Consider the following 56325-nt stretch of genomic DNA (forward strand, 5'->3'; position numbering starts at 1 on the left):
GGCAGAACCATGTTTCGCTCGTCATCAAACCGACTCGGGAGCTTCGCTCAGGTGCCTGGGGGAATCCCGTAATATGCGCCTCCCAGGGAACAACGGGGCATGGTTGGTTCAGCCCAGCACACCATGTCCGGGCGACTGAAGCCGGTGAGTGAAGCACGGCGTTGTGAAGATTGCGTGAACACAGCAGATTCCCTTCAGGGCGCGGCCTACACCCAGGGCGGACGTGGCCGGCTGCGAAGGCTTGGCGCTGAGCGGCCAATCAAAAAGCAGATCACATGCAGGATATTTGAATGCAGAGTGTTGACTCTAAATGCCGTATTCGGATTTCAGCGTTTCCAGATCGGCACGGAATTGATCTTTCATCTGTTTCGTATAGATCCGCGTGATTCGTCCGTCATTTTGCCGCTGGACGATTTTTCTCAAATCGTTCGCTCTCTCTTTCCAGGTCACTCCATCAGTAATGAAGAGCAAACTGGCATCATGTCGCTTGACGCGGATGATCGCATCGAGATCGCCGATGATGTCGCTCATCTTGGAGCCGGTTGCTCCATATCCCTTGGCCTCGACCAGAATATATGGATCCTGCTTGCAAGGGATCGCGAAATCGCATTTGGCCAGACCATTCACGCCCTGAAACGTACAGCGCGGCTCATACAGGGAGCCGAACACCTCTTTGATGGTTTCTTCGGCAAAATCTTCAAGGTTCCTGCCGCGCTGCTGGCCTTGAATCGCGCTACCGCGCCCCGAGCGCAGACGTTCTAGCAACAGGTCGCTCCAAACCGGCTTAACATTGACCGTCGCCGTCATCGCCTCCAGCAAACCAAGCTCTTCAAGGACATCCAGATAAGTTGCGGTATCTTGTTGATAACGCTTGATGCCGGTTCCGCCCGAACCCAGTCGATCTTTTAACTCGAAAGCGAGCTTGTCTTTCGAGAACCCCAAAAACAGACCGACACAAAACAAGGAAACCTGAAATTCATCGCCTGAATCGGCGCGGATCAAATCTTCAATATCCTCGCGCGTATATTCGGTTTTCGCCTGAATGCCGCGAATCCGCGCCATGATTGCCTCGGCGGTATCGTCCATCCAGCTCGCATCGAGCGGAGACAGCCGTTCAATGATCCCATCGAAATCTTGCTTGACGATCCGCATCATTGCCCCACGATCAAATATTCTTCGACGACCGACCGCTTTGCACGACTGTGCGTCCCGAAATGATAGCGGTGCTCTTTTTTGAAAACACGAATGTTTTTTTTGGTCTCGCTCATAATCTCAACCAACTGATCGAGGTCGGGATATCCGTTGGAGCTATACGAAAGAACGATTTTTTGCCCGGCGAATCGCTGAAATAGCGTTGCAAAAGCATCGCGTGCTTGCGATCGGTAGCTAAAGGGCGTAAAACGCTTTGCGATCTTTCTGACTTTCGTCGAGTAATCGATATCAAGGCCGCGCCAATAACAAGACAACCCTTCGAGAAAATGGTAACGCTTGACATAACAGTTATCATCGGAGCGCGGAACATAAGGCGGATCGAGATAAACCAGATCCACACCGCCATGATCGACTTTGAAGACATCTTCACAACATGAGCGATTCGCACGACCATTTGAGAAAACGGCTTGATTCAAAATATCGATCTGCTCAAAAAAATGCTCCTCGATCGACAATTGCAGATCTCGCCGTCCGTCATCGTATTTTGAAAGATCGCCCGAAATCGTAAAGACGCCTCGCGGCTGGCGCTTGACGCACGCGCGAATCAGGGCGGTCATTGCCAGTGATCGCCTGCAGGCGTTGTCGAGTCGATTTAAATTGCATGACACGCGATCGAGAAAACGCAAATCTTCCGGCGTATAAAATATTCCAGAAAAATTATCCTCAATAAAAGAAGATGTGTGCGCGGCTTTAGCCAGCAATATTTTCATAGCCGATCCATCGACATGGACAGCGTTGTTCTCGATCAGTGCTTTACCGATCGTGGCTGAAAGATTTAGAAAGTCACTGGAAATGACGCGGCGATCCATCGCTTTCATTAGGTAGGAAACGGCGTTGCTGCCGCTGAAGGGGTCGAGTGCCGTCTCGAAGTCGAGCGTATCGAGAACTTCATGGATCCAAGGCAGAAGTCTGCGCTTCGATCCCATGTAACGCATCTCGGGGAACAGTGCGATTTGCGCCAAGGCATCAGGCCACAGACGGTCCATAGCGGCTGTAAACTGTGGTCGAACGCGACTAAGAGCCTTGATTTCCATGAAAAAATATAACTATCGTGCTGACTGGATGGCGGTTTCGGCAACTGAGGGGGGGCAGCTTCCCAGAACCCGATGCATGAAGCAAGTCGTCTACCCAGGCACGCGGTCGACGCCGGGCCTGATTCTGTGGCGACTCTGAACCGACCGAGCCGAAACCCTGCCGCTCACGCCGACGGCGGTTTATGATTCGGCTCTTCGTTCTCGCACAGACAACAGACATAGGCCGGCCCGTGAACCGATCGAACCACTCCCACCCCGAGATCCCGAACGTGCCCATGCTGGCCTCGGAACGCCGAGCCGCCGCCGGACTGGCCGCCATCTTCTCGACCCGGATGCTCGGGCTGTTCATGGTGTTGCCGGTGCTGGCGCTCTATGCTCACGACCTGCCGGGGGCCACGCCGCTGCTGGTCGGACTGGCGATCGGCGCCTATGGATTGACCCAGGCGCTGTTCCAGATCCCGCTCGGGCTGTTGTCGGATCGCATCGGGCGCAAGCCGGTGATCTATGGCGGGCTGGCGCTGTTTCTGATCGGCAGTCTGGTCGCGGCCCTGGCCGACAGCATCCAGTGGGTCATCATCGGACGCGCACTCCAGGGCAGCGGCGCGATCGCCGCCGCCATCATCGCCCTGACCGCCGATCTCACCCGCGATGAAGTACGCACCAAGGGCATGGCGGCGATCGGCATCAGTGTCGCGCTCTCCTTTGCAGCCGCACTGGTGGTCGGGCCGCCGCTCACGGGGCTGATCGGGATCTCGGGCCTGTTCTGGCTCACGGCCCTGCTCGCGCTCGCCGGGATGCTGCTGTTGGCCCAGGTGGTGCCCGATCCCGAGCGCTCGACGGTCCATCGCGATGCCCAGCCGGTGCTCGATCAGCTCGCCGGCGTGGTGCGCGATCCGGTCCTGATCCGGCTGGATCTGGCGATCTTCATGCTGCATCTGACCATGGTCAGTCTGTTCGTGGTGCTGCCGCTGTCGCTGCGCGAGGCCGGACTGCCCGTGACCGAGCACTGGATGCTCTATCTGCCGGCGGTGCTGACGGCGATCCTGGCCATGGTGCCCTTCATCGTGCTCGCCGAGCGGCGCGGTCGGGTGCGCTCGGTGCTCATCGGCTCGGTGGCGGTGCTCGCGCTCTCGATGCTGGGCTTCTATCTGTTCAACCAGACGCTGTGGCTGGTCGGGGTGCTGCTGGCCGTGGTCTTCACCATCTTCAACCTGCTGGAGGCGGTGTTGCCCTCGCTGGTCTCCAAGGCCGCGCCTGCCGGGACCAAGGGCACGGCCATGGGCGTCTTCTCCAGCTCGCAGTTCGTCGGCGCCTTTCTCGGCGGACTGCTCGGCGGGCTGGCGCATGAGCAATTCGGAGGCGAGGCGGTCTATCTGGTCGGGATGCTGACGGCCCTGCTCTGGCTGCGGCTGGTCTGGACCCTGCCGATCCCGGAGAACCTGAGCCGTCATGTGATCGCACTCGGCGCCTCGGGCGCCACGCTCGATGTCGCCGGCCTGGAACGGCGGCTGCTGGAGGTTCCCGGCGTGAAGGAGGCCGTGATCGCCCTCGACGAGGGCGTGGCCTATCTCAAGGTGGACAGTCGTCAGACCGATTGGGCAAGATTGCAGACGTTTTCAGCCGGCGCCTGAAGCGAAACGCTTCGGCCGGCTGTTCGAATTTTGACGAGACAACCATCGCTCGCGTGTAAAGATCGAGCAGGAGGAAGGTATGGCAGGTGTCAATAAGGTGATCCTGATCGGCAATCTAGGCGCCGATCCGGATGTGCGCTACATGCCGAGCGGCGACGCGGTGGCCAATGTGCGGATCGCGACCAGCGAGAGCTGGAAGGATCGCAACACCGGCGAGAAGCAGGAGCGCACGGAGTGGCACAACGTCGTGTTCTTCGGCAAACTCGCCGAGATCGTCAAGCAGTATCTGCACAAGGGGTCCAAGATCTACGTCGAGGGCAAGCTGCGCACCCGCAAGTGGCAGACCCAGGACGGCCAGGATCGTTATACCACGGAGGTCGTCGTCGATATGGGCGGCACGATGCAGATGCTCGACAGCCGGTCGGGCGGCGCTTCCTCGGTGCCTTTCGACGATGCGTCACCGTCTGCGCGCGGCAGCAGTGGCAGCGGTTCGGGCGGTGGCCGCCCAACAGCGCCAGACACGGTCCGTCCGAGCAATCAGGACAGCGGCGGCTTCGGCGGTGGGGCCGATTTCGACGACGACATTCCGTTCTGAAGCCTCGTCCAAGCTCGGCAGTCGCGCGACGTCATTGTCATTGCAACTTCAGCCTGTCTGCCCAAGACGGTAGCGCAAGCCGCCTCTATCAAACGCCGATGAGTCCTGATGAAAGCGCTCAAAGATCGAAGCGCTCGAACTCCAGGCTGAACTGGCCGCGTCCCTGAGTCAGACCGCGCAGGGTGGTCGCATAACCGAGCAACGGCTCCAGCGCGGCCTCGGCGCGGATGGTGGCCAGATCGTCCAGGATCTCGGTGGCCTGGATCAGGGCGCGCCGCGCCTGGAGATCGCCGAGCACGGCGCCCAGATTCGGCTCCGGGACGACCACCTCCAGACGCATGACGGGGGTCATGAGCGCCGGACGCGCGTTCTCCAGCGCCTTGCGCAGCGCCTTGCCGACGGCCGCCGCCGTGGCCGTCGGCGTCGAGCCGGCACCGAATAGTTCGACCTCCTCGACACAGACCGCCAGATCCAGCACCTGAGCGCCCTGGAGCGGTCCACCGGCCAGAGCGGCATCGATCGACTCACGGATCGCCTGGACGTGCGTCTCGTCGAGCTGAGCGCCCTCGGGGCGCAGACGTGGCTCCAGTTCGATCAGGTTGCCGCGCCCGCGCTCGCGTGGCCGGACGCTGACGATGGCGCGCGCCATCAGGTCGGGCTGGCGCGGATCGGGCGTGGGCGGCGGGGCGAACAGCGCCTCGGCGCCGGCGGGCTGAGTGATGGTCTCGCGCGTGGCCACGGCCGGCCGTCCGGCGCGCACGCCGACGCCGAACTCGCGCTCCAGACGCTCGATGACGATCTGCAGGTGCAGCTCGCCCATGCCTCTGAGCAGACGCTGGCCGGTCTCGGGGTCTTCCTCGACGCGCAGTGTGGGGTCTTCCTGCTGGACCTTGCCCAGCACTTCGATGAGCTTGTCCTCTTCGGTGCCGGCCGCCGGTTCGATGGCCAGACCGAGCACCGGGTCGTGGGCCTGGATGCGCTCCAGGCTCAGTACCTGACCCGGCGCACAGAGGGTATCGCCCGTAGTGACGAAGCGCAGTCCGGCCAGGAGCACGATGTCCCCGGCCTCGGCCAGATCGCGCTTGGTCTTCTTGCCGGCGTCGACCTCGAACAGCCGCGCGACCTGTTCGCGCTGCACACGCCCGTCGGCGGTCAGGAACTCGATCGCGTCGCCCGGCGCGAGTCGGCCGCGATAGAGTCGGGCGAAGACGTGGCGGCGCCCGTCCCAGAGCTGGACCTTGAAGGCGAGCGCCGCGAGCGGGCCGTCCGGGGACATGATGACTTCCTCGCGCGTCCCGTCTGGCCGCTCGGCGAGCGCGACGGGTCGGTCGAGCGGGGCCGGCAGGAAATCGATCACGCCATCGAGCAACGGCTGTACGCCCAGATTGCGCAGCGCGCTGCCGCCGTAGCAGGGAAAGAGCATCCCGGCCAGGGTTCCGGCGCGGATGGCGGCGCGCAGTTGCTCGGGCGACGGCTCCCCGCCGGAGAGCACCAGGTCGGCCAGCGACTCGTCGACCTCGGCGGCGGCCAGCGCCAGCGCCTCGCGCCGCTCGCGATGACGCTCCCAGAGCTCGGGCGGACAGGGGGCGACGACCAACTGCTCGCCCTGTTCGCCGATGAAACGAATCAGCGTTCGGTCGATCAAATGCAGGACGCCCCCGGCCTCGGGCGCCGGAACCGTGATCGGCGCCGGCTCGGCGTGCAAGCGCTGCTTGACGGACGCCAGACAACGGTCAAAATCCGCGCCCGGACGATCCAGCTTGTTGATGAACAGCAGCGCCGGCAGCTTGAAGCGCGCGCGCTGACGCCACACCGTCTCGGTCTGGGGTTCGACGCCCCGGACACCGTCGAGCACGATGACACAACCATCGAGCACTCGTAGCGCCCGCTCGACCTCGATCGAGAAGTCGACGTGCCCAGGGGTGTCGATGAGCTGGATGAGATGTTCGCGCCAGTGGGCCTGGGTGACGGCAGCGGTGATGGTGATACCGTGGCGCTGTTCCTCGGCCAGGTAGTCCATGTGAGCCGCACCATCATGCACCTCGCCGATCTTGTGCGAGGCGCCGGTGTAGAACAGGATGCGCTCGGTGAGCGTCGTCTTGCCCGCGTCCACATGAGCGGCAACCCCGATATTGCGAACGTGCGACGATCGGGATGTTTTTTTCATCGCTTTGCAACAGGAGCTAGAGAGATTTATGACAGGTCTTGAACTTGGCGGACGCCCCCGAGCCTGGCTCGTGCCGGCGCTCTGCGCATCGCTGCTCGGCTGGGGCGCGCACCAGGGCGCCTGGGCCGAGACCTTCCGGCTGGAGAACCCCAACGACTCGGTCGTGGGCACGCCCTTCTATTTCACGGCACGCGCCAAGGATACACTGCTCGACATCGCACGCCAGAACAATCTGGGCTATGACGACATGCGTCAGGCCAACCCCAAGGTCGATACCTGGGTGCCGGGCGAGGGAACCCAGGTGCTGGTGCCGGCCTTCTATGTGCTGCCGAACGTGCCGCGTCAGGGGATCGTGGTCAATCGCGCCGAGAAGCGGCTCTACTACTATCCGCCCGACAGCCCCAACGAGGTGCGCGTCTATGCCGTCACCGTGGGCAAGGATGCCATGGCCACGCCGCTGGGCAACTTCGACGTCATCGAGAAACGTAAGGATCCGACCTGGACGCCCGGACCTCAGGTGCGTGCCAACCATGCCGCCAAGGGGCACATCCTGCCGCCCACGGTGCCGCCGGGGCCGGACAATCCGCTCGGTCGCTATGCCATGCGTCTGAGCAATCCGGACTATCTGATCCACGGCACCAACCAGCCCTGGGGCATGGGCCTGGAGGTCAGCGGCGGCTGCATCCGGATGTATCCGGAGAGCATCGAGGAACTCTATGGAATGGCCGGCCTCAAGACGCCCGTGGCCATCATCGATCAGCCCTACAAGTACGGCTGGCTGGGTGACGAACTCTATCTGGAAGTGCAGACCGGAGAGAAGAGTATCCGCCAATCTTATCGCTCGGTGATTCCCGAGTCGTTGGCGAATGCGGAGGGGGTAACGATCGATTGGGAGGCCGTGAAACGGGCCGTCGAGGAAGACTCCGGTGTCCCACAGGTCGTGGGACACCGGAGCGGATCAGGTCAAGCGAATCACTTGCCCATGATCTTCTGATACATCCGGTCCAGACGCTCGGTGTTGGAGTTGCAGCACGCCTGGGCACTGTTGGCAGTGTCCATGGCCTGCTGAGCCATGTCACGAGCGGTCTGGTCGGTGGTGCAGCCGCCGAGCAGCAGCAGAGCGGCGACAGAGATGGAAGCAGCCTTGACGATCTTGGTCATGATGGATCTCCGAAGTTTTGGGCCTTGCGGCCTACAGATTAACACATGGTGCGTAAGTCTACCGAGCCACGCCCAACCACCCGACGCATGACGTTGGGTTGGTGTGATGAGCCGGGTAGGATTTGACGTGCTCGTTCTGGTCCCGCGCTCCCTGGTGCGGACTGCAATCCCAACCAGGAGTCGGTATCCGGCATAAAGCTTGGGGCAAATTCAGTGAGACATCAAGCCCACAATCATACCGATTGGCGGATTTTTTACAACGGCCTGCCGATCTCTGCTTCCATTCGTATCGGACACGCCCCTTGACACGCTCTGGATATGCTTGCAGCGCATTGTAAAAAAAGACTTTTCTCGCGGAGTCTGCCGCCGCGAGCAACCGCCGCGTCGATCGATATCCACGAGACTCCTCCGCATCCGCTCACCCTGGCGGGCATCTACCGTCTCAGTGCCCAGTCGATTTGATGCCTTAAACCAACGCTGTTGTATTTTTGGAATCTATTTGATGCATCGTTACTACGGGCGTAGCCCCTCCGTGCCAAGCGAACCACCCTTTCGCTGTGATGGTTTCGCACGCGCCGGCGAGGTCGTCGACTCGACGGGCGAGCGGATCGCCCTGAGCCAGTTGCCCCCTTTTCTGCGCACGCTCCTGGTGACGGACGGCACAGTCACCAAGATCCTGGAGGCCTATTTCTGGGAGCCGGTCGTGGTCGATACTCTGGAGCAGCGTTTCGAGGACGCGCTGGAACCCGTGCCCTGGCTCGGAGTCGAGCGAGGCGACCCCTGCCTGATTCGCGACGCCCAGCTGCGCGGCACCGACAGCGGACGCCGTTTCGCCGAGGCGTTCTCACTGATCCGCACCCAGCTCATCCCGCCGGATTTCCGCCGGCGGCTCATCGATCGCGAGATCGGTATCGGGGTGCTGATCCGCGACAGCGGACTGGAGAGCTATCGCGAGGTGCTGGACGTGGGGTTGGATCGGACGGCCGCCGGCGAGATGGCCGTGTTTCGCACCTATCGCATCACCATCGACCACCGTCCGGTGATCCTGATCACCGAATATTTCCCGCTGGATCTGTATCGCTGACCGTGCCGCAGGCAGTCTTCGTTGCGAAACCCGCGTGCTATAGTACGCGCTGCGAACGAGACCATTCGATTTAGAGTTCGAGTATCGATGTCGACCGACACCCAACATGGCGAGTCGTCCCTGCTGATCCAGCTCCAGCATGGACTCAAGCGCGAGCAGTTCGAGCGTGCCCTGCACGATATCCGGACCGGCTGGAAGCGGCGCGAGCTCTGGATGACGCTCGGTCTCCAGGACGTGCGCCAACGCTACCGACGCTCCAAACTGGGGCCGTTCTGGATCACGCTGTCGATGGCGATCATGGTATTGGCGCTCGGGTTGCTCTACGGTCAGATCTTCGGTCAGGATCTGCACGACTATCTGCCCTTCCTGGCCGCCGGCTTCGTCATCTGGGGGCTGATCGCCAGCCTCGTCAATGACGGCTGTCAGTCCTTCATCCTCGCCGAGGGCATGATCCGCCAGCTCAACGCGCCGCTGTCGATCTATGCCTATCGCGGCCTCTGGTCGACCCTGATCGCCTTCGCTCACAACATCTGGGTCTTTCTGGGCGTTGCGCTCTGGTTCGGGGTGGACCTCAACTGGAATCTGCTGTGGGTGCCGGTCGCGCTCCTGATGCTGTTTTTGAATGGCTTGTGGATGGCGCTCTTCCTCGGCCTGCTGAGCGCGCGCTTTCGCGACGTGCCACTTATCATCGGCAGCGTGGTGCAGGTGCTGTTCTTCATCACGCCGGTCATCTGGAAACCCGACATGCTGCCGGGACGCGCGCTCTGGCTCGATCTCAACCCCTTCTACCACTTGGTCGAGATCATGCGCGCCCCGTTGCTCGGTCAACCACCGGTGCTCGGCAACTGGCTGACGGTCATCGCCATCACGATCATCGGCTGGGCGGTGGCGCTCTTCTTCTATTCGGCCTACCGCTGGCGCGTCGCTTACTGGGTTTGAGGGAGAGTATCTTGGCCTCGATCACGCTGGAGAACGTCTCGGTCTCCTTTCCCGTCTACAGCGCCTCGACGCGCTCGCTCAAGAACCGCCTGATCCAGAGCGCAACCGGCGGCCAGATCCGCGCTGATACGGTCTCGCAGCGAATCTCGGTGGTGCAGGCGCTGCAGGACATCAACATCACGCTCGAAGACGGCGACCGGCTCGGACTCATCGGTCACAACGGCGCCGGAAAGACCACGCTGCTGCGGGTGCTCGGCGGGATCTATGAACCGAACAGCGGACGGGTGGAGGTCCAGGGTTCGACCGTACCCCTGTTCGACATCGCGCTCGGGATGAACCAGGAGAGCACCGGCTACGAGAACATCGTCCTGCGCGGACTCTTCCTCGGGCTATCGCGCAAGAAGATCCACGCCATGATGGACGAGATCGCCGAGTTCACCGAATTGGGCGACTTCCTCGATCTGCCGATCCGCACCTACTCGGCCGGCATGCAGATGCGGCTGGCCTTTGCCGTCTCGACGTCGGTGGTGCCCGACATCCTGCTGCTCGACGAGGGCATCGGAGCCGGTGATGCGTCTTTTCTGCACAAAGCGCGTGAGCGTCTGGAGCGCTTCACCGAGCGCGTCTCCATCATCGTGCTGTCTTCGCATTCGGAGGATCTGGTGCGCAGCATGTGCTCCAAGTCGCTGCTGATGGAACATGGCCGTGTGGTCTTCGCCGGCCCGACCGACGAGGCGCTGGAGCGTTATCGGGCCATGCGTGGATGGTAAACCTTCAGAATCAACGACTGACCTGATGCAGGTGGAAGCGGTGACGCAGGAAGCCCTGGAAGTGCTTGACCTCTTCCAGCGCCAGCTTCAGACGCCCGACCTCGATGCGGTTGAGATGGTCGAGCGGCAGATAGTTGGTCAGCGGCTCGCCGCGTTCGAGCGTCAGCAACTGGGCGCGGAGGCGTAGCGCGATCAGGAAGTCGAAGGCTGCCAGCAAGCTGTCGGCCTGATGCGCCTCCAGGATGCCGGCCTGCTGGAGTCCGCGCACCCGATCATGGGTGCGGCCCTCGCCGATGCCGGCCTGGAGCGCCATCGCCTTCAAGCCCTCGGTGATGGCGAAAACCCCCGCCTTCTTGACCTCGATACAGCCGCGATGCGGGCCGCGCCGCTCGGTCTTGACGCGCCCGAACCAGTCGAGCGGCGGCCGGAAGGCCACGGCATTGGCGACACTGTGGACCAGGAACAGATTGTTGCCGCGCAGCTTGGCGATGATGTCGGCCTTGAGTTGCTGCTCGAACGACTCGTCGCCATAGAGGGTGCGCAGGTCGAAGAACATGCTGCCCGAAAGGATGTTGCTGGGCGTCGGGGTGCGCAGCCATTTGTCGAGCATCTGTTTCCAGCCGCTCACACTGCGTCGCCACTCAGCGTTCTTGGCCATGATGCCGCCTGAGCAGGCCGGTACGCCGATGTCGATCAGATTGTCGATCAGGTCGACGCTGAAGGCGCGCAGTTGCTCCAGCTCGTCTTCGGACAGATCGTCGGCATGGACGATGGCGTTGTCCTGGTCGGTGGCCAGGGTCTGTTCGCGCCGCCCCTCGCTGCCGAGCACCAGAAAAGCAAAGCGGTCGGTGAGATCCGGATAGCGCGCCGCGCGCACCAGTTCGATGAGCCGGATCAGCAGCCGGTCGTTGAGCAGGGCCACGGTCTGGACCAGATCGCGGGTCGCCACGCCGGTGCCGCGCAGATGGAGCACCAGATGTTCCATGCGCTCGCGCAGCGTCTTGAGTTCCTCTGGGGTCTCGGCCTCCTCGATCTCCTTCATGAGCTGCTGGGGCGAGCGGCTGTGCAGACGCAGCGCATCTGTGTCGGTGACGATGCCGCGTAGCCGGCCCTCGGCATCGACCACGCACAGCCGATGGATGCGCCGCCGGCTCATCAGGTAGAGCGCCTCGAACAGATAGTCGCTCTCGCGGATGGTGACGAGCGGGCTGTTCATGATGTCGCGCGCGCTGCGCTCGCGCGGGTCGATCCCTGGGGCCACCACCTTGTTGCGCAGATCGCGGTCGGTGACGATGCCGACCGGTTCCTCGCCGTCGCGCACCACGACGCTGGAGATATTGCGCACACGCATCAGCTCGGCGACCTCGATCAGCGACAGATCCGGCGCGCAGGTCACGACATCCGTCTGGCAGATCTTGCTGACCGGGGTGAAGAAGACGTTTTCAGCGGACATGATGGCCTTCGTGTGTTGTGCCTTGGGTCCGAATGGTCAGGCTCGACCGACGCGAACGCAGGACGATGCACCTGCGGGAATTCTAATCCCGTCAATCCCGAAAATCGTGTCGATCCTGTCTATTGTCAGGATCGATGGAGGATATAGCGTCGACAGCCACCAGTCGCCGGCCGGCTTCACGCTGCCCGTGCGGCCGAGACGAACAGCCAAGCCCCGGCCAGATAGGCCGCCGCGATCAAGCCGGCCGCCGCCTGTTCGGGCAGCCAGTGACCTGGGCCGAGCAGCAGCACCAGGGTCGCGCAGATGAGCAAGGTCGCGCCGCCGATGGACTTGAGCATGGCTCCGGAGGCCGTGGCCTGATCCTCGCGCACCTTGGCCTGATCGAACTTGGCACTGCGTACCTGTCGGTCGTAGGCCATGAGCATCCGATAGGCGATCAGCGGCAGTTCGGGCGCCTGATCGGCGACCGAGTAGAGATTGCGCTTGGTGCGGTCGAACAGCCCCTTCAGCCCGACCTGATCCCTCATCCAGCGTTCCATGTAGGGCTTGGCCGTGGTCCAGAGATCCAACTCGGGATAGAGCTGACGCCCCAGTCCCTCGATGTTGAGTAGGGTCTTCTCCAGCAGTACGAGCTGCGGCTGGATCTCCATGTCGAACCGACGCGCGGTCTGGAACAGCCGCACCAGGAAGTGCCCGAACGAGATCTCGGCCAGGGGCTTCTCGAAGATCGGCTCGCTGACGGTGCGGATCGCCGCCTCGAACTCATCGACCCGGGTTCCGGGCGGCACCCAGCCGGACTCGACATGCAGCTCGGCCACGCGCCGGTAGTCGCGCTCGAAGAAGGCGAGCAGGTTCTCGGCCAGATAGCGCTGATCCTCGGTCGTGAGCGTGCCGACGATGCCGAAGTCGATCGAGATATAGCGCCCGGACGGCTCGACGAAGATGTTGCCCGGATGCATGTCGGCGTGGAAGAAGTTGTCGCGGAACACCTGGGTGAAGAAGATCTCCACCCCGCGCTCGCCGAGCTGCTTCATGCTCACGCCCTGCGCCTTGAGCCGCTCGACCTCGCCGACCGGCGTGCCATAGATGCGCTCCATCACCATCACATTGGGCCGGGTCCAGTCCCAGTAGACCTCGGGGATGTAGAGCATCTCGCTGCCGAGCCAGTTGCGGCGCAGCTGCGAAGCATTGGCCGCCTCGCGCTGGAGATCCAGCTCATCGTAGATGGTCTTCTCGTACTCGCGCACCACCTCGATCGGACGCAGTCGCCGCCCGTCCTTCCAGTACTTGTGGGCCAGATGCGCCACGGCATACATCAGGCTGAGATCCTGACGGATGGTGCGCTCGATGCCGGGACGCAGCACCTTGACCACCACCTCGGTGCCGTCCTTGAGCCGGGCGGTATGCACCTGCGCGATGGAGGCCGAGGCCAGCGGGACCGGGTCGAACTGATCGAGCACCTCCTCGATCGGCCGCCCCCAGGCTTTTTCGATCAGGGCACGTGCGGCGGCCCCATCGAAGGGCGGGACGCGATCCTGGAGCTTGGCCAGTTCCACCGCCAGATCGTCCGGCAGCAGATCGCGCCGGGTCGAAAGGATCTGCCCGAACTTGACGAAGATCGGCCCCAGATCCTCCAGCACCAGCCGCACGCGCGCCGGATAGGGCGGCAGGTCGCGCTTGACCCAGTGCCAGGGCAGCAGATACTTGATCCAGCGTAGCGGCCGGAACAGATGGGTGGCGAGAATGACTTCGTCGAGACCGTGACGGAGCAGAACCCAATTGATGCGAAACAGACGCAGTGCCTGACGTGGACCCATCATGACTGGAGGCCGGTCTCCTGAGCCTGTTTGGCGAGGCGCTCGATCCGTGCGGCCAGACGTTCGACGTCGTCGCGCAGGGTGTCGACCTGATTCAGGAACGCCTCGACCTCATAACGGGTCGGCAGAAGACGCCGTTCCTCTTGCAGATATTCACTGAGATTGGCCGTCATCGAGGCCGAGGTGCGCCGGCTCCAGCGCTCGGCGTCACGCACCCGGTTGCCGACCTGACGTGCGAAGGGATCGCCGATGACACGCGCCAGTTGCTCTTCCCAGTCCACGTTCAGCCGCGCCAGCGCCGCGCTGAAGTCCTGGGCGAGCGCGGTGTCGCCCGAGATCTCGACCTCGCCGGAGACGAGCGAGGTCTCCTTGCGCTCGGCCATGCCCAGACGCGCCAGACCCAGCGGCGAGCCCTGGATCAGACAGTCCGGCTCGGCCCCATAGGCGCCGAAGAGTTGCAGACCGCGCGCGCCCGGAATGACGGTGATGCGCGTACCGAAGCCCTTGACCTCGATGGCGATGAGGCGTCCTTCGAGCGGATCGAAGGCTGCCGCGCCCTCGGGATCGAGCGCGAGATAGCGGTTGAGCGCCTGCTCGACGACCGCGAGCAGCGCATCCGGGATCTGGAGGCCGCCCGAACTCATAGCTTGTACCCGCGATGGATGGCGACGATGCCGCCGGTGTGGTTGAAGTATTCGCAACGCTCGAAGCCGGAGGCTTCCATCATCGAGCGCAGCGTCTCCTGATCCGGATGCATGCGGATCGACTCGGCCAGATAGCGGTAGCTCTCGGAATCGTTGGCCACCAGTTTGCCCAGCATCGGCAGCACCGAGAAGGAGTAGGCATCATAGACCTTGCTCAGCGGCTTGGTGGTCGGATGCGAGAACTCCAGGATCAGCGCCCGTCCGCCCGGCTTGAGCACGCGGAACATCTCATCGATGGCGTTCTGCTTGTGGGTGACGTTGCGCAGACCGAAACCGATGGTGACACAGTCGAACAGATCGCTCTCGAAGGGGATCTGCTCGGCGTTGACCAGACTGTACTGGAGATTGCCGACCCGACCGCGATCGAGCATCCGGGTCCGGCCCTCGCCGAGCATGGCGGCGTTGATGTCAGTCATCACCACCAGCCCGTCGGGACCGACCAGACCCGAGAAGCGGTAGGCCAGATCGCCGGTACCCGAGGCCAGATCCAGCACCTGCTGGCCCCGGCGCACGCCCGAGAGTTCAATGGCGTGGCGCTTCCAGAGCCGGTGGATACCGAGCGACATCAGATCGTTCATTACATCGTAGCGCGTGGCGACCGAGTCGAAGACCTCGCGCACGCGCTTGGCCTTCTCCTGGACCGGCACCTGCTTATAGCCGAAATGGGTGGTGTTCTGATCGGACATGCTGTATCCCGGTGACGAATTGGGGTTCATGGGCGCGGACGAACGCCCAGTGCGATGGGAGCCTATCTTAGGTGATTTCGCCGGACTCTGCTTCAATCGCGATGAAGGAAGAACGGATCCGTGATGGCAATGGACGCAACACTTCGAGAACGCCTTCGACTTCTATCTGCGCGAGTGCGAGAAACGCGGCGCTGCCCCCATCAAGCCGCCAAGCGGCAACATGATGCGGCGCGTCCCGCCCGAAGTGCATGGAGCCGCCTTGCTGGCCACGCAGGCTTCGGGGTAAAGCCATCAGTTACAAGTTAAGGGATCGGTTGTCATGTCAAGCAGAATCCAGTGGAGCCTGAGCCTTTTGTTTGGGCGGCTTGCGTGGACGTTTGATGAGGCCCAGTGGCTTGGCTTGCTCGGCTAGGTAGCGCACGGGGTCGAGCGTGGGATCCTGGTGCTGGGCAGCGACGACGAAGTACAGACTGCGGTAGACCATTTCCATGGAGATCTCGGCGAACGGGCGTCGGAGCGCCTCGGCCACGGCATCGGTCAAATCGACCAGCACGGCGTACAGGATCCAGGTGGCCCACAGTTGCAGTTCCACGGCGTTTTGTGCCCCGCCGTAGAAATAAGCCAGTCCCAACAAGCGTTTGGCGATGGCGAAGGCGTCCTCGACCAGATGCCGATGACGGTAGAGTGCGGCCTCATAGGCACGGGGTATCTTGCGGTTCTTGCGCGGCGGAATCACGACCTGCATGCCCTGGTTCGTGGCTTGTTCGACGATGGCGTCGCTGTCATAGCCACGATCGGCCACAGCAGATGCTCGGCGCTCAAGCCGTCGATCAAGATGCCGGCCTGGGTGCAGTCGGCCGTGGGGCCGGCGGTGAGCCGCAGACGCACCGGCATCCCATGAGCGTCCACCGCGAGGTGCAACTTGCTGTTCAGCCCCCTTTTGTAAGACCCATGGCCTGATTGCCACCCCGGGCGCCGGCGGCGTGAGGATGAACCTTGATGTGGGTGGCATCGATCATCAGCCACTCAAAGTCCGGCTCGGTGACCAGGGCTTCAAGTAGCTGCGCCCACACGCCCTTGTCGCGCCAGCGGCAAAAGCGCCGGTGGGTGTTTTTCCAGTCCCCATAATCCGGGGGCAGATCGCGCCACGGGGCGCCGGTGCGCAGAATCCAGAACACCGCATTGAGAAACAGGCGGTTGTCTCTAGCCACCCCGCCCCAGACACCGCGGCGTCCAGGTAACAGCGGTTCCAGTAACAACCAAGTCTGGTCGGATAGATCGTGGCGTCGATGCGTGTGCAGAGCGTTTGAAGTCGTGGTCATCATGCTGCACAGTGTACCGGGAAGAGGCTTCTTGTGACGACACTATCTAGTGACCCAGAGTCTCGGTCAGCACCAAGACATAGATCGCTCCGACCGACAACTGCGCTACCGTAATCGGCAACCCGATGCGCAGGAATTGCATGAAGCTCACGCACCGGTCATGCGCAGCACAGATTCCGACCGCCACGATATTGGCCGAGGCACCGATCAGCGTGGCGTTGCCGCCGAGGGTGCCGCCGAACATCATGGCGACGAACACCGGCAGGGTGACGTTGGGCCAATCGGTGAAACCGGGGGCGAGCGCGATCTCCGGTACCGCTTGGGCCGCCACCAGGTAGCCTTGGATCATCACCAGCGCGGCGGCGACCAGCGGGATATTGGCGACCACGAACCCAATCGTGCCGATGCTGGCCAGGGTCACGAGCGCCACCACCGTAAACTCGTTCCCGAACCAGTCGTAGAACTGAATCGACAGGCCTTGCAGCAGATCGGTCTTGATGAAGGCCTGGACCAGGGTGAAGATGGCGCCGAGAAACACCAGCGTCTTCCAATCCACGTCGCGGATTACCGCGCTGACCGGCTCGATGCGCACGCCGTAGACCAGGAGCAGCGCCAGCGAAGCCCCGATGATCGCGACCTGCGGCGGCACGATGTGGGTTGGCAGGGACTCGCCGATGATGAACAGGACCACCATGATCAATACCACCACCAGCGCCAGCCCCAGGAAGGCGGGATGCTGGATGGCGACGTGCGTTCTGGGCGGCAGGGTCGCTCGCACCTTCCAGATCTCTGGCAGCAGGCGCGGGAAAAAGGGCACAACGACCAGCGCGGCCAGCAAACCGCCCAGGCTGACCATCCGCAAATAATCGACGAACGACAACCCGATCCCCCGGCCAACCAAAAAGGTCGCGGGGTCGCTCACCAAGGTCAACATGCCGGCCGCGTTGCTCACGATCGCAGCGATGATCAGGGGGCCGACGAAATCCACTCCGAGCACCTGACAAACGCGGATGATGATCGGCGCGACCAGGATGACGACGGTGGCGTTGGGCAGAAAGGCGTTTAGCGGCAACAACAGCGCGACGATGATCAGCAGCAACCGTTTGCCGCTGCCGCCGGTGGCGTGGAGCATGTACTCGCCGAGCCATGCGAAGACCCCGGTCTTATCGAGCACCCGCGCTACCACCATGCCGCCGAACAGCAGGGCGAGCGGCCCGCCGGCGGTGTGGATGATCGGCATCAGATCGTTGCCGTCGAGAATCCCGAACGCGATCAGGACGCTGACCCCGAGCAGGGCGGCGACCGTCATATCGATCAGGTCGAACGCGATCAGGAGGATCACGGCGGCAAAGACGCCGATGGTGAGATAAATCTGAAAGTCGGTCATCCGGGCGTCCCTTAGTCAATGGGGGGGGCGTAGTGGAGTCCACCCTGATTCCAGAGCCGGTTGAGGCCGCGCTCGATCTTAAGCGGGCTGTCGCGCCCGACGTTGCGCTCATAGATCTCGCCGTAGTTGCCAACGGCCTTCACCGCTCGTGTTACCCAGTGGGGCGCGATCCCCAGCGCGCGGGCGATGACCTCGTGCTCGTCGGCGGTCTGCCGCACCAGGGGGTTCTTGTTCTCCGCGATGACCGCATCGACGTTGTCGCGAGTGACGCCGTTTTCCTCCGCGAGGATCAGGACGTTCAGCACCCACCGGATCACCGTGGCCCACTCCGGATCGCCGCCCCAAACGGCGGGGCTGAGCGGCTCCTTGGAGATGCGTTCGGGCAGGATCACGAAGGCGTGCGGGTCTTCGGGCGCCTGCAGGCGCAGGGCGGTCAACAGGGCCGCGTCCGCGGTGTAGGCGCGACAGCGGCCGGCGAAGAACGCCTGCGCCGCCTCGCTGTCCGACTCACTCACCAGCAGCTTCATGGACCAGCCTTGCGCCTCGAAATAGGTCTCCAGGTTGCGCTGGTTCGTCGTTCCCGTCTTGACGCAGAGGGTCGCGCCATTGAGGTCGGCGAGCGTCGCGATCTGGGCGGCGGCCGGAACCATGAAACCCTGGCCGTCGTAGAAGAGGATCCCTGGAAACCGAACCCTCAACACTGCCTCGCGGGTGAGGTTCCAGGTGGTGTTGTTCAACAACAGGTCGATTCGGCGCGTTTGCAGTGCCGGGAAGCGGGCCGGGGCGAGCACTGGCACGAGTTCGATCTTGTCCGGGTCTTCCAGGACTGCCGCCGCCACCGCACGACAGAAGTCCACGTTGAACCCGCGCCAGTGTCCGCCGGCGTCGCGCTCGGAGAAGCCCGGGACGCCTTCGCTGACTCCACAGCGCACTTGGCCGCGGGCCTTGACGCCATGCAATACCTCACCGGCCTCGACCCGCGGCAGAACCGTGAGCGTCAGGACCAGCAGGGCGGCGCCACAAACCGTCCAGTCGATTTTCATCCGGGGCCTCCAAGTGAATGAGTGAGCATTAACAGCGATCCGCCAGGGAGGGAACGCGCCCAGAACCGAGGCCAGGCCCCAAATATAACAATTAAAGGGGCCTGGATGGACTCGACTTTGGTCATTTTCCCTGACCAGTAACTCTTTTTTTATCAGTAACTTACAAGACGCAAGAAAAATAGCGAGGGGTCAAAATCCGGCGTTCGTGCGTCCAGACCCCCTCTAATTTTCCACCCCTACGGAGGGTATAAGAGTCCAAAAATGGCCAAAGTCGAGATGGAATTATTTTCCAGGCACCAAAACAGCCCACAATCAATCGTCTAACGAGCGCCGGCGTCAGCGCCCGAGGGCGTCGAAAACAAACCTGGACCCTTATTTCATCAAATCGTAGCGCGTGGCGACCGAGTCGAAGACCTCGCGCACGCGCTTGGCCTTCTCCTGGACCGGCACCTGCTTATAGCCGAAATGGGTGGTGTTCTGATCGGACATGCTGTATCCCGGTGACGAATTGGGGTTCATGGGCGCGGACACGCGCCCACGGCGATGGGCGCCTATCTTAAACCGTCGCGGCACGCCGTGGGTGATTGGCGCGCTCGTGGCTCGATCAGGACTGGAACACCTTGCGCGTGTGGCCGGCCTGCTTGAGTTCGTCGAGATAGGCGTTCCAGCGCTGCTCGTACTCGGCGCCGAGACGGTAGAGATAGTCCCAGGAATAGAGGCCGGTGTTGTGCTCGTCGTCGAAGTGCAGACAGACGGCATAGTTGCCGACCGGTTCGATGCGGTCGATGCCGACATCTTCCTTGCCGACCTGGAGCACGCGCTCGTCAGGATTGTGGCCCTGAACCTCGGCCGAGGGCGAATAGACCCGCAGATATTCGCAGGGCAGCTTGAAGCGGGTGCCGTCCTCGTAGGCGACTTCGAGCACGCGGGATTGGCGGTGCAGATTCAACTCGATGGGTACTGGCATGATGTCTCGAATCCGTGGTCGGTGGTCTGAAACTACAGGATGTAACGCGACAGATCCTCGTCGGCGGCGAGATCGGCCATGTTCTGGTCGACATAGGCGGCGTTGATGGTCACGGTCACGCGGTCGAGTTCGGTGGCGTTGTAGGAGACATCCTCCAGCAGCCGCTCCAGGACCGTGTGCAGACGCCGCGCGCCGATGTTCTCGGTCTTCTCGTTGACCTGCCAGGCGATCTCGGCGATACGGCGGATGCCGTCTTCGGTGAACTCCAGGTTCACGCCTTCGGTGGCCAGCAGGGCTTTGTACTGGTCGGTGAGCGAGGCGTCCGGCTCGGTGAGGATGCGCACGAAATCATCCGTGCTCAGGGCCTTGAGTTCGACCCGGATCGGCAGTCGGCCCTGAAGCTCCGGGATCAGATCCGACGGCTTGGACAGATGGAAGGCGCCCGAGGCGATGAAGAGAATGTGGTCGGTGCGCACGGCGCCATGCTTGGTCGAGACGGTACTGCCCTCGACCAGCGGCAGCAGATCGCGTTGCACGCCCTCACGCGAGACGTCGGCCCCGGTGGTGCCTTCGCGCTTGGCGACCTTGTCGATCTCGTCGATGAAGACGATGCCGTTCTGCTCGACGTTCTCCAGGGCGCGCAGCTTCATCTCTTCGTCGTTGACGCGCTTGGCCGCTTCCTCGTCCTTCAGCAGCTTGCGTGCATCGCGGATGCGCAGCTTGCGCCGCTTGGTGCGGCTCTGGCCGAGATTCTGGAACAGCCCCTGGAGCTGGTTCGACATCTCTTCCATGCCGGGCGGGGCCATGATCTCGACCCCGAGCGGCGCGGCCGAGACCTGGATCTCGATCTCGCGATCGTCCATGTCGCCGGAACGCAGTTTGGCGCGCAGCTTCTCGCGCGTGGTCGAGCTGACCGTCGAGCGGCTGTCTTCCTCGAAGTCGGACGGAGGCGGCAGCAGAACGTCGAGGATGCGCTCCTCGGCCGCCGCCTCGGCCAGATCGGCGAGCTTGGCCATCTCCTGCTCACGCGCCATCTTCACGCCGATGTCGGCCAGATCGCGGATGATCGAATCGACCTCGCGCCCGACATAGCCGACCTCGGTGAACTTGGTCGCCTCGACCTTGATGAAGGGCGCGTTGGCGAGCTTGGCCAGACGGCGGGCGATCTCGGTTTTGCCCACGCCGGTCGGGCCGATCATGAGGATGTTCTTAGGCGTGATCTCGGAGCGCATCGGCTCTTCGATCTGAGCACGGCGCCAGCGGTTGCGCAGCGCGATGGCCACGGCGCGCTTGGCGTCACTCTGGCCGACGATGTGTTTGTCGAGTTCGGCGACGATGCGTTGGGGGGTGATTTCAGACATGGAAGCTGCTGGTCGATTGGGCCGGCCGGGGATTGTCGGTTGTCGTCAGTGTGAACACACGGATTTGGGCGACGGCTGGAGCGGATCCGGTCAATCCGTCTTGGCGTCCAATTCCTCGATGACGAGATTGTGGTTGGTGTAGACGCAGATGTCGGCGGCGATGTGGAGACTCTTTTCGACGATCTCGCGCGCCGGGAGTTCGGTGTTCGCGACCAGGGCGCGCGCGGCCGAGAGTGCGAATGAACCGCCCGAGCCGATGGCCATGATGTCCTGTTCGGGTTCGATGACGTCGCCCGTGCCGGAGAGGATGAGCGAGGTGGTGGAGTCGGCGATGCACAGCAGGGCTTCGAGCCGGCGCAACATGCGATCGGTGCGCCAGTCCTTGGCCATCTCGACCGCCGCGCGGGTCAGATGGCCCTGATGCTTTTCGAGCTTGCCCTCGAAGCGCTCGAACAGGGTGAAGGCGTCGGCGGTGGCTCCGGCGAAGCCGGCCAGCACCCGCCCCTTGTAGAGCCGGCGCACCTTGCGCGCATTGCCCTTCATGACGGTCGGGCCGAGCGAGACCTGACCGTCGCCGCCGATCACGACCGTGTCGCCGCGTCGTACCGAGAGGATTGTCGTACCGCGAAGATTTTCCATTGAACTTGACTGCCGAACGCTGGACTGCGGACATCTTAATCGAAAAGCACCGCGATCCCGAAACGCGATCGTTGGCGATCAGTGGCTACGAAGCGCGCCGATAGTCGGCGCGCGAGCCGGTCAGATCCCAGGCGAAGGTGCAGTCCAGATGCGACAGCACCGAGATCAGCCCGCTCTCGCCGTCCTCGATCATGACTGCCACCGGTGCGCGGCGTCCGAACTGCTTGTTGGCGCGTCGCACCCAGAGCTTGCGCATCTCGGGATTGCGCGGGAAATAGGTGTGGAGCGCCTGCTCGATGCGGTTCAGATAGGCGACACGCCGGTTGACCGCCGGGTCGTCGGGAAAGACGTCCTGATCGTGGAAGCGCCCGATGTGGCGTGCCTTGATCGTCTCCGGCAGTTGCAGGAGACCGGCGATGTCGCGTGCAGCCAGTCCCCAGTCCTCCAGGAGCTGCATGGTGCGACGGGTCAGCCGCAGGCGTTCGTCGAGTGTGAGTTCGGTCATGGGCAGCCTCTCGATCCAGATTGTTGCGGTCGTGGACGCGATTCAAGCGTTTAAATGGCGTCGATATGACCGAGTTCCAAGCTCGGAATCGCGTGAGGCGTGTGATGCGATCGACGGCGCTGATTGTCCATCTTGCGCGAGTTGTCTAGACTTAGTCCATTGACTCAACCAACCAGGAGTGGCTGCGATGAGCCTGACCGTCAACGTCCATGAAGCCAAGACCCATTTCTCCCGCCTGCTGGAGCAGGCCCATGCCGGACAGGAGATCATCCTGGCCAAGGCCGGCAAGCCCTATGCACGCCTGATGCCCCTGGCGCCGACCACCGGCCGGCGGCGTCCCGGCCGTCTCCAGGGGCGCTTGAGCGAGACCTTCTTCGATCCACTCACCGAAGAGGAGTTGGCCGCCTGGGAACAGGGGGCATGAGAATCCTGCTCGATACCCACGCCTTTCTCTGGTGGGTCACAGACGACCCACGCCTGTCCGCCGCCGCGCGTGCGGCGATCGGCGACGATATGAACGACGTGCTGGTCAGCGCCGCCAGCGCCTGGGAGATCGCCACCAAGCATCGTTTGGGTAAGCTCGGCGAGGCGGCCGGAGTCGTCGCACGCTTCGGCGAATTGGTGGCCGCCGATGGCTTCGAGCATCTGCCCGTCAGCTACCTTCATGCGCTCAAGGCCGGACGCTATCCAAACGCACATCGCGATCCGTTCGATCGAATGCTCGCCGCACAAAGCGCGCTGGAAGGGGTGCCACTCGTCACCCGCAACCCCGCGTTCGATGACTTTGGCATCCAAACGCTGTGGTGAACCGCTCAGGATCGTGTGATGCGCGTGATGCGATCGACCAGCGGGATGAGCCGCACCCGGCGCATGATGCGCGCGAGATGATGGCGGCTTCTGACCAGGATTCGGAATTCCAGCTCGATGTTGGAGCCGAGTTCGGCGATCGCCCCGGCGTTGTCGTACTTGGCTCAACGGTGCACGTTTAGCTGCTATGGCCAATGCGTTGCAGGGCTTTGTTGAGCTTGCCGTCGAAGGTGAAGACTGTTTGCTGTTCCACACGGTGATAGGCCAGGAGCAAGGCGTCCACGAAGTCGAGGGTGCTGTCGCGATAGATCTCCAGCGCTTTCAGGAACACCGTCGGTTTCTCCATCGTGACGGATGTTTCAGCCAGTAACCGCTCAAGCTGGTGCTGAATCTCCGCGCGCTCGACCGCATAGACCTTCTGCAACACGTACACCACCTCACAGGCGACTTCCATCGGCAGGGTCACGACCTGCTGCTCAAGGATCTCTTGGGCCTTGGCGGACAGCTCGACATGGTCATCCAACAGATAGCGCAGCACGACATTGGCATCAACGAGATTCATCCGGTTCACTCACCGCCGACAGCCAGGCGCTCGATTCCTGAGACATCAATTCAGGCTTGGCATACTGTTTCAGGCAACCGCGCAAACTTTTTCGGGTCGACGCCTGTTCTGACATGTCAGGCTGTGCGTGAAGTACGATGATCTCGACTTCCTGTCCCCAGAATTGCTCGGGCAAATCGAGACAAACCTGACCGTTTTCAACGGTTTGAATGGTGCGAATTGCTTCCATTATTTGATCCCTTTTTTGGTGGCTCAGGATCGCGTGATGCGCATGATTCGATCGACCGGCGGGATGAGCCGCACCCGACGCATGATGCGCGCCAGATGATGACGGCTCTTGACCAGGATGCGGAATTCGAGATCCGTCATCATGCCATCCTTCTCGATGGTCTGGACGTTCTCGATGTTGGAGCCGAGTTCGGCGATCGCCCCGGCGATCACGGCCAGCACGCCGCGCCGATTGCTGACCTCGACCCGGATCTCGGTGGCGAACTCGCCCTCGGGTTCCCTGGACCACTCGACATCGAGCCGCTTGTCGCGCTTGCCTTCCAGCCCGCCGAGATTACGGCACTCGGCGCGATGGACCACGATGCCGCGCCCCGGACTGAAGACGGCCGTGATGGCGTCGCCCGGAATCGGGCGGCAGCAGCCCGCGAAGTTGACCACCATGCCCTCGGTGCCCCGGATGGCGAGCCGATGCGGATGCACGTCCTGATCCCCCCGCTCGGCGGCAGGCGCGTCGGACTCCTCGCCCTCGATGCCCGCCAGACGCCGCGCGATCAGCGGCGCCAGCCGGTTGCCCAGACCGATCTCGCCGAACAGATCCTCCAGGCTCTCCAGACCCGTTTCCTCCAGATAGGCCGCCAGGCGCAGGGGCTCGAGCGTCTCGACCTCAGCGCCCAGCGGGGTCAGTTCGGCGTTCAGCAGCCGTCGACCAAGCGCCTGGGCCTCGCGCTGCTTGATGTTCTTGAGGTGTCCGCGGATGTTGACGCGCGCCTTGGCCGTGACCACGAAGTTCAGCCAGCCCGGATTGGGCCGCGCGCCGGGCGCGGTGATGATCTCGACCGTCTGGCCATTGCGCAGCGGCGTGCTCAGCGGCGCCATGCGCCGGTCGATGCGCGCGGCCACACAGGTATTGCCCACGTCCGAGTGGATGGCATAGGCGAAGTCGACCACGGTCGCGCCGCGCTTGAGCGAGTGAATGCGCCCCTTGGGCGTGAAGACATAGACTTCGCCGGGAAACAGATCGACCTTGACGTGTTCCAGGAATTCGACCGAATTGCCCGCGTCGCGCTGCATCTCCAGCAGGTTCTGCAACCAGTCGGCGGCGAGCGCGGCCGGATTGGCGGTGGAGGACTGGACGCCGCTCTTGTACATCCAGTGCGCGGCGATCCCGGACTCGGCCAGACGCTGCATGTCCTCGGTGCGGATCTGGATCTCGATCTGGATGCCCTGGGGGCCGATCAGGGCGGTGTGGAGTGACTGGTAGCCGTTGGCCTTGGGGATGGCGATGTAGTCCTTGAAGCGTCCGGGGACCGGCTTGTAGAGATTGTGGACCAGTCCCAGCACCCGATAACAGGTGTCGACCCGATCGACCGTCACCCGGAAGGCGAAGACATCGGCCAGTTCGGAGAAGCCGCGCGACTTGTCGCGCATCTTGCGATAGATGCCGTAGAGATGTTTCTGACGCCCCTCGACCCGACCCTCGATGCCTTCCTGCTGCAAGGCATGGCGCAGCGCCGTCTCGACCAGGCCCACCATCTCGACCCGTGTTCCACCGCCGCGTCCCTGGAGCGCGCGCTGGATGACTTGACGCCGCCACGGCCAGTAGTGCGCGAAGCCCAGATCCTCCAGCTCGATGCGGATCCAGTTGATCCCGAGCCGGTTGGCGATCGGCGCGAAGATGTCGAGCGTCTCGCGTGAGATGCGCCGGCAGGCTTCCGGACTCATCGAGTCGAGCGTGCGCATGTTGTGCAGCCGGTCGGCGAGCTTGATCAGGATGACGCGGATGTCGCGCGTCATCGCCAGCAGCATCTTCTGCAGACTAGCGGCCTGCGCCTCGGCGCGCGACTTGAAGTCGAGCTTGGTGAGCTTGCTGACCCCATCGACCAGCTCGGCGACCTCCTCGCTGAAGGTCTCGGCCAACTGCGCTTTGTCGACCGGGGTGTCCTCGATGACGTCGTGCAGCAGCGCGGCGATCAGACATTGGTAGTCCATGCGCATCTCGGCCAGGATGCGCGCAACCGCCAGCGGGTGATAGATATAGGGCTCGCCCGACTTGCGCTTCTGGCCCTCGTGCGCCTCGGCGCCGAACAGATAGGCGTGGTAGCACGCCTTGATCTGATCCGCCGGCAGATAGCTGGCCAGATAGTCGCAGAAGTCGCTGACCAGATAGCGCGTATCACCCGCCAGCCAGGGCGGTTCGACAGGCGGCGTCCAGTCCAGTGGTCTGAGTGGCTGAACTTTTTGGACGGGCGCGTCCGAGCCGACCGCGCCCGACTCGGGCAACGCGGCCGGACGTCTGTCGGCGGTGGCCTCGTCAGTCCTTGGCATCCTTTCCGGATTCCGCGTCGTCGGCCTCGGGCGTGGCGGCGGCTGCGAATTCCTGAGCCAGCGCCTGTTCCAGAGCCGCCGCCGTGTCGTCCATTTCGCGCTGGGCCTCCTGGATCATGGCGTTGGTGATCTTGCCGGCGGCGATCTCGCGCAGAGCCAGGACCGTCGGCTTGTCGTTCTCCGGCGCCAGCAGCGGCTCGACGCCATTGGCCAGTTGGCGCGCGCGCTTGGTAGCGAGCAGAACCAGATCGAAACGGTTGTCGACGTGTGCGAGGCAATCCTCGACCGTGATGCGGGCCATGGTGGTCTCCTTTAAATAATGGATTCGATGTAAATAATGGATTCGATGGGGTCGAGCAACGCCGCCAGACGCGGGCGCTGATACGCCAGCCGCTGACGCTCGGCGGTGACGATCGCCGCCAGCGCCGCGAGCGCGGTCTCGAAGCAGTCGTTGACGACCAGATAACTGTATTCGGCGAAATGAGCCAGCTCGTCGCGGGCCTGAGCCATGCGGCGGGCGATCACATCATCGCTGTCTGTGCCGCGTCCGCGCAGACGGCGTTCGAGTTCCTCGATGCTCGGCGGCAGCACGAAGAGTCCGATCGCCTCGGGAAAGCGTTCGCGCACCTGACGCGCGCCCTGCCAGTCGATCTCCAGGAGCACGTCCCGGCCGGCGTCGAGACACTGGCGCACGTCGGCGGCGCGGGTGCCGTACAGATTGCCGAAGACCTCGGCGTGCTCCAGGAAAGCGCCCTCGGCGATCTCGCACTCGAAGCGTTCGCGGTCGAGAAAATGGTAATGAACGCCATCCTGCTCACCGGCGCGCGCCAGGCGCGTGGTACAGGAGACCGAGAGCGCCAGTCCCGGATCGCGTTCGACCAGCGCCTTGACCAGACTGGTCTTGCCCGCACCCGAGGGCGCCGAGACGATGAACAAAAGCCCTCTGGGCTCGGATCGGGATAGGTCGTTCATTCGAGATTCTGTACCTGCTCGCGCATCTGTTCGATCAAGACCTTCATCTCGACCGCCTCGCGGGTGACGGCGACATCGGCCGACTTGGAGCCGAGCGTGTTGGCCTCGCGGTTGAGTTCCTGCATCAGGAAGTCGAGCCGGCGTCCGACCGGTTCGTCGCGGTTCAGGACGTCGAGCACTTCCTCGATATGGGCGCCGAGCCGGTCGAGTTCCTCGTCGACGTCGAGCCGGGCGGCGACCAGGGCGATCTCCTGCTCCAGCCGGGTCGCGTCGAGTTCGGCGCGCAGTTCGGTCAGGCGGTCGGCGAGACGCTGACGCACGCCGGCCAGCACCTCGGGCAGACGCTCGCGCACCCGCGCGGCACTCTCGCCCAGACGCTCGCAACGCTCGCGCAGCAGTTGGGCCAGGCGTGCGCCCTCGCGCTCACGGGTCTCCAGCAGCGAATCCAGGGTCTGTTCGAGCAGCGCCAGCGCCTCGGCACTGAGCTGGTCCAGATCGGGTTCGGTCTCCTGCACCACGCCCGGCCAGCGCAGCAGATCGAACGGAGTCGGCTCCTGGGCGCGGCCGGTCAGTGCACCGAGTTCGCGCCCGGCGGCCAGCAGTTGTTCGACGAAGGGCCGGTTGATCCGGATCGCGTTCGCTGCGCCCACGGCCGGGGCATAGCGCAGGGTGCAGTCGACCTTGCCGCGCTGGAGACGCGCCGCCAGACGGTTTCGCACCTGGGTGTCGAGTCCGCGCAACTCCTCGGGCAAGCGGATGTAAGGCTCCAGGAAGCGGTGATTGACCGTGCGCACTTCCCAGGTCAATTCACCAACATCGCCCGTCCGCGACTCGCGGGCGAAGGCCGTCATACTCTTGATCATTGGTTCAGGGGCGTCTCTTGAGGGCGGGGAGCCTGTCTCGGATCGGCGGTCGAATAGAGGACGAATCGCTGCCGACCCGGCCAGACAGGGTTTATCATAAATCAGAAACGCAGTATACCGCTCGCATCCCGTCAACGTCCGCGTGGAGATCCATCGTCCCGATCATGGCCGCCGCACGAGAGACGCTCCCACCGGGCGCCCAGGTGGGCACCTACCGCATCGTCAAGCCGATCGCCAAGGGCGGCTTCAGCCTCATCTATCTGGCCACCGACGACGACAGCGGCGAGGAAGTGGTCATCAAGGAGTACATGCCCAAGAAGCTCGCGCGCCGCGATCGTGACCGGCGCGTGGCGCCGGCGGGCATCGAATATGCCGAGAGCCTCCATCACGGACGCAAGCTGTTCTTCCAGGAGGTCAAGGCGCTGGCGTCGCTGAAGCACCCCAACATCGTGCGGGTGCTCGCCTTCTTCCTGGCCAACGACACCGGCTACATGGTGATGCCCAACGAGCGCGGGCGCAATCTGGGGGCCTATCTGCACGAGCGCAAGGGGGGACTGAGCACCTCCTTCATCCTGGAGGTCTTCATCCCGGTGCTGGATGCGCTGGCGCTGCTGCACCGGCGCTCCATGGTCCATCTGGACGTCAAGCCCGGCAACATCCATCTGCGTCACGGCAACATGCCCCTGCTGCTGGATCTGGGCGCGGTCCATCCGCTCAATCGCGGTCGATCGCGCGGCGGGCAGGTCATCACCGCCGGCTATTCGCCGGTCGAGCAGTATTTCCGTGCCGGTCAGGTCGGTCCCTGGACCGATGTCTATGCGGTCGGCGCCAGCATCCGCACCTGCATGGACGGCCGCACGCCCCAGCCGGCACCGGAGCGCCAGAAGGAGGACAAGGTGGTGCCGGCCGTCGAGGCGCTCAAGGACCGCTATCCCGACTTCCTGCTCAAGGCCGTCGACTGGTCGATGTCGATGGACGCGGACAAGCGTCCCCAGGATGCCGAAGAGCTGCTGGTGGCGCTCCTGCCCCATCTCGACGACCCGCATCTGGCGCGCATGCGCGAGGAAGCGGCCGACTGAGCCGTACTCGGCGGAGTGTCGCGCCGAGCGATCGATCCGCGCACCTGGACGGACTGGACGCGGTCTTTTGGCGACAGGGACAGGCTCGCGGTAGTATCCACGGCATTTCCGGCTCCCCTTCCGCCACCGACCCTGGATTCCTGATGAACGAACATCCTCAAGCCCAGACGCTGGAGCGCGACATCCAGCTCTATACCGCCCTGCTGGGCGAGGTGCTGCGCGAGCACAGCCGCAAGCGCGTGCTGGTGGTCGTGGAGCGTCTGCGCGACGGTTTCATGCAGTTGCGCGAGCAGGAAGATCCCGAGCTGCGCGAGAAACTGATGAAGCGCATCCAGAGCCTCGATCCCCAGACGCTTGCGGAAGTCATCCGCGCCTTCACGCTCTACTTCGGGCTGGTGAACGTCGCCGAGGAGCTGAACGCGCACCTGGCGCGCATGGACGTGATCGCCGCCGGCGAGCGGCTGTGGGTCGGCTCGTTCGACGATACGGTGCGCCGGTTCAAGGAGGACGGCGTCAGTCCCGAGCACTTCCAGAGCCTGCTGGAGCATCTGATCTATCTGCCGGTGTTCACCGCCCATCCGACCGAGGCGCGCCGCCGGACCATCTCCGAGACCTTCCGGCGCATCTTCCTCGCCGGACAGGATCTGCACCGGCTCAAGCTCAACGAGGAGGAGTTGGAGGACAAGCTCCAGGAGATCCTGACCCAGATCCAGATCCTGTGGAAGACCGACGAGGTGCGCGTCCACAAGCCGCAGGTGACGGACGAGATCCGGCGCGGACTGCATTTCTTCCGCGAGTCGCTGTTCGAAGCCGTGCCCAGGGTCTATCGCTTCTTGGAGAAGGCGGTGCGGCGCAACTATGGCGCCGGCTGCGGCATCCGGGTGCCGAGTTTCATCCGCTTCGGTTCCTGGATCGGCGGCGACCGCGACGGCAATCCTTTCGTCAAGCCCGAGACCACCGAGCTGGCGGTGCGCATGCATGCCGAGCTGATCCTGGAAGCCTATCTGGAGCGTCTCCAGGATCTGAGCCGGATGCTCAGTCATTCGAGCGCGCTCTGTCAGCCCTCACCGGCCTTTCTCGACAGCCTCGACGCCGACGAGGAATACTGGCTCGGGGTCATGGGGCAGCGTCAGCGGCGTTTCCTCTACGAACCCTACAGGCGCAAGCTGGCCATGATGGGGCATCGGCTCCAGGCCAATCTCGACCGGATTCGTCGGCGCATGGAGGGAGTCAGCGACGATGGACTGCCGGACGGCTATGCCGGCGCCGCCGATTTCCTGGCCGATCTCACGCTGATCCGCGACTCGCTCATCCACCATGGTGACGCCAGCGCGGCCGATGGTCCCTTGCAGGATCTGATCCGGCTGGTCGAGACCTTCGGCTTCCATCTGGTCCATCTCGACATCCGTCAGGAGTCGACCCGTCACACCCAGGCCGTCACCGAACTCTTCGCGCGTCAGCCCGGCGCGCCCTTCTATCAGGCGTTCAACGAAGAACAGCGGCTGATGGCGCTCGCCGAGGCCATCGCTCATCCGCATCCCTTCGTCATCGACAAGGCCACGCTCACTGCGGAGACGCGCGAGACGCTGGAGACCTTCGAGGTCATCGCCCGGATGCGCGCCGAGGTCGGCGAGCGGGTGTTCGGGCAGTACGTCATTTCGATGACCCATGCCGCCAGTCATGTGATGGAGGTGATGCTGCTGGCGCGTCTGGCTGGACTGGTCGGCGTCGACAACCGGGGCTGGTTCTGCACCATTCAGGTCTCGCCGCTGTTCGAGACCATCGAGGATCTGAGCCATATCGATCAGGTGATGAGCCGGCTCTTCGACGATCCGACCTATCTGGCGCTGCTGCGTGCCTCGGGCAATCAGCAGGAGGTGATGCTCGGGTATTCGGATTCGTGCAAGGACGGCGGCATCCTGGCGTCGAGCTGGAAGCTGTTCGAGGCGCAGAAGAAGGTCATCGCGCTCGCTGACGATCGGGGCGTGGCCTGTCGGCTGTTCCACGGGCGCGGCGGCACGGTCGGACGTGGCGGCGGTCCGACCCACGAGGCCATCCTCGCCCAGCCGGTCGACACCGTGCATGGTCAGATCAAGTTCACCGAGCAGGGCGAGGTGCTGTCCTACCGCTATGCCAACCCGGAGACGGCGCGCTATGAGCTGACCATGGGCATCAGCGGGCTGATCAAGGCCAGCCGCTGTCTGATCGAGCCGCCTGAGCCGGAACGCAACGACTATCTGGCGATCATGGACGAACTGGCGCGTCACGGCGAGGCGGCCTATCGCGCTCTGGTGCGCGATACCGAAGGGTTCCTCGATTATTTCTACGAATGCACGCCGCTCGACGGCATTGCGCTTTTGAACATCGGCTCGCGACCGGCGCATCGCAAGAAGGCCGATCGTTCCCTGTCGTCGATCCGCGCCATCCCCTGGGTGTTCGGCTGGGGTCAGGCGCGCGTGACGCTGCCAGCCTGGTTCAGCATCGGGCAGGCCATCGAGCGCTATCGCGGCAACGACCTCGAACGGCTGGCCAAGCTCCAGCGCATGTATCAGGAGTGGCCCTATTTCCGCGCCCTGCTCTCCAATACGCAGATGTCGCTGTTCAAGGCCGAGATGCACATCGCGCGCGAATATCTGCGTCTGGCCGAGGATCGGGAGCGGGCGGCTCAGATTCTGGGGCTGATCGAGGAGGAATATCAGCGGACGCTGGTTCAGGTGCTCAACGTCGCCGGTCTGCTCGCGCTCATGGACGAGACCCCGGATCTGCGCCACTCGCTGGCGCGGCGCAATCTCTATCTGGACCCGTTGAACCATATCCAGGTCGCGTTGCTGGAGCGCTATCGCTCGGAGGAGGACGAGGCCCGGCGCGAGGAATGGCTCGATCCGCTGCTGCGCTCGATCAATGCGCTGGCGGCGGGGATGCGGAATACGGGGTGATGCTCTATGCCTTCAAGCGTAACGAATGGCTTTGAACGATACGCTCACTCGACCACCTGAGCATAGTTCTGTCCCCGCACCCCCTGGAGCAGCGAATCCACGTCCTCGGTCGAGACGCCGAGCATCTGTAGCGCCTCGGCGCCGAGCCTCAGACTGCTCTCGATGGCCTCGGGATAGGCGCGTGTAGCGCCGGCGCGGATCAGGCTGCCGCAAGCATTGAGATCGCGCGCGCGCGCGATCACCGGGACGTGCGGATAGGCGTGACGGATATGTGAGACGGCGCGCAACGCGGTCGATCCATGATCGATGGTCAGGATCACCAGCACGGCGCTCTCCACATGGGCCGCCGTCAGGAGTTCCATGTCGCCGATATCGCCATAGTAGACCGGCCGTCCATCACGCACGCCTTGCTCGACATTGGCCGGATTGTTGTCGAAGGCGATGAAGGGAATCTGGTTGACCTCCAGCAGTGTGGCGATGGTGTGCCCCACGCGCCCATAGCCGCCGATCACCACCCGATCCTTGGGCGATATACCTGTGGTGGCCTCGTCGAAAGACTGGATCGGTCCCGGACGCCGTTCGAAACGGCATGCCAGACGATCACCGATGCGCACCAGGATGGGCGTGAGCATCATGCTGACCGAGATCACGCTGAGCGCGATGACGAAGGTCGCATCGTCGATGAGACCGAGCGTCTTGGCAAACCCGAAGAGCACGAAGCCGAACTCGCCGTTCTGGGCCAGCAGGAAGGCCACGCGCGTCGCCACGCCGCGCGGTAGTCCGAAGACGACCGCGATCCCGAACAGCGCTGCGAGCTTGATGGCCAGGATCACCAACACATGCTGGGCGAGCAGCCAGGGATGCTCGGCGATCGCCGGCAAATCGATCGACATGCCGACGGCGACGAAGAAGACGCTCATCAGCAGTCCCTTGAAGGGTTCGACATGGGCCTGGATCTGGAAGCTGAAGCGGGTCGTCGACAGCAGCATACCCATCATGAAGGCGCCGAGCGCCATCGACAGACCGGCCTCGTGCATGGCCCAGGCCGAGAGGAGGACCGCAAGCATGACCACCAGGGTGAAGGCTTCGCGGTTGTTCTGACGCAACAGCCGATCGAGCACGAAGGGCACCACATAGCGCCCGGCGACCAACACCAGCCCGACCAGAGCGATCAGGTGCATGGCCTGTTGGCCGAACGAGATCGACTCGTCCGCACGCCCCAGGTCCGACATCAGGGGCACGATCGCCAGTAGCGGCACCACGGCCAGATCCTGCATCAAGAGCACGGCAAAGGCCGTGGTGCCATGGCGCGTGCTCAGATCGCCGCGCTCGTGCAGGAGCTGCATGACCAGCGCCGTGGAGGAGAGCGCCAGGGTCAGCCCCATGAGCAGGGCCACCGGCCAGGAGGGTGAGTAGAGGGAGAGATAGAGCGCGATCACCAGTCCCGAGAGCAGGATCTGTACCGTCCCGAGTCCAAAGACCTCGCGGCGCAGCGCCCAGAGTCTCTTGGGTTGCATCTCCAGCCCGATCATGAACAGGAGCAGAACCACGCCCAACTCGGTGAAGTTGCGCACGTCCTCGACGTGGGCCGTCACATAGGGACCGGGCGAATGCGGTCCGACCGCGATCCCCGCGACCAGTAGACCCAGTATGGAGCCAAGCCCCAGATGCTTGAACAGCGTCACCGACAGCGCGGCTGCGGTCAGCAGCACGATGGCCGAAAGAATGAAGCTATGCAGTTCCATGGCGAGAAGTTAGGGAAAACGCGGGCGTCTGAGTGCAAAGCGCATCAGTTTAGACAGGATCGGTGCGATTCACCAGAATAGGGGACGGGCAAAGGCCCGCGATCGCACGATCGCGAATCGTCACCCCGTTCCCGATGACATCAGACGAGCGTGTAAACTACAGACACGACTTATCGCTACCATCACATGCATCCACTATGAACCCAGAAAAAGTCGTCTTCGGCTTCTTCATCGTGCTCGCCCTGACGCTCAACTTCGGCTTCTTCGTCGGCGAGATCGACAACCCCAATCATCATCATGCCTGGGAGCTGTTCTTCGTAGTGATCGTCAACATGATCGCCACCGTGCTCAAATTCGGCGATCGCACCCAGATGGGCGCGGTGCTGCTGGCGACCAGTCTGGTGGCCATGCTGCAACTGCTGGCCGCCTCGCTGATCTGGACCATCGCCGTCCATACCACCGAGACCGGCATGACACCCTCGGTCATGGCCAGCATCGTCTCGCTCTCGGGCGGGGCCATGATCGCCAACGTGGTCTCGGTGGTGCTGCTGGTCATCGAGACCGTCCTGCTGCGGCGCTGAGCGCGGCCCGAACAGCGACAGAGGTTCGGCGTGGACACCATCTTCTTCCTCGTTCTGCGGCGTATGCGCACGCCGCTGCTGACGCTGATCGTGGTCTATGCGATCGCCATGGCCGGGCTGGCACTCATTCCGGCCCAGGATGCAGAGGGGCATCCGACGGCGATGAGCCTGTTCCATGCCTTCTATTTCGTCAGCTACATGTCGACGACCATCGGCTTCGGCGAGCTGCCCAACGCCTTCACCGATGCGCAGCGGATCTGGGTCGCGCTGTCGGTGTTCTCCACCGTGGCGGTGTGGATCTATGCCATCGGCAATCTGATCACGCTCCTGCAGGACAGCACGCTCCAGCGCGCCATCGCCGAGCGGCGCTTTCGCACTCGCGTGCGCCGGCTCGCCGATCCCTTCTATCTGGTGTGCGGCTATGGCCAGACCGGCAGCGCTCTGGTGCGTGGTCTCATGGATCGTCACATCCAGTCGGTCGTGATCGACGTCGACCCCGAGCGCATCAATCTGCTCCAGCTCGACAACCAGCGCGAATACGTGCCCTCGCTCTGTGCCGATGCCCGCAGTCCGCACGCCCTGGAGGCGGCCGGTCTCAAGCATCCGCTGTGCCGGGGCGTGGTGGCGCTCACCAACGTCAACGAGGCCAATCTCAAGATCGCCATCGCCGCCAAGCTGCTGCATCCCGAGGTCAAGGTCATCTGCCGCGCCGACTCCCACGAGATCGAGGCCAACATGGCCTCCTTCGGTACCGATCACATCTATGACCCCTTCGACGCCTTCGCCGCCTATATCGCCTTCTCCATCCAGTCGCCCTGTCAGACCCTGCTGATCGACTGGCTCTCGGGACGCGGCGGTGAGGAGCTGAACGAACCCCGGTATCCGCCGCGCCACGGGCGCTGGGTCATCTGCGGCTACGGGCGCTTCGGCAAAGCGATGTACAAGCATCTCAAGGCTCAAGGCTTCGCGCTGTCGGTGATCGAGGCCGAGCCGCACAAGACCGGCATCCCGACCGAAGGCGTGGTGCACGGACGCGGCACCGAAGCCGTCACCCTGGAACAGGCCGAGATCCGGCAGGCCGTCGGGCTGGTGGCGGGAACCGATCAGGATGCCGACAATCTATCCATCATCATGACCGCGCTGACGCTCAACCCCGATCTGTTCGTGATCGCGCGCGAGAACCATATCCAGAATCAGGAACTCTTCGACCGGGTCGGCGCGCAGTCGATCATGAATCCGAGCACCATCATCGCGCACCGTATCCGTATGCGCCTGATCACGCCGCTGTTGTCGGACCTGTCGCGGCTGGCGCGTCTGCGGCGCGACGAAGCCTGGGCTAGCCAGCTCATCAGCCGCATCATCGCCCTGGTCGAGGGGCGCAAGCCCTATGTCTGGGAAGTGACGATCGATGCGACGCAGGCCCCGGCGATCCTGGAGGCCGAACGGCGTAGACAGGCCATCACGCTCGAAACCCTGCTGCGCGACCCGCTCGAACGCGAACGCCTCCTGCCGGCGATCCCGCTACTGTTGATCCAGGGGCAGGAACAACGCCCGCTGCCCGCCCTCGACGTACCGATCGGTCTGGGCGATCGCCTGCTGTTCTGCGGACGCGAGGAAGCGCGCCGGCGCATGGACTGGGTGCTGTGCAACATCCATGCGCTGCGTTATGTCACCGACGGTGCGAGTCCGCGCGAGGGGCCGGTCTGGCGCCAACTCGCCGACTGGCTGGGGCGGCTGAGGGATGAAAAGATCACCACAACGAAGAGGATGGAGTAATGCACGCAATCATGACACGACTCGGCCAGGACCATGCGCGACTGCGCCGGGTGCTCGACCTGCTCGAAGAATTGCTCGACCGCTTTCACGAAGGCGATGAGCCGGACTACGAACTCATGGACGAGTTGCTCGAATATATGGATAGCTATGCCGACATCGTCCATCATCCGACCGAGGATCTGATCTTCCAGCGTCTGATCGACAAGGGCGTCGAGCCGTCCGAGGTCTTCACCATCCCCATGCGCCAGCACGCGGGCCTGAGCCAGTTGACCAAGGATTTCCGCCAGTCGCTGCTGGGAATCCTGAGCGAGGAGGTGCTGCTGCGCGAGGACGTCGAAGCCGCCGGTCGCGCCCTGGTCGGCAACCAGCGCGGTCATCTGATCCAGGAGGAGCGCGAAGCCTTTCCGCTGGCGCTCGAACATCTGACCGAGGCCGACTGGGCTGAGATCGAGGCGGCGGCGCCGGCGGTCGAGGATCCGGTGTTCGGGGCGCCCGATCCGCAGCGTTTCAAGGCGCTCTATCGTCAACTCGTCGAGCAAGTCCAACCCTGATCGCATCGGCGACGATCGCAGACGGCCACTGGAGCACGACATGCACGCGACCACGACCGCACTGAAGTCACCGCCCTGGCTGGAGAATGCCGAGGGCCAGCCAAGGCGCATCGGCGTCGAGATCGAGATGAGTGGTCTCAAGCTCGATGCGCTGGCTGCCGAGGTGGCCGATTTCCTCGGACTCGACATCCGCGAACGCGGCCGCTATGAGCGCGTGCTGCACGGCGACCCGGCGGGCGACTGGGTGGTCGAACTCGACTACGACCTGCTCAAGCGGCTCGGCCGTCAGGAGCGCACCGACGAGACCCTGGCCGACGAACTCGGTCGTTCGGCCGAGGAGGTGCTGGCCTGGGCCGCCGAGGCGCTGGTTCCGGTCGAGCTGGTCGGTCCGCCGCTGCCGCTCCAGCGGCTGGCAGAGATCGAGGCGCTGATCGCGCGGTTGCGCGCAGCCGGAGCCAAGGGCACCTCGGACGCTCTGGTCAATGCCTTCGGACTCCAGTTCAATCCCGAGGTACCGGACACCGGGGCGCACGTCATCACAGCCTGCCTGAAGGCGTTTCTGTGTCTGTCCGACTGGCTGGTCGCACGGGCCGACATCGATCTCACGCGCCGCGTCACCAGCTACGTCGATCCCTTTCCGCTCGATTATGTGCGTCGCGTGATCGCGCCCGACTACTGGCCCGATCTGGCCACGCTGATCGACGACTATCTGGCCGACAACCCGACACGCAACCGGATGCTCGATCTGCTGCCGCTGTTCCTGTTCCTCGATGAAGAACGGGTGCGGCGGGTCACGCAGGATAGTCTGATCAAGGCGCGTCCGACCTTCCACTACCGCCTGCCCGATTGCGAGATCCATCGGCCGGACTGGGGGCTGTATCTGGCCTGGAACGACTGGGTGGAGGTCGAGCGTCTGGCGGCGGACGCGGCGCGCCTGAACGCCTGTTGCGCAGCCTATCAGGCGCATCTCGATCGCCCGCTCGACCGTTGGCTCGGTGACTGGGCGGCGATCCTGGAGGCCGAATGGATCGGCCCGTGATCGCCATCACCGGACCGGCGCGCGGGGCCTTCGGTCCGCGCGCCCTGGTGGCGCTGGCGGTTCGTTTATATGGTGGTCAGCCGCTCCAGGTGCGTCCTGGCGACGACCTGGAGCGGCTGACCTATCACGGCGTGATCGTGACCGGCGGGCACGATGTCGAGCCGGTGCTCTATGCCGCCGAGCCGGAGGTCGAGCCGAACTATGACCCGGCGCGCGATGCGCTGGAGATGGCGGTGATCCGGGCGGCGCTGGCAGCGGGAGTGCCGCTGCTCGGGATCTGTCGCGGGGCGCAGTTGCTCAATGTCTGCCGGGGCGGCACCCTGTTCCAGGAACTGCGCTCGCGCCGCCGCAAGACCTCGCACCGCTGGACGGTGCTGCCGCTGAAGACGCTGTGCGTGACGGAGGATTCCAGGGTTTTGGGCCGGATCCTGGCGCCATGCTGCCGACGGCACATCAACAGCCTGCACAATCAGGCCATCGATCGCGTCGGCGAGGGTTTGCGGGTGAGCGGGCGCGATCTCGACGGCATCGTCCAGGCGATCGAGGATCCGGAGGCCGGCTTTCTGCTGGGCGTTCAGTGGCATCCGGAGTTCCTGCTCTATCTGTCGCGCCAGCGCGCTCTGTTCGGCGCACTCGTCGCGCAGGCCCGTTCCGTGCTCATCGCCGGAACCTCTGCGCGCTGAAGTGACCGCTGTCGCCGCCGAATGGATTCGAATGGAACAGTCAGCGGCTATACTGTCTGATCAGGTATAGTGATCGACACACCGCATTCGCGGAGCCTGGAGGGTTTTATGAACGAAATCGGGTTGTCCAGCAACATTCCGTCGACGAGCGCGACCAGGGCCTATACGCCGCCGCGCGTCGACTCCGGGTCCGAAAGCACGCCGGCCACTCCCAGTGTGACCACGTCGACGCCGGATCGCGGCGCCAACTCCACGCCACCGACACAAACGGTCAGTTCCTCCAGCGAAACCATCTCGATTTCGCAGGACGCCTATCGTCTGCAGCAAGCCGGCGCGTCCACGACCGGAGCCGTCGAGTCCACGTCGGACAGCGGCCTGAATTCCGAGCAGGCGATGGCCATGGCTCAGACGGCCCGAGAAACGATGGCCCAGAATCCCCAGCTCGCTTTTCAGGCCCAGTCCGGTCAGATGAGTGCGCAGCAGGTGGCTAGCGTCCTCAGGGTTTGAGTCCGTAGATGCAGTCGCCGATTCGCCCCGGCCGTTCCTCGGCTACCATCCACGTTCCAGCAGGGGCCGCAGAAAACGCCCGGTATGGGATCGCTCGTCCGCCGCGATCGTCTCGGGCGTGCCGACCGCGACCACCTGCCCGCCCCGATCGCCGCCCTCCGGCCCCAGATCGATGATCCAGTCGGCGGTCTTGATGACGTCGAGATTGTGCTCGATCACCACCACCGTATTGCCCTGGTCGCGCAGTCGGTGCAGTACTTCGAGCAGATGCCGGACGTCGTGGAAGTGCAGCCCGGTGGTCGGCTCGTCGAGGATGTAGAGCGTGCGCCCGGTGTCGCGCTTGGAGAGTTCGCGGCTGAGCTTGACGCGCTGGGCCTCGCCGCCCGAGAGCGTGGTCGCGCTCTGGCCGAGCTGGACATAGGACAGGCCCACATCCATCAGCGTCTGGAGCTTGCGCGCAATCACCGGCACCGGGGCGAAGAAGTCGAGCGCCTCCTCGACCGTCAGATTCAGCACCTCGTCGATGGATCGGCCCTTGTAGCGGATCTCCAGCGTCTCGCGGTTGTAGCGCCGCCCGCGACAGACCTCGCACTGCACATGCACGTCAGGCAGGAAGTGCATCTCGACCCGGATCACGCCATCGCCCTTGCACGCCTCGCAACGCCCGCCCTTGACGTTGAAGCTGAAGCGCCCGGCGTCATAGCCGCGCGAACGCGCCTCGGGGACGGCGGCGAACAGGTCGCGCACCTGATTGAACAGCCCGGTGTAGGTCGCCGGATTGGAGCGCGGCGTGCGACCGATGGGGCTCTGGTCGATGTCGACTACCTTGTCGAACTGCTCCAGCCCCTCGACCGCCATATGCGGCGCGGGCGTGAGGCCGGCGCCGTTGAAGTGACGCGCGACCACCGGAAACAGGGTGTCGTTGATCAGGGTCGACTTGCCCGATCCCGAGACGCCGGTGATGCAGCAGAGCGTGCCGACAGGGATCGAGACATCGATCGCGCGCAGGTTGTGGCCGCTGGCGCCCAGGATGCGCAGCTGGCGTGCGGGGTCGTTGGGTGTGCGCCGGGCGGGGATCTCGATGCGCAGCGCGCCGGACAGATAGCGTCCGGTCAATGAGGCCGGATTGGCCGCGATCGCATCCGCCGTACCTTGAGCGACGATCTCGCCGCCATGCGCGCCCGCGCCCGGTCCCAGATCCACCACCCAGTCGGCGGTGCGGATCGCCTCTTCATCATGCTCGACCACGATCACGGTGTTGCCCAGGTCGCGCAGATGGGTGAGCGTCTTCAGGAGCCGCGCATTGTCGCGCTGGTGCAGTCCGATCGAGGGTTCGTCGAGGATGTACATGACCCCGACCAGTCCGGCGCCGATCTGGCTGGCGAGCCGGATACGCTGGGCCTCGCCGCCCGAAAGCGTCTCGGCGCTGCGTTCGAGCGTCAGATAGTCGAGTCCGACATCGACCAGGAAGCGCAACCGGGTGGCGATCTCGGTGATGACCGGGGCGCCGATCGCGCCACGCTGGCCCGGCAGTTCCAATGTCTCGAACAGACGCAGCGACTCGCCGACCGGCAGGCCCGAGATCGCCGGCAGGTTGTGCCCGCCGATGAAGACATGACGCGCGGCTTCGTTCAGGCGCGTGCCCCGGCAGGCCGGACAGGGCCGCTGCGAGAGATAGCGCGCCAGCTCTTCGCGCACCGTGTTGGACTCGGTCTCGCGATAGCGCCGTTCCATGTTGCGCAGGATGCCCTCGAACACCTGCGGCTTGGGACTGCCCTTGGCATGCGGCAGCTTGAGCCGGACCCTCTCCGTGCCGCTACCGTAGAGGATCACTGAGCGCACCGGCTCGGGCAGCTCGATCCAGGGGATCTCGACATCGAAGCCATAGTGCTCGCCGAGCGAGCGGATCAGCTGGAAGTAATAGGCGTTGCGCCGATCCCAGCCGCGAACCGCGCCACCGGCCAGACTCAGTTCTGGATGCATCACCACCTTGTCGGGATCGAAGAAGGGCTCCACGCCCAGCCCGTCGCAGGTCGGACAGGCGCCGGCCGGATTGTTGAACGAGAACAGACGCGGCTCCAGCTCCGGCAGGCTGTAGCCGCAGAGCGGACAGGCGAACTTCGACGAGAACGTCAGCTCGGGACGCTCCGGCTCATCGATCCAGCCGACCTGGACGAGGCCGCCGGAGAGGTTGAGCGCGGTCTCGAACGACTCGGCCAGACGCAGCGCCAGATCGGCACGCACCCGGAAGCGGTCGACGACGACCGCGATGTCGTGCTTCTTCTTCGGGTCCAGTTCGGGCGGTGCGTCCAGCTCGTACAGTTGCCCGTCGATCCGAGCACGCACGAAGCCTTGGGCGTGCAGCTCGCCGAGCAGGTGCTGATACTCGCCCTTGCGCGCCGCGACCACGGGCGCGAGCAGCATCAGCTTCTCGCCCTCGGGCAGCGCCAGCACCCGGTCGACCATCTGGCTGATGGTCTGGGCGTCGAGCGGCTCACCGTGGGTCGGGCAACACGGCTGACCGACGCGCGCGAACAGCAGTCGCAGATAGTCGTGGATCTCGGTGATGGTGCCGACGGTGGAGCGCGGATTGTGCGAAGTGGTCTTCTGCTCGATGGCGATCGCCGGGGAGAGTCCCTCGACATGGTCGATGTCGGGCTTCTCCATCATCGACAGGAACTGACGCGCATAGGCCGACAGCGACTCGACATAGCGCCGCTGTCCCTCGGCATAGAGGGTGTCGAAGGCCAGCGATGACTTGCCCGAACCGGACAGCCCGGTCAGCACGATCAGGCGCTCGCGCGGCAGATCCAGGTCGATGTTCTTGAGATTGTGGGTGCGCGCACCGCGCAGTTTGAGGCTGTGCATGAAACGACCCGGCGTTCAAACCTTGAGCTGCGCCGCGAAGCGCTTCATGAGCGTCAGTAGCTCGTCGGCCTCGACTCGCCCCGCCCAGGCCGCCAGAAGATCCTTGCGCCGCGCCTCCATGATCTCGGGTGGATGCGCGAGATAGCCCATTGCCCAGCTGCCGAACAGACGCTGTTTGATCGGGGCCACTCCGATGAGCACTGAATCGAAGTGGCGCCGGTCGTCGAGGATGCGGCCGTAGAGCCGGAACACCTCTTCCTGCTCGCCCTCCAGCACCTGGATGAAGTGTCCGCCCCCGCAGCAGAGGATACCCGTGATGCCGAGTTCCTTGTTCTTGCGGCGCGAGACCTCCAGGATCTGTTTGAGCGCCTCGTCATCCACGCCCAGACTGGCGCGACTCACATACAGCATTCGCGACAGATTGCTCATCGGCCCTCACTCGACCCCGCTTTATCGTAGTCAACCGAAAGTCGGCATGATATCGCGCAGCCCGATGGATCTCGTCGAAAAACTCAGGCGCGTTCCGCCGCCTTCGCCAGCGTCCAGTGACGCTCCATCGCTTCGCGGGTCTCCAGACTCGGTTCGAGCCCTTGGTCGCGCAGCCCGCACTCGACCTGGGCGAAGCGACGTTCGAAGCGCTGATTGGCGGCGCGCAAGGCCTGTTCGGCGTCCACGCCCATATGACGGGCCAGATTGACGCAGGAAAACAGCAGATCGCCGATCTCGTGGACGCGCTCGGTCGGATCGGCGTGCTCGGCCAGGGTCGCGCGACACTCGGCGAGTTCTTCCTCGACCTTGCCGAAGACGGCCGACAGTTCGTCCCAATCGAATCCGACCCGTGCGGCACGACGCTGGAGCTTCTCGGCGCGCACCAGGGCCGGCAGTGCGCGCGCGACGCCGGCCAGGATTCCGTTCGACTCCCCGCTCTCAGTGCCCGCACGCTCGGCGGCCTTGATCTGCTCCCAGTGGACCCGGATGGCCGCCGTATCCGCCAGTTCGGCCGCGCCGAAGACATGCGGATGACGCCGAATCAGCTTGTCGCAGATCGCCGCGACCACGTCCGGGAAGGCGAAATGTCCATCCTCCTCCGCCATGCGTGAATGGAAGACGACCTGGAGCAGCAGGTCGCCGAGTTCATCGCGCAAGGCCGCCATGTCTTCGCGCTCGATCGCCTCGGCGACCTCGTAGGCCTCCTCTAGCGTATAGGGCAGGATGGTGCGGAAGGTCTGCTCCAGATCCCAGGGACAGCCGTGCTCGGGATCGCGCAGTCGCGCCATGATGGCGATGAGTCGGTCGATCGGTGGGGTGTCGGTCATGGCAACCCGTGGTGATGGAAACGCTTGACGGTCGGGAGACGGTATCACAGCGTACCGAACTCGGTTAAGCTTGGTGCGATGAGCTGATTCTCCCGACCCTCGCCCGCCAAGGCCGGCGACGCACAACCTGGGGTGATTGCCGCGCATGCCATTGATTCCGAGCGCCGACGAACTCCTGCGGCTGGCCCCTGACGCCGCGTCCGTCAAGGCGGCCAAGGGACTGGTCATTCCGGCCAAATGGCCCCGGCTCGGCTATGACGAGACGGCGGTCTGGGGCGAGTGTCAGGGCAGCGGCTCCAAACCCTATCAGACGCAGATCGATCTCTCCGGTCCGGCCTTCCGCTGTAGCTGTCCGAGCCGCAAATTCCCCTGCAAGCATGGTCTGGCGCTCGGTCTGCTGTATCTGCAACATCCCGATCGCTTCACGCGCACCGATCCGCCCGACTGGGTCGGCGAGTGGCTGGCCTCGCGCGCCCAGCGCAGTGAACGCCAGACGAAACGCCAGGAGTCGGCCGCGGGTGCCGGCTCAACGCCGACCGATCCTCGGGCCGCCGCGCGCCGCGAGGCCGAGCGTCAACGACGTCTGACGGAGGGTCTCGGCGAGTTGGAAGCCTGGCTGGCCGATCGGCTGCGTCAGGGGCTGGCCCAGCTCCAGGGTCAATCGGAGATCTGGATCGCCATGGCCGCGCGTCTGGTCGACGCCCAGCTTCCGGGGCTGGCTGAGCGGCTGAGACGCGCGGGCGCGCTGGTCGGTCGCGGCGAGCACTGGCCGAGCCGACTGCTGGCCGAACTCGGTCGGCTGCAACTCCTGATCGACGGCGCCAGACGTCTGGACAGCCTGTCGGCCGGCGAGCAGGCCGATCTGCGTGCGGCTCTGGGTCTGCCCCAGGACAAGGGCGCCGTGCTGGAGACGGGCGAGCGCCTCAGTGACGACTGGCAGGTGCTGGGCGTTCACATCGCCGAGGAAGAGCGGCTGGTGATGCGCCGCGTCTGGCTCCAGGGCCGAACCAGCGACCGCCCGGCACTGGTGCTGGACTACAGCCACGGTCAAGCGAACTTCGAGCCGATGCTGACGGTCGGCGACACTCTGGCCGCGATCCTCGCCTTCTATCCAAGTGCCGCGCCGATGCGCGCGCTGTTCGTCGATTCGCCGCGCCGTCTCCCGGAGGCCGCGTCCCGGCCGTCCGTCCCGCTCGCGGATGCGCTGGAACGGTTGGCCGACCAGATCGCCGCCAATCCCTGGCCGGCCGTTCGCGTGCTGAGCGTCTCCGGCGTCCCGCAGCCCGACACGAGCGACGACTGGCGGCTGTACGTCGGCGAGTCCACGACGCTGCGTCTGCAACTCGACACGGACGCGGCCTGGTCGCTCGTCGCGGCTGCCGGCGGTTCTCCGATCACCCTGTTCGGCGAATGGGATGGCGAGTCGCTGCGCCCGCTCAGTGCCTGGACTCCGGAGCTGATCTGGACCGCCGACACCGCCCGGAGCGACCGCTGATGTCACCGCTCGACCAACTGGCCACCCAACTCCTCATCGGCACCGACCGGCGCGCGCCCGAGTGGCCGAACGCGAACGGCGAGCTCGGTCGTCTGTCCGCCCAGATTCAGGCCGACGCGACCGCCTCGCCCGAAACCACTGCGCTGCGCTTGGCCGGCGTGCTCGCCGTCTGCTCGGCCGCCGGTTTCCGACCGCCGCCGACGGATCGACCACAGCTCCCGCTCTGCACTGAGGACGCGCGCCCCGTAGCGGCGGAACCCGAACTGGTGACGACGCTGCAAGCCATCCTGGACGAAGGGCCGGACCCGCTGCGCGTCCTGGCCTTGCGTCAACTAGACGCCGCCGGCTATCTCCTGCCGCCGCGACTCCTGCCACGCGCCCTGACGCTCGCCGTTCAACAGACCGATCTGCGTCCCTGGCTGCCGCCTGTGGTCGGCGAGCGCGGACGCTGGCTGGCGCGTCTCCATCCGGAGTGGTCGCCTGCCCTGACATTGGACGAAACGCCGCCCGATCCCGACTGGTGGGACAGCGGCACGCTGGACCAGCGGTGTCGGTTCCTGGCGGCCCAGCGTCGCCGCGACCCGGCCGAAGCGCGCGAGCGACTGGCCCAAACCCTGGGTGAAACCGACGCGCGTGGGCGCACCCGACTGCTCGCTGAGCTGGAGACCGGCCTGAGCCTGGAGGACCAGGACGTTCTGGAGACCTGTCTACAGGACCGGAGCAAAGAGGTGCGCCGACAGGCCGGTGCACTGCTCGCCCGCTTGCCCGACAGCCGCTATGTCTCCCGTCTGACCGAGCGTGTCGGTGCCTGTCTCGGCCAGACGCGCAAACGCCTGCGACAGGTGCCGACGATCGAGCCGCCCGCCGCCTTCGAGCCGGACTGGACGCTGGATGCCATCGAGGAGACGCCTCCCAAGGGCGAGGGACTCGGTCAGCGCGCCTGGTGGCTCTACCAACTGGCGCGCGCTCTGTCGCTCGGCTGGTGGACCGGCCAGACCGGACTGGACCCGGCCGACTGCGTGCGCTGGGCCAAGAGCACCGACTGGGAACTCGCCCTGCTGCGGGCCTGGAGCGAGGCGCTCGCCCGCACCCCGTCACTCGACTGGACCGAGGCGATCCTGAACCGGCTGCCAGTCGAGGGGCTGGCGCTCGATCCACTGGACCTCGTCGACCGGCTCCCGGCCGTCGAGCGCGAAGCCTACTGGCTGGCCCTGATCGAGCGTCCGCCCCGCGGCCTGTCCCTGGGTCTGTTGCTGACCCGCTTCACCCAGGGACTGATGCGCGAGGGTCTGCCCGGCCTGTCCGTGCCCGGCGCGCGGCGTCTGCTCGATCGGCTCTATCGCCAGGGCGGTGCAGGCCGTCTGGTCCAGGACTACAGCCTGCGCCGCGCCCTGCCCGGCTTCATCGCCTGTCTGCCGGACGCACTGCTCGACGAAGCCGCCAACGGCTGGCCGCGCGAGAGCCTGGACTCGCCTGCCGCGACCGAGACCCAGGCCCAAATTCTGGCCATCGTTCGGCAGCGCCAGATCCTCAACCACCATCTTCAGACAGGGCGATCCGCATGAATCAGATCCTGCGCCAGCACGCCGAACAGTCCTTCGCCGAGGAACTCGACGCACTCAAGCAGAGCGACAACCGCCAGCGTCCGCCCAACTGGGCCATGTCGCCCTGGGCGGTGGCGACCTATCTGCTCGGCGGACGGCTCGACAACGGCTTCGAGGTCAGTCCCAAATACATCGGCAGCCGGCGGCTGATCGAGACCGCGATCGCCACCCTGACCACCGATCGCGCCCTGCTGCTGTTCGGGGTGCCGGGGACGGCCAAGTCCTGGGTCTCGGAGCATCTGGCCGCCGCTGTCTGCGGCGACTCGACCCTGCTCATCCAGGGCACCGCCGGCACCAGCGAGGAACAACTGCGCTACGGCTGGAACTATGCCGAACTGCTGTCGAAAGGCCCCTCGACCCAGGCCCTGGTACAAAGCCCGCTGATGCGCGCCATGGAACAGGGCAAGATCGCCCGTGTCGAGGAACTGACGCGCATCCCGGCCGATGTCCAGGACACGCTGATCACCCTGCTCTCGGAGAAGTCGCTGCCCGTGCCCGAACTGGGCACCGAGGTCCAGGCCGTGCGCGGCTTCAACGCCATCGCCACCGCCAACAACCGCGACAAGGGCATTAACGAACTCTCCAGCGCCCTCAAGCGCCGCTTCAACACCGTGGTGCTGCCGCTGCCGTCCAGCGCGGACGAAGAGGTCGCCATCGTCAGCAAGCGCGTGGCCGAACTCGGGCGCGCGCTCGATCTGCCCGCCGAGCCGCCCGCCTTGAAAGAGGTGCAGCGTGTGGTGCGAATCTTCCGCGAGTTGCGCAACGGTCAGACCGAGGACGGAAAGACCAAGCTCAAGGCCCCGAGCGCCACGCTCAGCACCGCCGAGGCCATCTCGGTCATCAACAACGGCGTGGCGCTCGCCGCGCACTTCGGCGACGGGGTGATGCGCGCCGGCGACATCGCTTCGAGCCTGATCGGCGCCATCGTCAAGGATCCGGTGCAGGATGCGCTGGTCTGGCGCGAGTACCAGGAGACCGTGATCAAGGAACGCGGCGACTGGAAGGATCTCTACCGCGCCTGCCGCGACCACGACTGAGCGCGCCGCGCCCACAGCGGGGGAGCCACATGGCCGATTCGCCCTTCCATCTCTTCGGCATCCGCCACCATGGTCCGGGCTGCGCGTGCAGTCTGCTCCAGGCGCTGGAGGCCCTGAACCCCGATTGCATCCTGGTGGAGGGGCCGCCCGAGGGACAGGCGCTGCTGGAATGGCTGCGCGATCCGGAACTGGTGCCGCCGGTCGCCCTGCTCGTCTACGATCCCAAGGACGCGCGCGAGGCGGTCTTCTATCCCTTCGCCGAGTTCTCGCCGGAATGGCAGGCGCTGCGCTTCGGACTCGAACGCGGTCTGCCGACCCGTTTCTTCGATCTGCCGGTCGCCCACCGGCTCGCGCTCGACGCCTCAAGCGAACCGCTGGTCGAAGACCTCGAAGCCTCCGAAACCGCTGCCGAAGATCCCGAAGAACCCTCCGAGGCCGGCACCGAAGATCCAGACAACGAACAGCGACGCGACGACCCGCTCGACTGGCTCGGCCGCGCTGCCGGCTACAGCGATGGCGAGTCCTGGTGGAATCACCTGGTCGAGGAACGCGGCGACGGTCTGCACCTGTTCGCGGCCATCCGCGAGGCCATGACCCTGGTGCGCGAAGAATCGGGTGATGATCACTGGACGGCACACCGGCGCGAGCACGAGGCCCGACGCGAGGCGCACATGCGCAAGCTGATGCGTCAGGCGCGCAAGGAGGGTTTCGAGCGCATCGCCGTGGTCTGCGGGGCCTGGCACGTCCCGGCCCTGGCCGAGCTGCCGAGCGCGACCGCCGACAACGCGCTCCTCAAGTCGCTGCCCAAGCGTGCGGTCGAGGCGACCTGGGTGCCCTGGTCCTATCCGCATCTGAGTACCGCCAGCGGCTATGGCGCTGGCATCGCTTCCCCCGGCTGGTACGAACACCTCTGGCACAGCGCCCCGGAGCGACGGGCCATCGGCTGGGTCGCCCAGGCTGCGCAGTTGCTGCGCGCCGAGGATCTCGATTGCTCATCGGCCCATCTGATCGAGGCCGTGCGGCTGGCCGATGCGCTGGCGGCCATGCGCGAGCGTCCTCAGCCCGGTCTCGACGAACTCGACGAGGCGTTGCGCACGGTCGTCTGCCAGGGCGAGGAGGCGCCGCTGCGGCTCATCCATCGCGCGCTCGTCATCGGCGAGCGGCAGGGGCGCATCCCGGACCAGACGCCGGTCGTGCCCCTGCAACGTGACATCACCGAGCGCCAGCGCGCGGTGCGCCTGAAACCGGAGGCGAGCCGCAAGACGCTCGATCTCGACCTGCGCAAACCCACGGATCTGGCGCGCAGTCACCTGCTGCACCGTCTGTCGCTGCTCGGGATCGACTGGGGCGAAGTGCAGCGCACCGGGCGCTCGGTCAAGGGCACCTTCCACGAGGTCTGGACGCTGCAATGGGAGCCGCGGCACGCGCTGGCCATCATCAAGGCCGGCCGCTGGGGCAACAGCGTCGAGGAAGCCGCCACCCGCCGCGTCATCGATGCCGCTGAACACGCCGACACACTGCCGGCCCTCTGCGAACTGGTCGATCGTCTGCTGCTCGCCGATCTGCAAGCGGCCATCGTGCCGGTAACGCGCCGTCTGGAGGATCAGGCCGCCGTCGCCGGCGACGTGCCCCAGATGCTGGGTGCCATTCCGCCGCTGACCTCGATCCTGCGCTACGGCAACGTGCGCCAGACCGACAGCGGTCTGGTGGCTCATGTCCTCGCCGGGCTGGTGCCGCGCGCCGCGCTCGCGCTGCCCGGCGCCTGCACGGCGCTCGACGACGAGGCCGCCGGCGCCATGCGTGCGGCCATCCAGGGCGCCGACCGCCCGCTGCGTCTGCTTCAGGACGCGGAGTTCGAGCAGGCGTGGTCGCAGGCGCTGATGAGTCTCGCCGAGAGTGCGACCTGTCATGCCCTGATCGGCGGTCTGGCCGCGCGCCTGCTGTTCGATGCCCAGCAGGCGGATCTGGAGACGACCGCGCGCCGTCTGTCGCTGGCTTTGTCGCTCGCCAATGATCCGGCGCCGGCCGCCGCCTGGCTCGAAGGTTTCCTCAACCAGAGCGCCCTGGTGCTGCTGCACGACCCGAGCCTCTGGGCACTGGTCGACGACTGGGTCGCCGGCTTGAGCGAAGAGCATTTCGTGCGCGTGCTGCCCCTGGTGCGACGCGCTTTCTCGGCCTTCGCGCCGGCCGAGCGCCGTCAGCTCGGTGAACGCGCCCGACGTCCGGCGAGCGTCGCGCCCCTGGCCATGGCGGACACGGCCATCGATCTGGCACGCGCCGAGCGGCCCATCCCGCTGCTGCAACGTCTCCTGGGACTCGCACCATGACCGATTCGACCAACCCGACGCCCCCGAGCGACCCCGATCAGACCCGACTCCGGCGCTGGCGTCTCATCCTGGGCGAGCCGGCCGAGGCCGGTTGCGGATATGCGCTCTCGGGTCTGGACGCCCAGATCGACGCCGCGCTCGGCGCGCTCTACGATCCGGACGGTCCGGGCGGACTGCGCGGCGGCAGCGGCGCCTCCTCGCCGCGGGTCGTGCGCTGGCTCGGCGACATCCGCCGCTATTTCCCCGGCCCCCTGGTGCAGGTGATGCAGCGAGACGCCTTCGAGCGGCTGGATCTCAAGTCGATGCTGCTGCAACCCGAGCTGCTGGAAGCGGTGCAGCCGGACGTGCATCTGGTGGCCACGCTCATGGCCCTGCGCGGCATCCTCCCGGCCCAGACCCGCGACACCGCGCGCAGCGTCGTCGCCCGGGTGGTCGCCGCGCTCATGGCGCGGCTGGACGAACCGATGCGTGCGGCGGTCAGCGGTGCGCTCAACCGCGCCGAGCGCAACCGCCGTCCGCGTCATGCCGAGATCGACTGGAACCGCACCATCCGCGCCAACCTGCGCCACTGGCAGGCCGACTATCAGACCCTGGTTCCGGAGCAGCTCATCGGCTATGGCCGCAAGGCGCGACGCACCCAGCGCGAGGTCGTGCTCTGCATCGACCAGAGCGGCTCCATGGCCAACTCAGTCGTCTATTCGAGCATCTTCGGCGCGGTCATGGCCTCGCTGCCGGCGGTCAGGACGCATCTGGTGGTGTTCGACACCGCCGTGGTCGATCTCACGGCGGACCTGAGCGACCCGGTCGAGGTGCTGTTCGGCATCCAGCTCGGGGGCGGCACCGACATCAACCGTGCGGTCGGCTACTGTCAGGGACTGATCCGCGAACCGCGCAACAGTATCCTGGTGCTGATCTCGGATCTCTACGAAGGCGGCGTCGAGCGCCAGTTGCTCCAGCGCGCTGCCGAACTCATCCAGTCCGGCGTACAGGTCATCGTGCTGCTGGCCCTGAGCGACGAAGGCGCACCCTCCTATGACCACCAGCTCGCGGCCAAGCTCGCCGCGCTCGGCGCACCGGCCTTCGCCTGCACACCCGACCAGTTCCCGGAACTCATGGCCGCCGCGATCCGGCGCGAGGACGTGGCGCTGTGGGCCGCGAAGCAGGGGCTGGTCACAGCGCGGGCGCAGACCTGAGGCACGAGCAGGTTCGTCTATCTGCCGTTCTTACCCTCACGGCGCCGGCCCTGGCCGCCGCGCTCCATGGGCGTGTCGACGATGGCGTCGACCGTGTCCTGGTCGAGTTCCTGGGCTTCATAGGTCACGCCCTGACGTTCGATCTCGGCGACGAAGGCACGCAGATGATTGCGCGAGCCGCGTTGCAGATTGGAGTAGAGCGTCTGCAAATCCGTGTTGTCGGTCTCGGTGATCGCGGCCTCGAGATCGGCGATGTCAACCTCCTCGATCAGGGCGCCGACGCGCAGCGCGTCCATATAAGAAGACTCGCCGCGTTCCATCAGCTCGGCATACAGTGCCTGCAAGGCAGGATCGGCATAGACACCTGACTGAGTCGTATCGGATGGATCGGGCAGTGCATAACGGTCCATTGCATTCTTGACGCTGTCCATGTGCGTCTGCTCGGACTGGGCGATGTTGTCGAACAGCAGCGCTTGCCAGACGATGCCCATCTCGACATAGACATCACGGGCCAGGCGCTCCTCCTCACGCATGAACAGCAGGGTCGCCTCCTCGGCGTCGTCCAATTCGGTGAGGACGGGTGACGGGTCGACTTGACGCCCGTTGGGTCCGGCGCTCAATGTGGGCGCGGCCGCGAGGATCAGGCTGAAGGCCAGGGGAATCAAGGTGTATTTCGGATGCATGGACTGGCTCCTTTTTCGCTCGGGTTTCGACGAGAGTGTCGTGATCGTGGTAGAGCACAGGACATGCCATGCTTCAAGCCTTTGATTTAGATTGTTTTTATAATGCAGACCCAGAATTCTGACTCGACGAAGCGCGTTTCGACTCGACAGAAATGTCGAGCCGTCCGGGGTTCGAGACCGTTCGCGTATGCCCTCGGCGCCCTCTCTCTGCTGCTGACGAGCACAGGACTGGGTGCGGCGGACGATCTCCAGTTGGATGCTTCGATCGCGCTGGGCTTCGACTCCAATCCGGCACAGACGCGCACCGGGCCGGACCTGGCCTTTACACGCTATGCCGTCGAGGCATCGCGTTCCTGGTCAGCGAACGCCGGCCAAGCCTTCAGTCTGGGCGGCGGCGGCTGGTATCGCGATTACGAGGCCGCCAACGATGCCTATCGCCTCAACTTACTCAGTGAATGGTCGCGCGAGAGCGCTTCAGGGCTAGGACTGTGGCGACTCAATCTGGCCGGCAGCGCTTACCGCGATGCCTTGGTACCTGCCGACGAGCGTGATGAGGCGGGCGTTGGAGCGCGTTACGATCACCTGATCTCCGCGCGCTACACCCTTGGACTGAGCGTCGATGTCCGTCAGCTCGACTATCTTCACCCCGCGCTGCCCTGGGCAGGTCGTCCGGGAGGGGCGTCGAACTCGGGTTCGAAGCATGGCGAAACCGGCCGCAACCGTAGCAGCCAGATGGCACGGCATCGCGACGACACACGCCTCGAACTCGGCCTGGATCTGACACGCCATTGGTCACCGGACCTCTCGACCCGGTTTGCACTGGCGTATGCGGAGAACGACTCCAGTGTTCATCTCGAAAGTTATCGTCGTCCGGGCTTGAGCGGATCACTGCGACTGGAGCCATCCGAGGACTGGCAGGTGGAAGCCGCCGTGAGTGGATCGCTCACCCTTTATACAAAGACACCCAGTCATCGCGAACGCGAGGATCGCCAATTCGGCCTGAGTCTGGCCCTGCGTCGCCGGTTCGCCGCGCCGCCCGGCGATGGCGCCGAGTGGCAGTGCCGGCTCACATGGCTCGACAGTGATTCGACGCTGGCCGACTATTCCTTCCAACAATGGGTGACAGAGTGTGGCCTCTCCTGGTCGTTACGCTGATCGATTTCGCCGCCGCCTGGGTCGGGCGATCTTGGTGATGGCGGTGCTGGCATCCAGCCCGGTCGACGCGCAGGAGCCACGGCTGGCGCGCGTGCTGGCGATCGCACCTGGGGGCGTCACCCTGAGTCTCGAACCGTCGGCCGGGAATGCGTCCGAGACCCTGGTCGTGCCACTCGCGGAAGGTGATCAGCCCTCGGGAATCCGCGTCGGTGGCTTGGTCCGTCTCTGGCCCGGCCCCGAAGGCATGCGCAACAGCTCCCTGGCGGGAGCGCGACTCGACGTGCTCGGCGGCGCCTCGGGCTTGCAGGATCGCACCGGGGTACGGGCGCGTCTGATGCAGGGATCGCGATCGGGCGCGGGCGGCGGTTCCGGCGGAGGACGCGGTGGACGCTGAACCGACGCGCGAGCGCGAGCGCGAGCGGCTCCCGCCCCCCTGGCTGGGACATCTGCTGGTCTTCGGCCTGCTCTTCGCACTGGTGCTCGGCTGGTTCTTCTGGCAGACCCGTCAGGCGCAGCATCTGTTTGAGGCCGACGCGGGCGAACACGCACGGCTGCTGGCCGATGCCGTGACCCTGCATGCACGCGGCGCGCTCCTGGCCGAGGAACTGATCGAGGCACTCCTGACGCGCGTGCTCGGCAACTCGGCGCGTTTCGTCGATTATCTCGATGGCGTGGCGCCCTTCGCGGACGAGGAACTCGCCGCCTTCGCCGCCGAGGCCGGCCTGGCGGTCATCCGCATCCAGCGCGCCGACATCCAAGTCCAGGGACCGCGTGACTGGGACGCCGGACGCGAACTGAGCTGCGAAACTCTGGAACGTCTGGTGCGTCTGCCTGAACCACATGTCATCCTCTTCGGCGTTGCGAGAAGCCAGGGCGATGGATGTGTGCTCGTCGGTCTCGACAGCGGTCGGACCCAAGCCCTGGAGGAGGCCATCCGCCTCACCCGAGCGCTCGACGCCATCGCCGCCCTGCCCGGTGTGCGTGCGGTTCGGCTCGATGGCGCGGCCCGTCTCGCCTCGGTCACGCCGATGCCGACCGAACTGCCGCGTATCCAGATCCGGCAAGCGGCGGACGGCACGCTCGTGGCCGAAGCCAACGCCTCGGTCTCTGGTGCCGGCCTGCATCTGGAACTGGATGCCGGTCCGCTCCAACGGATGCGTGAACGGCTGTGGTGGGAGTTCCTCGGGTTCATCCTGGTGCTGGCCGGAGCCGGCGGTGTGGGCGCCTGGATCCTGTATCGTCATCAGCGCGCCCATGAGCGTCAGCGTCTGGACTATGAACGACGCCTGTCACGCCAGCGCGAGGAGGCCGGTCTGGGACGCGCCGCCGCCTCCATCGCCCACGAGATCCGCAACCCGCTCAATGCCATGGCGATGGGACTGCAACGCCTGCACTGGGAGGCCGACGAACTCAGCGACGAGCATCGGCGTCTGCTCGATGTGGTGCAGCAAGCGCTCAAGCGCACCAACGGTACGGTCAGCGGCCTGCTCGACTATGCGCGCCCCATTCGCCCCAGGCCGGTGCCGGTCGCGCTCGGGCGGCTGGTCGCCGAACAACTCGAACTCTATGCGGCGGCGTTCAGCGCGGCCGGCTGGCGGCTCGACACGCGCCTGCAGGACGATGCCTGGACCGCGGCCGATCCCGATCTGCTGCGCCAAGTGCTCGACAATCTGTTGCGCAATGTCATCGAGACCGAGACGAACGCGGGCGTGCTGGAGATTCAGGTACGGCGCCAAGCCGACAGCGTCGAACTCAGTCTGACCAATGGCGGCCTGACGATCGCGCCCGACGAGTTCGAACGTCTGCTCGAACCCTGGTTCACCACCAAGACCCACGGCACGGGCCTGGGACTGGCGATCTCGCGGCGGGTCATCGTGGCGCACGGCGGCACGCTCGGTCTCACGGCCCCCCGTCCCGACCATTTGCGCGTCAGCCTCCGGCTGCCCGTTGCTCCACCTGTCTGAGAGGTAGACCACGCCCACCATGAAGATCCTGATCGCCGACGATGATTCCATGCAGCGCGAACTGCTGGCCGGTTTCCTGCGCAAACGCGGGCACGCGGTGTTCGAAGCGGCCGATGGGACACAGGCCCTGACCGTCTTCGCGCGCGAGCCGATCCAATTGGCCCTGCTCGACCATCGCATGCCCGGACTGACGGGTGACGAGGTGCTGGCGCGACTGCAGGCGATCAATCCGCTGGTACGCGCCATCCTCATCACCGCCTATGGCGCGGTTGAGACGGCGGTGCGGGTGATGAAGCTGGGCGCCGACGATTTTCTGGAGAAGCCGGTCGATCTGAGCCAGTTGATCGACAAGATCGAGCGGCTGGAACAGGAGCTGGCCATCGCCGAGGATGTGGTCGAGGTGACTGAGACATTGACCGAGACGTCCTGGCCGATCGCGATCATCGGCTCCAGCCCGGCGATGCGCGAAACGTTGTCAATGGCGCGCCGACTCGCCGACAGCCCCTGGAGCGTGCTGATCCAGGGCGAGACCGGCACCGGCAAAGAACTCTTCGCCCGTCTGATCCATCAGCTCAGCCCCCGGAGCGAGTCGCCCTTCGTCGCGCTCAACTGCGCGGCCATCCCGGACACTCTGTTCGAGAGCGAACTCTTCGGCCACGAGAAAGGCGCCTTCACCGGAGCCGATCGCGCACATCGCGGCTGTTTCGAGCGCGCCAACGGCGGTACGCTCTTTCTCGACGAGGTCGGCGAGTTGAGTCCGCCCCTGCAATCGAAGCTGCTGCGTGCGCTCCAGGAAAAGCGCATCAACCGTGTCGGCAGCGAGCGTGACATCAGTGTGGATACGCGGGTGCTGGCCGCCACCAATCGCGATTTGCGCACACTCAGTGCCGGCGGTGAGTTTCGCGAGGATCTCTACTTCCGGCTCAAGGTACTCGACATCAAGCTGCCGCCGTTGCGCCAGCGTCGCGAGGACATCCCAGCGCTCATCGAGCACTTCGTCGCACGCGATGCCCCGCGTGCCATCCAGCTCGCGCCCGAGACGCTCGATGTGCTGATGCGCTACGACTATCCGGGCAACGTGCGCGAACTCGAACACATCATCCAGCGGAGCCTGACGCTGGCGCGTGGTTCCGTCCTGCGTCCGCGCGACCTGCCCGAGGAGGTCATGCGCAACCAGGGAGCGGACGCGGGACAATTGCGTGAGCGGCTCGATGCCATGGAACGCGCCCTGCTCGTCGAGGCGCTCGAACACAGCGACTGGGTCCAGACTCAGGCCGCCGAGCGACTCGGCATCAGCGAGCGAGTGCTGCGCTACAAGATGGGCAAGTACGACATTCGCCGCGCGTGGAACTAACTGGGGCGCGCTTGGGGTCGGCATTGTTCTTCGGTCGCACCGTTTGACCCATATCAAGGGTGAGGTGCGCGCGCGGATCTAATCTATACGCATCAACCAAACAGGCTGACGGTCGCACTCTTGGACCCATGCGCCCGTGTTGCTGAAGGCCAGATCGGATGGTCGTCCGGGCTGACCTGATTCGGAGGACGAAATGAT

52 protein-coding genes and 2 pseudogenes (1 of these 54 only partly in view) are annotated in these 56325 nt (G+C 64.8%); 27 read left to right on the forward strand and 27 right to left on the reverse strand.

The genetic code is table 11. The features are described from left to right. Window positions 1–306 precede the first annotated feature (306 nt). Window positions 307–1155 (reverse strand): DpnII family type II restriction endonuclease, encoded by an 849-nt coding sequence (locus tag HW932_RS08550; protein WP_222932289.1) that lies wholly within the window; start codon window positions 1153–1155, stop codon window positions 307–309. After that, window positions 1152–2246, reverse strand: coding sequence for a DNA adenine methylase (locus HW932_RS08555; protein WP_222932290.1), 1095 nt, complete (start codon window positions 2244–2246; stop codon window positions 1152–1154). The genes HW932_RS08550 and HW932_RS08555 overlap by 4 nt, the downstream gene beginning before the upstream one ends. A 275-nt stretch (window positions 2247–2521) precedes the next feature. Here HW932_RS08555 and HW932_RS08560 point away from each other — a divergent pair, with 275 nt between their 5' ends. Then, on the forward strand, window positions 2522–3877 hold the full coding sequence (locus HW932_RS08560; protein ID WP_176976356.1) for an MFS transporter: 1356 nt from the start codon (window positions 2522–2524) through the stop codon (window positions 3875–3877). A gap of 79 nt (window positions 3878–3956) precedes the next feature. Beyond that, on the forward strand, window positions 3957–4472 hold the full coding sequence (gene ssb, locus HW932_RS08565; RefSeq protein ID WP_176976084.1) for a single-stranded DNA-binding protein: 516 nt from the start codon (window positions 3957–3959) through the stop codon (window positions 4470–4472). Window positions 4473–4590: 118 nt separating this feature from the next. On the opposite strand, the gene HW932_RS08570 is transcribed toward ssb, so the two are convergent. Continuing rightward, entirely contained in the window at window positions 4591–6639 is a 2049-nt protein-coding gene (locus HW932_RS08570; RefSeq protein ID WP_176976085.1) for an elongation factor G, read from the reverse strand. 28 nt (window positions 6640–6667) lie between these two features. Between HW932_RS08570 and HW932_RS08575 the strand changes: the two genes are divergently transcribed. Beyond that, window positions 6668–7633 (forward strand): L,D-transpeptidase family protein, encoded by a 966-nt coding sequence (locus HW932_RS08575; protein WP_176976086.1) that lies wholly within the window; start codon window positions 6668–6670, stop codon window positions 7631–7633. Here the strand turns inward: HW932_RS08575 and HW932_RS08580 are convergent. After that, on the reverse strand, window positions 7612–7800 hold the full coding sequence (locus tag HW932_RS08580; protein ID WP_012972135.1) for an alanine-zipper protein: 189 nt from the start codon (window positions 7798–7800) through the stop codon (window positions 7612–7614). The two genes, HW932_RS08575 and HW932_RS08580, sit on opposite strands and share 22 nt — an antisense overlap. 502 nt (window positions 7801–8302) lie before the next feature. On the opposite strand from HW932_RS08580, the gene HW932_RS08585 reads away from it, so the two are divergent. From HW932_RS08585 to HW932_RS08595, 3 genes are all read left to right on the forward strand, one after another. Further along, window positions 8303–8884 (forward strand): chorismate--pyruvate lyase family protein, encoded by a 582-nt coding sequence (locus HW932_RS08585; RefSeq protein WP_176976087.1) that lies wholly within the window; start codon window positions 8303–8305, stop codon window positions 8882–8884. Between the two features lie 87 nt (window positions 8885–8971). Continuing rightward, window positions 8972–9823, forward strand: coding sequence for an ABC transporter permease (locus tag HW932_RS08590; protein ID WP_176976088.1), 852 nt, complete (start codon window positions 8972–8974; stop codon window positions 9821–9823). Window positions 9824–9834: 11 nt separating this feature from the next. Beyond that, window positions 9835–10593 carry an ABC transporter ATP-binding protein gene (locus HW932_RS08595; RefSeq protein WP_222932291.1) on the forward strand — a complete coding sequence of 253 codons (759 nt, stop codon included), beginning with the start codon at window positions 9835–9837 and terminating at the stop codon, window positions 10591–10593. A gap of 10 nt (window positions 10594–10603) precedes the next feature. On the opposite strand, the gene HW932_RS08600 is transcribed toward HW932_RS08595, so the two are convergent. The 4 genes from HW932_RS08600 to ubiE (HW932_RS08615) all read right to left on the reverse strand — a co-directional run bounded on the left by HW932_RS08600 (window position 10604) and on the right by ubiE (HW932_RS08615) (window position 15253). Continuing rightward, window positions 10604–12046, reverse strand: a complete 1443-nt coding sequence (locus HW932_RS08600) for a putative nucleotidyltransferase substrate binding domain-containing protein (RefSeq protein WP_176976089.1) — start codon at window positions 12044–12046, stop codon at window positions 10604–10606. A gap of 176 nt (window positions 12047–12222) precedes the next feature. After that, window positions 12223–13866 (reverse strand): ubiquinone biosynthesis regulatory protein kinase UbiB, encoded by a 1644-nt coding sequence (gene ubiB / locus HW932_RS08605; protein WP_176976090.1) that lies wholly within the window; start codon window positions 13864–13866, stop codon window positions 12223–12225. Further along, the gene (locus HW932_RS08610) at window positions 13863–14507 is read right to left on the reverse strand and encodes a ubiquinone biosynthesis accessory factor UbiJ (RefSeq protein WP_176976091.1); all 645 of its coding nucleotides are present in this window, start codon (window positions 14505–14507) and stop codon (window positions 13863–13865) included. Before HW932_RS08610 ends, ubiB begins: the two co-directional genes overlap by 4 nt. Then, window positions 14504–15253, reverse strand: coding sequence for a bifunctional demethylmenaquinone methyltransferase/2-methoxy-6-polyprenyl-1,4-benzoquinol methylase UbiE (gene ubiE / locus HW932_RS08615; protein ID WP_176976092.1), 750 nt, complete (start codon window positions 15251–15253; stop codon window positions 14504–14506). Before ubiE (HW932_RS08615) ends, HW932_RS08610 begins: the two co-directional genes overlap by 4 nt. Window positions 15254–15452: 199 nt before the next feature. Between ubiE (HW932_RS08615) and HW932_RS08620 the strand changes: the two genes are divergently transcribed. Further along, window positions 15453–15539, forward strand: coding sequence for a hypothetical protein (locus HW932_RS08620; protein ID WP_343047197.1), 87 nt, complete (start codon window positions 15453–15455; stop codon window positions 15537–15539). 279 nt (window positions 15540–15818) lie between these two features. Here HW932_RS08620 and HW932_RS08625 read toward each other — a convergent pair. The 8 genes and pseudogenes from HW932_RS08625 to HW932_RS08660 all read right to left on the reverse strand — a co-directional run. Beyond that, window positions 15819–16575: pseudogene (locus tag HW932_RS08625) on the reverse strand (IS5 family transposase); the annotation flags it as partial. A gap of 46 nt (window positions 16576–16621) precedes the next feature. Next, window positions 16622–17962 (reverse strand): ArsB/NhaD family transporter, encoded by a 1341-nt coding sequence (locus HW932_RS08630; RefSeq protein ID WP_176976093.1) that lies wholly within the window; start codon window positions 17960–17962, stop codon window positions 16622–16624. Window positions 17963–17973: 11 nt separating this feature from the next. After that, window positions 17974–19005, reverse strand: a complete 1032-nt coding sequence (locus HW932_RS08635; protein ID WP_176976094.1) for an amino acid ABC transporter substrate-binding protein — start codon at window positions 19003–19005, stop codon at window positions 17974–17976. A gap of 378 nt (window positions 19006–19383) precedes the next feature. Next, window positions 19384–19494: pseudogene (ubiE, locus tag HW932_RS08640) on the reverse strand (bifunctional demethylmenaquinone methyltransferase/2-methoxy-6-polyprenyl-1,4-benzoquinol methylase UbiE); the annotation flags it as partial. A 115-nt stretch (window positions 19495–19609) separates the two neighbouring features. Then, a complete protein-coding gene (locus HW932_RS08645; RefSeq protein WP_176976095.1) occupies window positions 19610–19972 on the reverse strand; it encodes a gamma-butyrobetaine hydroxylase family protein in 363 nt (120 codons plus the stop codon). A gap of 32 nt (window positions 19973–20004) precedes the next feature. Next, window positions 20005–21333, reverse strand: coding sequence for an ATP-dependent protease ATPase subunit HslU (hslU, locus tag HW932_RS08650; RefSeq protein WP_176976096.1), 1329 nt, complete (start codon window positions 21331–21333; stop codon window positions 20005–20007). 90 nt (window positions 21334–21423) lie between these two features. After that, window positions 21424–21972: an ATP-dependent protease subunit HslV gene (hslV, locus tag HW932_RS08655; RefSeq protein WP_012972145.1), complete on the reverse strand. Its 549-nt coding sequence runs from the start codon at window positions 21970–21972 to the stop codon at window positions 21424–21426. Window positions 21973–22057: 85 nt separating this feature from the next. Further along, entirely contained in the window at window positions 22058–22477 is a 420-nt protein-coding gene (locus tag HW932_RS08660; RefSeq protein WP_012972146.1) for a hypothetical protein, read from the reverse strand. A gap of 187 nt (window positions 22478–22664) precedes the next feature. On the opposite strand from HW932_RS08660, the gene HW932_RS08665 reads away from it, so the two are divergent. Beyond that, the gene (locus HW932_RS08665; protein WP_176976097.1) at window positions 22665–22901 is read left to right on the forward strand and encodes a type II toxin-antitoxin system Phd/YefM family antitoxin; all 237 of its coding nucleotides are present in this window, start codon (window positions 22665–22667) and stop codon (window positions 22899–22901) included. Beyond that, a complete protein-coding gene (locus HW932_RS08670; RefSeq protein ID WP_176976098.1) occupies window positions 22898–23284 on the forward strand; it encodes a type II toxin-antitoxin system VapC family toxin in 387 nt (128 codons plus the stop codon). The genes HW932_RS08665 and HW932_RS08670 overlap by 4 nt, the downstream gene beginning before the upstream one ends. A gap of 178 nt (window positions 23285–23462) precedes the next feature. Here the strand turns inward: HW932_RS08670 and HW932_RS08675 are convergent, their stop codons facing one another. The 6 genes from HW932_RS08675 to HW932_RS08700 are packed head-to-tail and all read right to left on the reverse strand — an operon-like array spanning window position 23463 to window position 28234. Next, window positions 23463–23846, reverse strand: coding sequence for a type II toxin-antitoxin system VapC family toxin (locus tag HW932_RS08675; protein ID WP_176976099.1), 384 nt, complete (start codon window positions 23844–23846; stop codon window positions 23463–23465). Further along, window positions 23833–24075 carry a hypothetical protein gene (locus tag HW932_RS08680; protein ID WP_176976100.1) on the reverse strand — a complete coding sequence of 81 codons (243 nt, stop codon included), beginning with the start codon at window positions 24073–24075 and terminating at the stop codon, window positions 23833–23835. Before HW932_RS08680 ends, HW932_RS08675 begins: the two co-directional genes overlap by 14 nt. Before the next feature lie 23 nt (window positions 24076–24098). Further along, window positions 24099–26399 (reverse strand): RelA/SpoT family protein, encoded by a 2301-nt coding sequence (locus HW932_RS08685; protein WP_176976101.1) that lies wholly within the window; start codon window positions 26397–26399, stop codon window positions 24099–24101. Further along, complete coding sequence (rpoZ, locus tag HW932_RS08690; protein WP_012972148.1) at window positions 26386–26700, reverse strand: DNA-directed RNA polymerase subunit omega; 315 nt, start codon at window positions 26698–26700, stop codon at window positions 26386–26388. Before rpoZ ends, HW932_RS08685 begins: the two co-directional genes overlap by 14 nt. Window positions 26701–26711: 11 nt before the next feature. Next, a complete protein-coding gene (gmk, locus tag HW932_RS08695) occupies window positions 26712–27371 on the reverse strand; it encodes a guanylate kinase (protein WP_176976102.1) in 660 nt (219 codons plus the stop codon). Further along, the gene (locus tag HW932_RS08700) at window positions 27368–28234 is read right to left on the reverse strand and encodes a YicC/YloC family endoribonuclease (RefSeq protein WP_176976103.1); all 867 of its coding nucleotides are present in this window, start codon (window positions 28232–28234) and stop codon (window positions 27368–27370) included. Before HW932_RS08700 ends, gmk begins: the two co-directional genes overlap by 4 nt. A gap of 164 nt (window positions 28235–28398) precedes the next feature. Here HW932_RS08700 and HW932_RS08705 point away from each other — a divergent pair, with 164 nt between their 5' ends. Together HW932_RS08705 and ppc are read left to right on the forward strand one after the other, a co-directional pair. After that, window positions 28399–29313 carry a serine/threonine protein kinase gene (locus tag HW932_RS08705; RefSeq protein ID WP_176976104.1) on the forward strand — a complete coding sequence of 305 codons (915 nt, stop codon included), beginning with the start codon at window positions 28399–28401 and terminating at the stop codon, window positions 29311–29313. Between the two features lie 143 nt (window positions 29314–29456). Next, window positions 29457–32249: a phosphoenolpyruvate carboxylase gene (gene ppc, locus HW932_RS08710; protein WP_176976105.1), complete on the forward strand. Its 2793-nt coding sequence runs from the start codon at window positions 29457–29459 to the stop codon at window positions 32247–32249. Window positions 32250–32293: 44 nt separating this feature from the next. Here ppc and HW932_RS08715 read toward each other — a convergent pair whose 3' ends face one another. After that, window positions 32294–33994, reverse strand: coding sequence for a cation:proton antiporter domain-containing protein (locus HW932_RS08715; protein WP_176976106.1), 1701 nt, complete (start codon window positions 33992–33994; stop codon window positions 32294–32296). Between the two features lie 197 nt (window positions 33995–34191). On the opposite strand from HW932_RS08715, the gene HW932_RS08720 reads away from it, so the two are divergent. From HW932_RS08720 to HW932_RS08745, 6 genes are all read left to right on the forward strand, one after another. After that, window positions 34192–34575: a DUF6394 family protein gene (locus HW932_RS08720; RefSeq protein WP_176976107.1), complete on the forward strand. Its 384-nt coding sequence runs from the start codon at window positions 34192–34194 to the stop codon at window positions 34573–34575. A gap of 30 nt (window positions 34576–34605) precedes the next feature. Beyond that, the gene (locus HW932_RS08725; protein WP_176976108.1) at window positions 34606–36351 is read left to right on the forward strand and encodes an NAD-binding protein; all 1746 of its coding nucleotides are present in this window, start codon (window positions 34606–34608) and stop codon (window positions 36349–36351) included. Window positions 36352–36362: 11 nt separating this feature from the next. Continuing rightward, window positions 36363–36902 (forward strand): hemerythrin domain-containing protein, encoded by a 540-nt coding sequence (locus HW932_RS08730; protein ID WP_343047077.1) that lies wholly within the window; start codon window positions 36363–36365, stop codon window positions 36900–36902. 40 nt (window positions 36903–36942) lie between these two features. Next, on the forward strand, window positions 36943–37941 hold the full coding sequence (locus HW932_RS08735) for an amidoligase family protein (protein ID WP_176976110.1): 999 nt from the start codon (window positions 36943–36945) through the stop codon (window positions 37939–37941). Next, window positions 37926–38624 (forward strand): gamma-glutamyl-gamma-aminobutyrate hydrolase family protein, encoded by a 699-nt coding sequence (locus tag HW932_RS08740; RefSeq protein ID WP_176976111.1) that lies wholly within the window; start codon window positions 37926–37928, stop codon window positions 38622–38624. Before HW932_RS08735 ends, HW932_RS08740 begins: the two co-directional genes overlap by 16 nt. Window positions 38625–38732: 108 nt before the next feature. After that, a complete protein-coding gene (locus HW932_RS08745) occupies window positions 38733–39131 on the forward strand; it encodes a hypothetical protein (protein ID WP_176976112.1) in 399 nt (132 codons plus the stop codon). A 42-nt stretch (window positions 39132–39173) separates the two neighbouring features. On the opposite strand, the gene uvrA is transcribed toward HW932_RS08745, so the two are convergent. The 3 genes from uvrA to mazG all read right to left on the reverse strand — a co-directional run bounded on the left by uvrA (window position 39174) and on the right by mazG (window position 43315). Next, entirely contained in the window at window positions 39174–41999 is a 2826-nt protein-coding gene (uvrA, locus tag HW932_RS08750; protein ID WP_176976113.1) for an excinuclease ABC subunit UvrA, read from the reverse strand. Window positions 42000–42014: 15 nt separating this feature from the next. Next, window positions 42015–42428 (reverse strand): BLUF domain-containing protein, encoded by a 414-nt coding sequence (locus HW932_RS08755; protein ID WP_176976114.1) that lies wholly within the window; start codon window positions 42426–42428, stop codon window positions 42015–42017. An 83-nt stretch (window positions 42429–42511) separates the two neighbouring features. Further along, entirely contained in the window at window positions 42512–43315 is an 804-nt protein-coding gene (gene mazG, locus HW932_RS08760) for a nucleoside triphosphate pyrophosphohydrolase (RefSeq protein ID WP_176976115.1), read from the reverse strand. 145 nt (window positions 43316–43460) lie between these two features. On the opposite strand from mazG, the gene HW932_RS08765 reads away from it, so the two are divergent. Genes HW932_RS08765 through HW932_RS08785 form a run of 5 tightly spaced genes read left to right on the forward strand, consistent with a single transcriptional unit; the run spans window position 43461 to window position 50971 of the window. Continuing rightward, window positions 43461–44810 carry an SWIM zinc finger family protein gene (locus HW932_RS08765; RefSeq protein ID WP_222932292.1) on the forward strand — a complete coding sequence of 450 codons (1350 nt, stop codon included), beginning with the start codon at window positions 43461–43463 and terminating at the stop codon, window positions 44808–44810. After that, complete coding sequence (locus HW932_RS08770; protein ID WP_176976116.1) at window positions 44810–46375, forward strand: DUF5691 domain-containing protein; 1566 nt, start codon at window positions 44810–44812, stop codon at window positions 46373–46375. Before HW932_RS08765 ends, HW932_RS08770 begins: the two co-directional genes overlap by 1 nt. Next, the gene (locus tag HW932_RS08775) at window positions 46372–47451 is read left to right on the forward strand and encodes an ATP-binding protein (protein ID WP_176976117.1); all 1080 of its coding nucleotides are present in this window, start codon (window positions 46372–46374) and stop codon (window positions 47449–47451) included. The genes HW932_RS08770 and HW932_RS08775 overlap by 4 nt, the downstream gene beginning before the upstream one ends. Window positions 47452–47480: 29 nt before the next feature. Beyond that, window positions 47481–49778, forward strand: a complete 2298-nt coding sequence (locus HW932_RS08780; protein ID WP_176976118.1) for a DUF5682 family protein — start codon at window positions 47481–47483, stop codon at window positions 49776–49778. Next, entirely contained in the window at window positions 49775–50971 is a 1197-nt protein-coding gene (locus HW932_RS08785; protein WP_176976119.1) for a VWA domain-containing protein, read from the forward strand. The genes HW932_RS08780 and HW932_RS08785 overlap by 4 nt, the downstream gene beginning before the upstream one ends. Window positions 50972–50988: 17 nt before the next feature. Here HW932_RS08785 and HW932_RS08790 read toward each other — a convergent pair whose 3' ends face one another. Continuing rightward, on the reverse strand, window positions 50989–51654 hold the full coding sequence (locus tag HW932_RS08790) for a DUF2202 domain-containing protein (protein ID WP_176976120.1): 666 nt from the start codon (window positions 51652–51654) through the stop codon (window positions 50989–50991). A 252-nt stretch (window positions 51655–51906) separates the two neighbouring features. Here HW932_RS08790 and HW932_RS08795 point away from each other — a divergent pair, with 252 nt between their 5' ends. The 5 genes from HW932_RS08795 to HW932_RS08815 all read left to right on the forward strand — a co-directional run. Next, window positions 51907–52809 (forward strand): hypothetical protein, encoded by a 903-nt coding sequence (locus HW932_RS08795; protein ID WP_176976121.1) that lies wholly within the window; start codon window positions 51907–51909, stop codon window positions 52807–52809. 37 nt (window positions 52810–52846) lie between these two features. Continuing rightward, complete coding sequence (locus HW932_RS08800; protein WP_176976122.1) at window positions 52847–53203, forward strand: hypothetical protein; 357 nt, start codon at window positions 52847–52849, stop codon at window positions 53201–53203. After that, window positions 53193–54773 carry an ATP-binding protein gene (locus HW932_RS08805; protein WP_176976123.1) on the forward strand — a complete coding sequence of 527 codons (1581 nt, stop codon included), beginning with the start codon at window positions 53193–53195 and terminating at the stop codon, window positions 54771–54773. Before HW932_RS08800 ends, HW932_RS08805 begins: the two co-directional genes overlap by 11 nt. 19 nt (window positions 54774–54792) lie before the next feature. Next, entirely contained in the window at window positions 54793–56127 is a 1335-nt protein-coding gene (locus HW932_RS08810) for a sigma-54-dependent transcriptional regulator (protein ID WP_176976124.1), read from the forward strand. Between the two features lie 193 nt (window positions 56128–56320). Further along, a protein-coding gene (locus tag HW932_RS08815) for a TusE/DsrC/DsvC family sulfur relay protein (RefSeq protein WP_176976125.1) crosses the window boundary here: on the forward strand, window positions 56321–56325 show its beginning. It continues 637 nt past the right edge of the window; only the first 5 of its 642 coding nucleotides appear in the window; its start codon is at window positions 56321–56323; the stop codon falls past the right edge of the window.

The organism is Allochromatium humboldtianum (assembly GCF_013385175.1).
Taxonomy (GTDB): domain Bacteria; phylum Pseudomonadota; class Gammaproteobacteria; order Chromatiales; family Chromatiaceae; genus Thermochromatium; species Thermochromatium humboldtianum.

What these genes read in the sequence shown, in the direction of transcription:
- HW932_RS08685 (WP_176976101.1), bottom strand. Translation starts at nt 26,399, where the DNA reads ATGCCAAGGACTGACGAGGCCACCGCCGACAGACGTCCGGCCGCGTTG.
- HW932_RS08665 (WP_176976097.1), top strand. Translation starts at nt 22,665, where the DNA reads ATGAGCCTGACCGTCAACGTCCATGAAGCCAAGACCCATTTCTCCCGC.
- ssb (WP_176976084.1), top strand. Translation starts at nt 3,957, where the DNA reads ATGGCAGGTGTCAATAAGGTGATCCTGATCGGCAATCTAGGCGCCGAT.
- HW932_RS08740 (WP_176976111.1), top strand. Translation starts at nt 37,926, where the DNA reads ATGGATCGGCCCGTGATCGCCATCACCGGACCGGCGCGCGGGGCCTTC.
- HW932_RS08705 (WP_176976104.1), top strand. Translation starts at nt 28,399, where the DNA reads ATGGCCGCCGCACGAGAGACGCTCCCACCGGGCGCCCAGGTGGGCACC.
- HW932_RS08715 (WP_176976106.1), bottom strand. Translation starts at nt 33,994, where the DNA reads ATGGAACTGCATAGCTTCATTCTTTCGGCCATCGTGCTGCTGACCGCA.
- uvrA (WP_176976113.1), bottom strand. Translation starts at nt 41,999, where the DNA reads ATGCACAGCCTCAAACTGCGCGGTGCGCGCACCCACAATCTCAAGAAC.
- HW932_RS08810 (WP_176976124.1), top strand. Translation starts at nt 54,793, where the DNA reads ATGAAGATCCTGATCGCCGACGATGATTCCATGCAGCGCGAACTGCTG.
- HW932_RS08600 (WP_176976089.1), bottom strand. Translation starts at nt 12,046, where the DNA reads ATGTCCGCTGAAAACGTCTTCTTCACCCCGGTCAGCAAGATCTGCCAG.
- hslU (WP_176976096.1), bottom strand. Translation starts at nt 21,333, where the DNA reads ATGTCTGAAATCACCCCCCAACGCATCGTCGCCGAACTCGACAAACAC.
- HW932_RS08785 (WP_176976119.1), top strand. Translation starts at nt 49,775, where the DNA reads ATGACCGATTCGACCAACCCGACGCCCCCGAGCGACCCCGATCAGACC.
- ppc (WP_176976105.1), top strand. Translation starts at nt 29,457, where the DNA reads ATGAACGAACATCCTCAAGCCCAGACGCTGGAGCGCGACATCCAGCTC.
- mazG (WP_176976115.1), bottom strand. Translation starts at nt 43,315, where the DNA reads ATGACCGACACCCCACCGATCGACCGACTCATCGCCATCATGGCGCGA.
- HW932_RS08770 (WP_176976116.1), top strand. Translation starts at nt 44,810, where the DNA reads ATGTCACCGCTCGACCAACTGGCCACCCAACTCCTCATCGGCACCGAC.
- HW932_RS08680 (WP_176976100.1), bottom strand. Translation starts at nt 24,075, where the DNA reads ATGGAAGCAATTCGCACCATTCAAACCGTTGAAAACGGTCAGGTTTGT.
- HW932_RS08580 (WP_012972135.1), bottom strand. Translation starts at nt 7,800, where the DNA reads ATGACCAAGATCGTCAAGGCTGCTTCCATCTCTGTCGCCGCTCTGCTG.
- HW932_RS08645 (WP_176976095.1), bottom strand. Translation starts at nt 19,972, where the DNA reads ATGCCAGTACCCATCGAGTTGAATCTGCACCGCCAATCCCGCGTGCTC.
- HW932_RS08735 (WP_176976110.1), top strand. Translation starts at nt 36,943, where the DNA reads ATGCACGCGACCACGACCGCACTGAAGTCACCGCCCTGGCTGGAGAAT.
- HW932_RS08575 (WP_176976086.1), top strand. Translation starts at nt 6,668, where the DNA reads ATGACAGGTCTTGAACTTGGCGGACGCCCCCGAGCCTGGCTCGTGCCG.
- HW932_RS08585 (WP_176976087.1), top strand. Translation starts at nt 8,303, where the DNA reads ATGCATCGTTACTACGGGCGTAGCCCCTCCGTGCCAAGCGAACCACCC.
- ubiE (WP_176976092.1), bottom strand. Translation starts at nt 15,253, where the DNA reads ATGTCCGATCAGAACACCACCCATTTCGGCTATAAGCAGGTGCCGGTC.
- HW932_RS08730 (WP_343047077.1), top strand. Translation starts at nt 36,363, where the DNA reads ATGACACGACTCGGCCAGGACCATGCGCGACTGCGCCGGGTGCTCGAC.
- HW932_RS08765 (WP_222932292.1), top strand. Translation starts at nt 43,461, where the DNA reads ATGCCATTGATTCCGAGCGCCGACGAACTCCTGCGGCTGGCCCCTGAC.
- hslV (WP_012972145.1), bottom strand. Translation starts at nt 21,972, where the DNA reads ATGGAAAATCTTCGCGGTACGACAATCCTCTCGGTACGACGCGGCGAC.
- HW932_RS08790 (WP_176976120.1), bottom strand. Translation starts at nt 51,654, where the DNA reads ATGCATCCGAAATACACCTTGATTCCCCTGGCCTTCAGCCTGATCCTC.
- HW932_RS08800 (WP_176976122.1), top strand. Translation starts at nt 52,847, where the DNA reads ATGGCGGTGCTGGCATCCAGCCCGGTCGACGCGCAGGAGCCACGGCTG.
- HW932_RS08570 (WP_176976085.1), bottom strand. Translation starts at nt 6,639, where the DNA reads ATGAAAAAAACATCCCGATCGTCGCACGTTCGCAATATCGGGGTTGCC.
- HW932_RS08550 (WP_222932289.1), bottom strand. Translation starts at nt 1,155, where the DNA reads ATGATGCGGATCGTCAAGCAAGATTTCGATGGGATCATTGAACGGCTG.
- ubiB (WP_176976090.1), bottom strand. Translation starts at nt 13,866, where the DNA reads ATGATGGGTCCACGTCAGGCACTGCGTCTGTTTCGCATCAATTGGGTT.
- HW932_RS08720 (WP_176976107.1), top strand. Translation starts at nt 34,192, where the DNA reads ATGAACCCAGAAAAAGTCGTCTTCGGCTTCTTCATCGTGCTCGCCCTG.
- rpoZ (WP_012972148.1), bottom strand. Translation starts at nt 26,700, where the DNA reads ATGGCCCGCATCACGGTCGAGGATTGCCTCGCACACGTCGACAACCGT.
- HW932_RS08660 (WP_012972146.1), bottom strand. Translation starts at nt 22,477, where the DNA reads ATGACCGAACTCACACTCGACGAACGCCTGCGGCTGACCCGTCGCACC.
- HW932_RS08775 (WP_176976117.1), top strand. Translation starts at nt 46,372, where the DNA reads ATGAATCAGATCCTGCGCCAGCACGCCGAACAGTCCTTCGCCGAGGAA.
- HW932_RS08630 (WP_176976093.1), bottom strand. Translation starts at nt 17,962, where the DNA reads ATGACCGACTTTCAGATTTATCTCACCATCGGCGTCTTTGCCGCCGTG.
- HW932_RS08560 (WP_176976356.1), top strand. Translation starts at nt 2,522, where the DNA reads ATGCTGGCCTCGGAACGCCGAGCCGCCGCCGGACTGGCCGCCATCTTC.
- HW932_RS08675 (WP_176976099.1), bottom strand. Translation starts at nt 23,846, where the DNA reads ATGAATCTCGTTGATGCCAATGTCGTGCTGCGCTATCTGTTGGATGAC.
- HW932_RS08745 (WP_176976112.1), top strand. Translation starts at nt 38,733, where the DNA reads ATGAACGAAATCGGGTTGTCCAGCAACATTCCGTCGACGAGCGCGACC.
- HW932_RS08700 (WP_176976103.1), bottom strand. Translation starts at nt 28,234, where the DNA reads ATGATCAAGAGTATGACGGCCTTCGCCCGCGAGTCGCGGACGGGCGAT.
- HW932_RS08590 (WP_176976088.1), top strand. Translation starts at nt 8,972, where the DNA reads ATGTCGACCGACACCCAACATGGCGAGTCGTCCCTGCTGATCCAGCTC.
- HW932_RS08670 (WP_176976098.1), top strand. Translation starts at nt 22,898, where the DNA reads ATGAGAATCCTGCTCGATACCCACGCCTTTCTCTGGTGGGTCACAGAC.
- HW932_RS08635 (WP_176976094.1), bottom strand. Translation starts at nt 19,005, where the DNA reads ATGAAAATCGACTGGACGGTTTGTGGCGCCGCCCTGCTGGTCCTGACG.
- HW932_RS08555 (WP_222932290.1), bottom strand. Translation starts at nt 2,246, where the DNA reads ATGGAAATCAAGGCTCTTAGTCGCGTTCGACCACAGTTTACAGCCGCT.
- HW932_RS08610 (WP_176976091.1), bottom strand. Translation starts at nt 14,507, where the DNA reads ATGAGTTCGGGCGGCCTCCAGATCCCGGATGCGCTGCTCGCGGTCGTC.
- gmk (WP_176976102.1), bottom strand. Translation starts at nt 27,371, where the DNA reads ATGAACGACCTATCCCGATCCGAGCCCAGAGGGCTTTTGTTCATCGTC.
- HW932_RS08780 (WP_176976118.1), top strand. Translation starts at nt 47,481, where the DNA reads ATGGCCGATTCGCCCTTCCATCTCTTCGGCATCCGCCACCATGGTCCG.
- HW932_RS08755 (WP_176976114.1), bottom strand. Translation starts at nt 42,428, where the DNA reads ATGAGCAATCTGTCGCGAATGCTGTATGTGAGTCGCGCCAGTCTGGGC.